This window comes from Streptococcus parasanguinis, from assembly GCF_016648855.1.
Lineage (GTDB): Bacteria > Bacillota > Bacilli > Lactobacillales > Streptococcaceae > Streptococcus > Streptococcus parasanguinis_L.
Genome location: NZ_JACLQU010000006.1, coordinates 55,873 through 113,543 on the forward strand (window position 1 = coordinate 55,873; position 57,671 = coordinate 113,543).

A 57,671-nucleotide genomic window follows, 5' to 3' on the forward strand; every position below is an offset into this window, starting at 1 on the left:
ACGAAGCATTCTATACAACAGTGCTTCTGTCCTGCTCCCTATTTTCCTTTGAGTTGCTTAATGGCTTTGTATCTTGTGAATTGAACACGCCCTAAATGCTGGGTGAAAAAGATAAATTCTCTTGTGAGCATCGCTCACTGCAAGAATTTCCTATTTTCACTTTGCATTTTACGGGCTTTGTATCTTACTTCACCTTCATGATTCTGACGAGGTTGGCGCGTTCGGCTTCTTCGAGTTTCATTTCGATATAGTAGATGGTCTCTTTGAGGTCTGGGATAGTCGCATACTCCAGTCCGTTCACTCGACGGCGGGTTTTCTCGATTTCATCTGCCATGAGTTGGCAGCTTTTTTCGATTTCCGCTAACTTGAGCAAATCTGGGAGGAGGTCCCCCATTTCTTGAATGGTGCTATCCATTTGACTGTTGGAGGCGAGGTAGCTATAAACCACGTCCCCTTCATCATCTCCGTATGGATTTTCGATACGGGCATGGAGCTTGGGCACGCGCACACTCATGACATTTTCTTCCTCAATATGCAGCATCACTTCTCGCGTGGGAACAGCAAAGATTTCTTCCACCATGAGGTCGCTCTCTAGTGACTTGGCCATCACGAAATCTTGCATATTGTCCACAAGCGCCGCCTCTACCTTTTGGCGCAGGCGATTATTCTCACGTACAGCTTCAATAAAGCGGCGCATGAGTTCATCCCGCTTGTCCTTGAGCAACTTGTGCCCCCGGGTTGCTGTCTTGAGGCGCTCTTTGAGAATAGTAAGCTCCATCCGAGTTGGTTTTACATTTAATCGTGCCATAGGCTAATCCTCTTTGTTTGGCAGATACTTGTCAATCATCTCATCCTTGATCCGTTTAAGCTCTGTTCTTGGAAGGATGGATAAGAGTTCCCAACCGAGATCCAAACTTTCCTCAATCGTCCGATTGGTGGTAAATCCTTGGTTGATGTATTCTTGCTCAAAGCGGTCGGTAAATTTAACATAGAGCTTGTCGGTATCTGACAAGGCGGACTCCCCAAGCACTACAGCCAGTTCTTTGGCTTGTTTTCCTTGGGCATAAGCCGCAAAGAGCTGGTTCATGGTCGCCGCATGGTCTTCCCGAGTCTTGCCTTCACCAGAACCCTTGTCCTTCAAACGAGAAAGGGAAGGAAGGACATTGATCGGTGGGCGGTAACCGCTATTGTAGAGATCGCGGGACAGAATAATCTGACCTTCGGTGATGTAGCCTGTCAAGTCAGGGATGGGGTGGGTGATGTCATCTTCTGGCATAGAGAGGATCGGAATTTGGGTCACAGATCCTTTCTTTCCAACCAAGCGTCCTGCACGTTCGTAGAGGGTTGAGAGGTTGGTATAGAGATAACCTGGATAACCCCGACGACCTGGAACTTCCCGGCGGGCAGCGGATACTTCCCGAAGGGCTTCACAGTAGTTGGTCATATCGGTCATAATAACCAAGACGTGCATGTCTTTTTCATAGGCCAAATATTCGGCAGCTGTCAAGGCGATCCGAGGAGTGGCAATCCGCTCGATAGCGGGGTCATTAGCTAAGTTGATAAAGAGGACCGAGCGGTCAATCGCACCTGTCTCCCGAAGGTCGTTCATAAAGAACTCGGCTTCTTCAAAGGTGATTCCCATAGCCGCAAAGACCACGGCGAAGTTTTCTTCAGAATTAAGAACCGTCGCTTGACGAGCAATCTGAGCCGCCAACTCCTTGTGAGGAAGACCAGAACCTGAGAATACTGGGAGTTTTTGGCCCCGAACCAAGGTATTCAAATGGTCAATGGCTGAGATCCCTGTCTGGATAAATTCATCCGGATAGTCCCGCGAAACAGGGTTGATGGCTTGTCCATCAATGTCCAAGTACTTCTCTGGGATAATCTCCGGACCACCATCGATGGGTTTGCCCATCCCGTTAAAGATGCGTCCGACCATGTCTTCAGACACAGGAAGTTCTAGGGGACGTCCGGTAAAGCGGACTTTGGCTTTTTCCAAATTGATCCCGCTAGATCCTTCAAAGAGCTGGACCATGGCCTTATCTTCTTGGACTTCGAGGACTTGTCCCTGGCGGGTTGTTCCGTCATGGAGCTTGATTTCTACGAGTTCATTGTAGTGAACCCCCTCGACCTGATCGACAATCATCAAGGGGCCAACAACTTCGCTGACAGTACGGTATTCTTTAATCACGCTCATTGTCTACTCCTCCTTTTGCGACGATTTGGTGTAGGGTTTCTACGATTTCTTCTTTCAAGGCTTGAATGGTTGCCAACTGATCCTCATGGATGAACTTGCTCCGGGCAATGCGGTCTCGAAGAGTTACGGTTCCTTCCATGATTTCTGTGAAGTAGGCTCCCAATTCTAGCGCTTTCTGACTTTCTTGGTCAAAGGTCAAAATGTTGGTCAACAAGGCCACCTGCTTGCTGAAAGAGGTATAGGTGTCCACCTCATCAAAGGCATTTTGTTGCAGGTAGTCTTCGCGGATCATCTTGGCCGCATTCATGGTTAAGCGGTCTTTTTCAGACAAGGAATCCAGACCAACCAGGCGAACGATTTCTTGCAATTCACTTTCCTTTTGAAGCAAGTTCATAGCACGGGTCACTTTTTCAGACCAGCTAATCTGCTCATGCTGATCGATATATTGGCCCACCTCATCCTGGTAAAGGGAATAAGAACTCAACCAGTTGATGGCTGGAAAGTGGCGACGCTGCGCCAACTGAGCATCTAGTCCCCAGAAGACCTTGACGATCCGCAGGGTGTTTTGCGTCACGGGCTCTGAAATATCTCCACCTGGAGGGGAAACGGCACCGATTGCCGTAATCGAACCTTCGCGCGCAGTAGTTCCAAGTGTCTTGACCCGACCTGCACGCTCGTAGTATTCGGCGATCCGGCTACCAAGGTAGGCTGGGTAGCCTTCATCCCCTGGCATTTCTTCTAGACGACCAGACATTTCACGGAGAGCTTCAGCCCAGCGCGATGTCGAATCGGCCATGATGGCAACGGAATAGCCCATATCACGGAAGTATTCCGCAATGGTGATCCCTGTGTAGATGGAAGCTTCACGCGCTGCTACTGGCATGTTCGAAGTATTGGCGATCAGAACAGTCCGTTGCATGATGGATTGGCCAGTTGTTGGATCGATCAATTCTGGAAATTCATTCAGAACGTCCGTCATTTCATTTCCACGTTCCCCACAACCCACGTAGATCACGATGTCTACGTTGGCAAACTTGGCCACCTGGTGTTGCACGACGGTTTTTCCAGCTCCGAAAGGACCAGGAACAGCTGCAGCTCCACCTTTCGTAACAGGAAAGAAGGTATCAATAACCCGTTGACCGGTGACCAAAGGCTCTACTGGAATCAGTTTTTGTGCAAAGGGACGGCCTCGACGAACCGGCCATTTTTGCATCAGACTTCCAGTAAAGAGGCTGCCGTCAGCCTGCTCGATCTCATAAACTGGCTCTTCTACTGTGTAAGAACCTGCTGCGATCTTGGTCACACGTCCACTCACACCAAACGGTACCATGATGCGGTGTTCCACCATATTAGTCTCTTGAACGGTACCGACTATGTCTCCAGCGACCACTTCTGTCCCTTCTGTCACACTTGGCTCGAAGTCCCATTTGGTGTCCCGATCTAGATTCGGAACTTGCACCCCACGAACCAAAAAGTCACTGGCAGTAACTTCTTGGAAACGTTCCAAGGGGCGTTGGATCCCGTCAAACATCTGAGAGATCAAACCTGGTCCCAATTCAACAGAAAGGGGAGCTCCGGTTGTGACCACTGGTTCTCCTGGACCGACTCCAGACGTTTCTTCATATACTTGGATAGAAGCTTCGTCACGCCGCATCTCAATAATTTCACCAATCAAACCAAGATCGCCGACCCGGCAAATGTCTTGGATATTGGCCTCCTGCATCCCTGATGCGACCACCAAGGGACCGGAAACTTTGATAATTTTTCCTTGAGTCATGTATTCCTCCTGGGAATCCTTTGTTTCTTTGTTTTACTTTTGTGCTATCTCTCTTAGAGATTGCTTTTGTTGGCCATTGGCATCGAAATTGCTTGGATCCAACCAGGCTTCGAAGCGCTGTTTGATAGCTGGCCATTCTTGGTCAATGATGGACAACCAGTCTGTATCACGGGTACGACCTTTATAAACAACAGCCTGACGGAAACAGCCTTCATAGGTGAAGCCTAAGCGCTCAGCTGCTTTGCGAGATGCTTGGTTTAAGGCATCGCATTTCCACTCATAACGGCGGTAGCCTAAATCTTCAAACACGTAGCGCGCTAACAGATACTGGGCTTCCGTAGCCATGCGTGTCTTTTGGAGCGCTGGTGAGTAGGTCACTGCTCCAACTTCGATCACCCGATTGGCTTGATCGATCCGCATGAGAGAGAAAGTCCCCAAAGCCTTGCCTGAATCTTTGTCTACAATCGCATAGTAAAAGCGACCTTGGGCTGTCATGAGATCATCTAATAAGTGGTCCCACTCCTCTTCATTGTGGGCAGGGCCTTTGAACAGAAAGGTCCACATCGCTGCTGGAGAGTCCGGCCCGTAGACCTGATAAAGATCTGCTCCATGTTTTTCTTTTGAGAGGCGCTCGATCACGGTATAGCGACCTTCGATCCGCTCAATAGCTGGCAGACGCCCCGGAGTAAAATCCGGCAGTGCATCGCCAATCGTTTGGCCAAATTCATTTGTTCTCATAAAATATCCTGTCCTACTGCTTTTTCGACATTATCACGAATCCGCTGTTGGCCGAGTCCTGTAGTCCCTCTATGGGTCGGGATAAGGATCAGAGCCGGTGTCAGCTGCTGGTCGTAAAAAGCCACTGTATCTGGAATAGCCTGAGCAATATCCTCTGTCAGGTAGATAATCCCGAAGTTTTCCCGACTGAGTTTTCGTAGGGTATTGATCGCTTCTTGTGGCTCTGTGACCGGATAGGTTTGAAAGCCAATCAGGCGAAAAGGAAGGATGGCGTCCCGATTGCCCACAACGGCGATCTTATAGGTCTGTTTGTCCATAAATCGGTCTCATCCTTTCTTTGATGTCTGCTAGCGGAAAACCATTGTCCAAACCAGAGAGGACCAAACGAAGGTTGGTCACCTCTAACTCTTTTCCGTAAAGATAACGAACAAGAGGGAGTGGTCCATCAACTTCAAAACGGCCAGCGTCTAGAAGACTGAATTTCACCAAACTTTCTAGATACTCCAACTCTACGGTCTTTAGTTGACCGGTGCGCATCTTTTCTTCATAAGTCTCTAAGGCGAGATCGTACTCTAGCGGATTGACTTGATAAAACCAGGTCAACCACTGACCGGATTCTAGCAGGTCGATCACCTGATGGGCACTGAGGCTCCCTTCATCTGAGAGCAATTGGTGCATAAAGCTATGCGGTTTTTGCTGATCCAAGGCCCGCTTAACTGTAATCGCATTGTAAAAGTCAATGGTCACGTCCACCAACTGCTTCAGAATCGGATGATCTAGGCTGTCCCCTAAGTATCTCAGGTGTTTAAAATAAGCTAAGTCCATCCCGATTTCGAGAACCCGCAAGTCCTGATAGTCTTGGAATTCTTGCCAGGTTGCAGCCACTTCTTCCGCCATAAAGGCCGGACAATGCTCCGCAGAAAAGGTCGCCACCAAATGCTCGAGCACATCGAGAGAATAAGGACCGATAGGGATCAATAAGTGCCCCAACTTGCGCTCTGTCGCCTTGTGTTTCAGACAAACCTTGAGATTATGATAGGTGTATTTCAAGGTAAACAGGCTAACCAAGTCTGGCTGAGGGCTTACCTCAAAAGCCCATTGGTATTCTGCCAACAAGGCTGCCATCAGGCGGGCTTCAAGGGCTGATAAATCCTTGATCTCGTGGCTGTCTAAAGCATAAGGTGTTCCTTGTAGCAAGCCTTCTCGGCTCTCGCTTGAGGGACTTGCAAGCAACTGCTCGAATTGACTGGGACTGACAAAACTAGCCTCACGTACGCTGATTCCTGTATTGACTTGAGAATAGGTCCGTTCGCTCATTGCAACCTCCTAGTTCTCTTCGTCGGTGAAAATGCTGGCTGCCATCTGGTAGCTTTCTTTCTCCCAAATGGAATCCACCAAATCACGGTAGAGATGGTTGTCATCAATCTTCCCAACCGACAAGACAAAGCCTGCCTGAGCTGGAATCGTCGCATCCGCAACTGTCACATTCTGATGAGTTTGCTTTAATTTCTCGAGAGCTGCTAGATCAAATTTGCTAGCACTCACCGCCCCAAAGGTCAGAGTCACAACTTGCCCTTGATAGCGGTCTAAAATCGCATCTACAAACTGCATTTCCTTGTCAAGGGGCCAAGCCGCCATTGCTTCATAAGCATCTGCAAAGAGATCCTTTAAGACTCGTTGCTTGGTGACAAGGGTTGATTGACGTTTTTTATTTTCGATTTGTTGGGTTTCACGTTGCAATTGACGTTGAATCCGCTTGAGCTGCTCGGAGCGTTGATTGAGTTTATCTTGGATCAACCGCTCTTCTTGCGCAGTCTCTTCTTTTAGGATGGTTTCCTTGGCCTCTTCTAAGAGTTTGCGCCCTTTTTCGTGGGCTTGGGCCAAGATCGAATCCTTTAATTGGGTTTGTTCATCCATATCGTTTTTTCTCCTATTGCATGCGTCTTGTGTTTTTCACCTCGCGAGGCGAATTCATCAAAGCTAGCTCTTAGCCGACGCGTAGAGTCAATAGGAAGGACACAACGAAGGCCAAGATGGCATAGGTTTCAACCATGGCCGCAAGGATAACCCCTTTCATCATGTCTTCAGGGCGTTTGGCCAAGATTTGCATCCCTGCTGTCGCAACATTTCCTTGGTGTTTGGCTGAGAAATAACCAACGATCGCAACTGGAAGAGCTGTAAAGAAGTAAGCAACCCCTGTTTCAAGTGGCATATCTGGCTTAATTTGCAACCAGATCAAGATCCCGATAACGAAACCGTACAAACCTTGTGTACCTGGCAACAATTGTAAAATCAGGGCTTGGGCAAATTTTTCGGGTTGTTCTTTCAAGAGCGCTGCTGCTGCTTGACCCGTTTTACCAACCCCAAGGGCAGATCCCATCCCACTAAGTGCGACTGCGATCGCGACACCAAATGCTGCAAAGAAGGCGCCCCCATGGGCTGAAAAATATGATGCTAAAGATTCCATGAATATACTCCTATTTATTAAAGATAATACTTATTTTTTTGTTTTAATATAGCGTTCAGAAGGTTTAAGAGGACGAAATGGCTTGCCTCCTCCTTCATAGAACTTACCGAAGAACTCCACAAAGATCAAACGGGCTCCATGCACATATCCTGACAAGAAGGACAAGAACATATTAATGGCATGAAGGATGATAAAGAGCACAAGCCCTACCGTAAACCGTCCAAGCGGTGGAAAGAGATTGACAATAAGGTTAAAGGCTGAACCGATACTCGCTCCAGACAAGCCCAGGGCCATCAAACGGGTGAAGCTGACCAAGTCTCCGACGTACCCACTGACATTGTAGAGGTTAAAGAGACCAGACGCTAAACCAGACAGCTTCTTGGCACTGACAATGGAAACAATCAAGATCCCAATGGCATTCAAAATAGCTAGCCACTTGCCAATCGGAACTAGGACGCTCATCCCTGGTAAGATATTGCCTACTGCTAGAAGCATTAAACCAAGTAGGATCAAAACCCAAGCAAAGCCCGCATTATAGGCTTCCGTGTAGTCTTTGAGGCGGACATTTTTCATCCCCCCTAGGAACAGTCCCACTAAGACAGTGACAAAACCAAAGACCACTGAAAGGATCAGGATGGTCATAGCGTTGCTGGTCGTACTGATCAGGGCAAAAGGCATCTCAAATCCAAAGAAAGAGCCATAGACCACTCCCCAAAGGGCCACTGAAATTCCGAGGAGACTGAAGAAACGAAGGTTCTTTGCTGTCCCAGGCTTGAGCTTAAAGGCTTTAAGGGCAAACCCTGTTGCTACCGTCAGCAAGAGTCCATAACCGATATCTGCGACCATCATGCCAAAGAAAACAAAGTAGAAGAGAGAGACGATTGGTGTCGGATCTTTCTCGTAATATTTAGGCAAGGCATACATCTCTGTGACTAATTCAAAGGGCTCTACCAAGGCGCTATTTCGCAACTGGATCGGCACGTCATCCCAATCTTTTTCCGTCACATCGCGCGTCTCAAGTAAGACCCGAGAACCAAAGCCTTGTTGTAAGAAGTCTCGTAACGAGGCCACTTGGGATGTTTCAATCCAACCCTCTAAGGCTACCAAGCTTTGCGTGCTGGCAAGAAGCGATTTGGCCTCCTCACGAGCTCCCAAGCTCAACAAGTAATCCATCTGATACTTGAGTTGGTCCAACTCCTTCTGGGAGTTTTGTAACTCTGCTAGGGTTGCTGCAACGACAGCTTCCTGCTCTTTGATTTCCCCTTCTAGGCGATCTAAGTAAGCGGCTGGGACTTGCTCTTCTTCATAGTCCAATTCTTTGAACCCATGTTCTTCCAGAAGCTCCTGAACAGCTACACGATCTCCCGAACGATACAAGATGACATAGCCGTGTTCGGTTTCAGACGTAAAGACTTCTTCTAACTCCAGCTCAGGATGAGCTTTTAAAGAAGAACGAACAGCGTCTGTATCGCTATTAGGGATGGTCCCAATCAAACCATGCACATAGTGAAAGGTAGCAAGGGCTGTTGGTGTCACCTCTAACGGTCGCCATTTTTCTAAGCGTTCGATCTCTCCCTTTGCATCTGCAATCTTCTGGCGAGCCTTGTCTAACACGCGCATTTGGCGTTTCAACTTGGTCAATAGAAGATCCTCGTCTCGAATCATCCCGTGGGCCTGCAGATCATCAAAAGACAAACTTAAAGGTTCTTCCTTCAGAGCTTGCAGGGCCTTTTTCTCAGGCATGTAGGGCTCTAGAGTCTGAATCATTTTTTCGACTTGTTCTTGACGTTTTTGTAGCTCTACCAAGGCTTGACGATTGTCCTCTGTCAAGGGTTGAGACAAGGTATTTGCCTCAAAGGCAGCCTGCCATTCTTCATGCTCACTGAGGTCATAAATCTGGATTTTCGCCTCAGACTGCAGCGCTAGTAGGAGACCGTCCAAGTCATCTTTGGGCAAGATGAGAGACAGTTTTTGCATCTGACTAACGGCCATAGCTTGCTACCACCTTTTCTACAATGGCTTCAACTAACCCAGCTCGCTTGTCGGTCATCGCCTGTTGTACCTTGGCATCATTGCGCGCAACCGTTTCTTCCAGATCTTTCGTTAAACGGACGAGTCTTTCCTGGGCGTTTTTTTCTGCCTCTGTGACCAATTGCTTGGTTTCCTCATCGTAATGCTGTGCCACTGTTGCAAGTCGATCGCGCGAATCCGTTCGGATTTGTTCAACTTGAGCTTCATAGCCTACGATCACGCCCTGAGCAGCTTGCTCGATCTCTTGCATCATCTCGAGTGTTGCATTCGACATCGTCACACCTCCTTATTCAACTATTGTTCTTCCAACAACAGTACAATTATCTTAAATTATACCACAATTCATATCGTTTGTTCAGGCCCAACCGGGAATTTTCAGAAAATTTTGGACAACCAACAAGCCCCTACTGCCAAGATTGGTAGCGTTCTCTTCTTTTCGCATATCCTGTTCCTAGTTTCAGTATTTCTTGATTTCTTTTACTTGAATAAAGCGGTTACCCATGTTATAATGTGTAATATATTATAGGAGCATCCTGTTATTTCATCCTGTGAGAAAGGAGGATTGCTGTGAAACAAGATCAAGATTTACGCGCCATTATCGCCAGCCATGAAGCTGAGTTAACAGATATGGAACGCGACATTGCCCAATATTTTTTATCATCCGAAGCACGACAGCACTCCCTGTCCTCTTCTCGTGTAACGGAGTTACTCCATGTTTCAAAGGCAGCTTTAACGCGTTTCTCTCAAAAATGTGGTTTTTCCGGCTATCGGGAGTTTGTCTATCATTTTAATGAGGAAACAAAAAATCAAAAACAAGTGCAAGAACATGACGAACTCACTCTCAGCGTCTTGCAACGCTACCACCATATCAGCAACGTCACTGAAAGTCTGGTAAAAGATTCCCAATTGGATCGGGTAGCTGAGCTGATCAATCAAGCGGACCGAGTCTATTTCTTCGGGATTGGCAGTTCCGGTTTAGTAGCTCGAGAAATGAAATTGCGCTTTATGCGACTAGGCGTTGTTTGTGAAGCCCTGACTGATCAAGACGGCTTTGCTTGGACGACCAGTATTCTCGATTCCTCTTGTTTAGTCATCGGCTTCTCATTGTCAGGAGGCACAAACTCCATTACAGACAGTCTTCTGAATGCGAAAGAAAAAGGGGCTAAAACGGTTCTTGTGACCGCTAATCCCGCTGCTATCCACCAAGGATTCACAGAAGTGTTACCTGCCGCACCCCTTCCTAGTAGTACCTATATCGATCGTATCTCTGCAATTTTACCACTCCTCATCGTGGTCGATTTAATCTATGCCCATTTCCTTAATAAAAGCCGAGAACAAAAGGAAATTGTCTTTAATAGCTACTGGGAAAACAAAAAGCTTTCTAGTCAACGTTCTCGAAAATCATAATATAGTCTCCCTATTTAAAAAGCATGAAAGATCAGGTTTTCTTCGTCTTTCATGCTTTTTGTGATGAAGCAAAAACAAGTCGTCAGTGCGACTTGTTTTATGTTCCATGTTTTTGTCTAAAGTGGTAGTAGGCCCCCAACATACCCGCAGCGTTTTGATGGTGAGCAAATTCTAAACGGATCTTATCTGCTAGGCTAGGAACCAGTTCCGCACACAGAGCTTGATAGATTTTTGGCTTGAGGATGGCTTCCTGGGCCATAATCCCCCCTCCAAGAACGATGACCTCTGGATTGACCACATAAACGATATTGGCCAGTCCTTTGCCAAGGTAGGTCACCATTCGATCAATTCCAGCCATACAGATCTTATCTCCTTCTGTTGCCTGCTTAAAGATCCGGCGGCCATTCCACTGTTCCACAGGATCACCGTGATGTTCTGCCACATACTCGACCAAAGCCGTCGTTGAAGCTAGATCCTGAAAGGCACCATCTGGCAAATGAAGATAGCCAACCTCACAGGCTGAATTGCTAAAGCCATGAAAGACCTGACCATCGAGCAAGAGGCAACCGCCGATCCCTGTCCCAATCGTCAGACAAACAGCATTGTTCGATCCTTTTGCATGGCCTGTGGTGACCTCTGCGAGACCGGCACAGTTAACATCATTTTCAATCTCGCAAGGGATCTGAAAGGTCTCTTCGATTTCCTTTTTGAATTGGGTGCCTGCATAGTTGGGAATTTGTGGGCCGGCATAAAAGATTTCTCCCTTATCAGGATCTACCATTCCGGCCGAAGAAATCGCCACCCCTGCCAAGGGATGCTTCTTCAAATAACGGGCTACGATTTCCTTTGTTGTGTTAAGAATGTGAGGTCCTCCTTTTTGAGCCTCCGTTGGCATTTCATGGGTCTCTAGGAGTTGCCCTTTTGCATCGGCTAGACCATACTTGATACTGGTCCCTCCGATATCAATTACAACATATGGATTCATCTAGACCTCCTTTGATTAAAGGAATCTGGCTTTTGTGTCCTGAATGAGTTGAGCAGCACGTTGAATCACTTCTTGATCCGCTTCTACTACTGGCGTCAAAGGGGAGCGAACAGATCCCAAGTCCAAACCTTCATTAATGCGCAAAACCGCTTTGATGACCGCATACATATTGCCATGAGCAGATGTCAAGACTCCAATAATGTCATTGATGGCAAACTGCAAGGCACGCGCAGTCTCTAAGTCTTTCTCAACAATCAGCTGATTGAGCTTCAAGAAGAGTTCTGGCATCGCACCATAGGTACCACCGATCCCAGCATGTGCTCCCATGAGACGGCCACCTAAGAATTGTTCATCTGGGCCGTTAAAGACAATGTGGTCGTCGCCTCCTAAAGAAGCAAAGGTTTGAATGTCCTGAACAGGCATCGAAGAATTTTTCACCCCAATCACCCGTGGGTTTTTCAACATTTCCTTGTAAAGGCTCGGTGTCAAAGCGACCCCAGCCAATTGCGGGATATTGTAGATGACAAAGTCTGTATTGGGTGCGGCTGCACTGATTTCATTCCAGTAGTGGGCCACACTGTATTCTGGCAAGCGGAAATAGATCGGCGGAATGGCTGCAATGGCATCCACTCCTAGTTCTTCCGCATGTCGTGCCAATTCTACGCTATCCTTGGTGTTGTTGCAGGCTACGTGAGCAATGATAGTCAATTTCCCTTTAGCCACTGCCATCACTTCTTCCAAGATCAGCTTGCGATCGGCCACGCTCTGGTAGATACATTCGCCAGAGGATCCGTTGACATACAAGCCCTGCACACCTTTCGCGATAAAATATTCTACCAGCGCACGTACCCGCTCCGGGCTAATTTCTCCTTGGTCATCATAGCAGGCGTAAAAAGCGGGGATGACTCCTTCATATTTTTTTAAATCTGACATATTTTCTCCTTTTGTCGTATCAGTAATGTTATTAACCCATGATCTCTGATAATTTAACTTTTCGGTCCTCATTAATGGAACGAGTACAAGCATCAGCAGATGCAATTGCTTCTAGCGCCGCTTCTCCGGTTAATAGTTTTTCAAATTCTTTTGATACAGGAGCACCATTCATTATGTCATGAAGATATTTCATTTCTTTATCAATAACAGATGAAAGCCACAATGGAGTTCGTTTCCCTGGTTTACCATAAGCAATGGCACCATCCATCTCAGTGCTATGATAAATTCTTGTACGGTCATCATCTTCTTCCTGAGATTCATGAATTAAGAAATATGATTCTTTTCCATCTACTTTCAGAGTACCTTTACAATTAAATAGGTCTAATTTTATAGCACCCTTCGTCCCCTGAATCAGAACGTAGTGTTCTCCCCAACGATAGGCAGAACCCCATTCAAGCAAGGCAAATCGCTTGCCAGGGAATTCCATATTAACAAAAATCATGTCATCTTCATCACCAAAGTTTTCTCCTTGGTGAGCTACATTTCCACCTGTCATCGTAACTGTTTCAGGAATCCCTCCCATTAAAAATTGAACGCAATCCAACTCATGGATATGGTGGTAAAGATGTCCCCCTGATTTTTCACGAATTTTTTTCCATGAAATAGATGGTTGTTGTTCTTCCCAGCCATTTCTCGCTGTATGACAGTACAAAACATCTCCAATAACCCCTTGATTGATCAATTCTTTAGCATGATGAACACCATTAAAGAAATTCATAATGTGACCAGCCATGAAAATCACACCATTTTCTTTACATGTTTCTACCATCTCTTTACAATCTTCATATGATAAAGCAATCGGTTTTTCACAGAAAACATTTTTTCCATTCTGAGCAGCTTTAATAACGGGTTCTTTATGCAGATTATTAGGAGAAGCAACAATCACGCAGTCCACATCATCACTTTGAACCAATTCATCTAGTGACGAAGCCACTCGTGCTCCTAATTCTTCTGCTACAGCTTCTGCATTTTCTGGATCATAAACAACTGTAATTACTGCACCTTCATTTTTTTTCATATATCTTGCCAATTCAGCACCAAAGTATCCTGTGCCAACAACACCATAATTTACAACCATTGTTTTACTCCTGTTTCTATTTTTACTATTTTACGGATCCTTCAGAAAGACCACTTGCGATTTTGTTTTGGATAATTGAGAAGAAGATGATTGAAGGCAATACTACAATTACAGATGCCGCCATCATATCTCCCCAATCCAGTATTTCCGAACCGTTTAATGAACGCAAAGCTACTGCAACCGTCATCTTGCTTGTATCGTTGATCAAGATCAGTGCGTAAAGGAATTCATTCCATGCATTGATAAAGGTATAGATAGCTGTGGCAACAATACCTGGTGCAACAATTGGTAACACCACTTTATAGAAGGTAACAAATTTATTTGCGCCATCTATTTTTGCTGCTTCCTCGATTCCAATTGGAACTGTTTGGAAGAATCCTACTAACAACCACACTGCATAAGGGACACTAAACGAAAGATAAACAATCATTAAACCAATTAAACTATTGGTTAATCCAACTTTTGCAATGGCAATAGAATAAGGAATTGCCAACAAGATCGGAGGGAAGATATAGGTAATGACTAGCAACCGAGACATGATTGCCCCTAATTTTGGAAAGAAGCGAACAATACCGTAAGCAGCCATTGCAGAAATAATAATAGCGATGACAGTTGTCGTTAATGCGATTAATAAGCTATTTTTTATATTATTTATAAAATGTAGGTCATTAATAACATGCGTAAAATAATCGAGAGTAAACTGTTTAGGCCAAAATCTTGTTGGAAACTGGGTTAATTCACCTTTTCCTTTCACAGAAGATAGAAGAATCCAAATTAAAGGAAAAATTGCGATAATAGTTGAAATAACTAAAACAACATGTGACCCAATATCAAGGAGTACATTTGTTCTTCTTTTCATCATTTTCTACCCTCCTTCTCCCATTTACTAATTACTCCAAAGTAAATGAAACATACTGCCAATAAGAAAATAAATAGCAAGACTGTTACCGCTGAGGCACGCCCAAGAAGTTTTGTTCCCCAACCGAGATTATATGCAAATATTGGCAATGTTGTTGTTGCGTTTGAAGGGCCACCACCAGTAATCAGATAAATAATATCAAAGTTATTAAAGATCCATACTGTTCTCAGTACAACAAGTAATCCGACTACTACTTTAATGTGAGGTAAAATAACAAATCTAAAAACTTGCCAACTGGAAGCTCCATCAATCCTAGCGGCTTCAAACTGTTCCTCCGGAACCGTTTGTAAGGCAGATAGAACATTGACCATGATCATAGGGGCACCAAACCAAATATTAATAAATACTAAACAGATAAAGGCCCAGGTACTTTCTGTCAAAAATCCAGGAACATGATTCATCAGTCCTAATTTCACAATCAAATTAGGTAGATAACCATATACTCCATTTAAGATCCATTGCCAAGAGAAGGCAATGACAATTGTTGGGAAGGCCCAAGGAACAATCAACAATGTTCTATATAACTTCTTAAAGCGTCTAACTCTATGCAATGCAAGTGCTAACACAAAACCAACAAGCACTTGTCCCAAAAGAGAAAAGACTGTCCATTTAAGGGAGTTAAAGAAGGCATTGTAGAAATTAGGATCCGATAAAACTGCTTTGTAATTTGCTAATCCTACAAATTTATACCGCGGCATGATCAAATGTTTGTTTGTAAAGCTAAAATAGATGCTGGAGAAAAATGGGTAAACAAATAATAGTCCAACAATGATAATAGCAGGTAACACAAACACCCATCGAGTCAAATTTCTATTTTTGACCATATGCTTTTTCCTCTCTAAAAACAGAGGCTACATTATTGTAGCCTCTGCTATTATTATTTAACATCAACTGCTACAGTTTCGAATAAATCGTTCAATTGTTTTTCTGCATCCTTAGCAGCCTCCATTGGATCTTTACCATTTGTAATAATATCTTGGAACATTTGTTCAATAATGTGTTGGTTTGTTAACATTCCAGCTTGAACACTTGGACCATTTTCATATCCAATAGCTGTACCTTTTTCTGCTGCTTTTGTAATAACTTCTTCTGCATGTTGGAATTTCTTGCGAACGTCATTATCTTTATAGGCTGGATCATCACTAATTCCTTTGATGGCAGGCAACATTCCAACAGGAGTTGAATCTAAGAAGCTAATATAATCTTTCTTTTCATACAAAGATTCTAAGAATGCTTTCGCTACTTCTGGATGTTTTGAATTCTTCCAAACTACCAATGGAATATTAGAAGTTTCAATACCATAATCTTTATCTGATTCTTTTATTTTTGGAATAGGGTAGGCGTCAATCGCATCAATCAATTGAGGGCTATTTGCTTGAATACCACCTACATGGAAGCCTGAGTTAAAGTCAAAGGCTGTCTTTCCTTGATAGAACAAAGTAGCTTGTTGCAAGACATTAAAGTTCAATGAATCTTTCGGAGAAAATTCTTTGTACATCTTCACCCAATATTTAATTCCATCTTGAGCCAGTTTGCTTGTCAAGTTAGCTTTCAAATCTTTTGTCAACAGGCTACCACCGCCACTTCGTACATAGAAATTCAAGAAGCGTGTCCCCATCATATCATTTGTCCCGAAGGGAACAGATAATCCATAAACTCCATTTTCTTTTAATTTTTTAGAAGCTTCATACAACTGATCCCATGTTTTTGGAACTTCAATATTATATTGTTTCAATAAATCAGTGCGAACCCACATAACTTGAGCATGTGAGTACAAAGGCACGGAATAAAAATTGCCATCAACCTTCGCTTCATCTAATGCTGTTTTATTAAATTTATCTTCTCCGATTTTCTTAACGGTATCATTCAATGGAACTAAAGCATCTGAATTTACCATTTCCATAACTTGGTTTGGCAAAGCTGTACTAATATCTGGAACATTGCCATTTGCTAATCCAGTCGTCCATTTTGTATAGAAGTCATTCCATGAAAATGTCTCAATCTTGATTTTAACCTTTGGATGCTTCTTCATGAACTCATCAGCTGATTTTTGAATACTTTCTAACCGAGGCCCCTGAGTAAATGAGTGCCACATTACAATTTCACCAGATAATTCTCCAGTTTTATTACTTCCTTCTGCATCATTTTTTGAAGATGAACATGCAGTGACAAACAATGCGAATAACGCGAGAACCAAAGCGAAAAGAATTTTCTTACTATTTTTCATTGTTTTCCTCTTTCTGTTTTAAATACAAAATATGTAATCAGCGCTTTGAAGACTTAACTTCTCCGAAAAAACTAACTATATTGCCTATCTCCTCCATTTTCTATTTAAGACATCTAATCAATCGCAATTTTGAATAAATATTTTCTGACTGTTTCTTCCTGACCTGAATAACCATTTGGTTGGTGAGGTTCCCCAGGGAAGAAGACTGCAAAATTATGATAACCCAAATGAAGTGGATAGAATTTCTCACAATGAACAAAGCCAATATCACTTGCTTCATCAAATGGAATAGCTTCATCTAGGATACGGGAACCGTAGCTAGAGAATTCATGCCCTTCAACTAATAAATGAAGGTCGGCATAACGGCGATGATGTTCAAAGCGATCATTTTTATCTTTGTTAAGGGTGTTTTCTTGAACAACGAGAAAGACCTTGTCACCATCGATATCATATCTCCCTAGCTCAAAAGAATCTTTCCGGTGTTCATAGAGAAAATCAATCGCTTGATCCAGATTAGGATGAATCCCTTTGTACAATTTTATGTTTGTTAAATCATCAAATATCATCTATTTCTCCTTTTACACTAGATTTATGTTACAGAAAGTTAAGCAAATATGACTTCCTTCTTGAAATCTTCATCGTTATCCCTTCACTGAAACATTCTCATTAAATGAATTCGACTACTCTCTATTCGGTCTCCTCCTCCTTCAATCTACTGTTTTGTTTTCTCATTTTAAGGCTGCGACGAAGCGCTCTGTAATCTCTTTTGGTCGGGTAATAGCGCCACCTACAACGATGCCGCGAACACCGAGATCATGGATTTTCTTGGCCTGATCAGGGTAGTGGATCTTGCCTTCTGCGATGACATCCACTCCTGCTTGGCAGAGACGATGAATCAGTTCAAAATCTGGACCATCAACCTTTGGACTGTAGTCCGTATAGCCCGAAAGGGTCGTTCCGACAAAGTCCACTCCCGCTTCGACAGCTGTCAATCCTTCTTCCAGAGTAGAGATATCAGCCATCAAGAGTTGGTCTGGATATTTCTCTTTGACTTGATGGATAAAGTCACTAATCGAAAGGCCATCATGACGCGGACGTTTGGTACAATCAAGAGCAATGACCGCGATATCCAAAGCTGCCAACTCATCGACTTCTTTCATAGTAGCCGTGATAAAGGGTTCTTCAGGTGGGTAATCACGTTTGATAATCCCAATGATCGGTAACTTGGTCACTTCCTTGATTTCCTTGATATCTCGGACACTATTGGCTCGGATTCCGACAGCTCCACCCTGCTCAGCCGCTTTGACCAAGAGAGGAATAACTCCTCCTGCTTCTGTATAGAGCGGTTCATGAGGGAGGGCTTGACAAGAAACAATGATGCCGTCTTTGATTTGTTCAATCAGTTCATCTTTTGTAATCTTTGACATAACTCCTTCTCCTTTGATAATAAGGCAACTCGAGTACTTGTAAATTGATTATAATCTATTTTTAAAGCGCTTACAATATTAATCGTGCAATTGGATTATAGTTTCACATTTAGGGGAAAATAAAAAGATCTCTGAAACTAGTTTCAGAGATCTAGGACATGGTGATTCCCTAGGTCATCTTTTGAGTCGCTTTTTCCTTTACGACAAATACAAAGCCGATAGAGCCGACGACGGCTCCAAGCAAGATCCAATAGACCATATCCGATGAAGCAATTGGCCCTGCCAAGAGACCTGCTAATAAAAAGAGATCGATATACAGTCTAGTATCGCGATAGAAGGTCCAATTGAAATGGTAGCTACCTTCTGGGTACTGCCGTGTCGATACAGACGGTTGAAAGACCTGCAGAAGAATCAAAATCCCTACAAAAGCAAGATAAGCTAGGCTAACTACCGAAAGCGGAGCCTGCATCGTCATAACCACAGCTACTATAAGCAAGACCAAGAGCCAGAAATGGAAGTCCATCCAGAATTCACGATGATAACAAAACCGTTTCATAAATTCACACCTTTCTCTTAATATAATCGTTTTCTACATTTATATTATAAGACAAGGAATTTTTTTTTGCAAGGAATCATGGGCTATTTGGGGTTGAAAATAGAGAGTGGGACAGAAATCGGTAATTCGTTAGAATTCGATTTCGTCGTCCCACCTCCGCACAGTTGAGTAGGGCTGTAAAAGCTGATGAAATCAGCGTAGTAGAGCCCACTCAACCACTGCGTCTTGCTCGACAATCTAAAAACAAAAGAGAGGCTAGGACTTTTGTCCCAGCCTCGTCTAAAAAAACTATGAACAAATATTAGTTGCCACTTCATTCACTGATATCATTTTCGATAATAACCTTGAGTGCATTGTTTTCACCCGCATGTTTAAAGACATCATAGGCCTTTTCGACTTCTGAGAGTTTGAAGTGGTGGGTAATGAGCTTGGTTGCATCGATCTTACCAGATTTTAAAACATTGAGCAACATTTCAGTGGTGTTGGCATTGACGAGACCGGTGTTGAGGGTAATGTTCTTGATCCACAATTCGTCCAAATTGAAGCTAACTGGTTTTCCATGGACACCGACATTGGCGATGTGACCGCCGACAGATATGACGTTTTGGCAGACATCAAAGGTAGCAGGATAACCCACACATTCCATTGAAATATCGACACCACGACCATCCGTCACATCATTGATAAAGGCCTTGATTTCAGCAATATCGCTGGAGCAGATGGTGTGAGTTGCCCCAAATTTCTTAGCTGCTTCAAGACGAGATTCAGATAAGTCCACCATGATAATCGTAGCTGGTGAGAAGAATTGAACGGTCAAAAGAGCCGCAAGGCCAATCGGACCAGCTCCAACGATACAGACATTGTCCCCTGGTTTCACATGAGATGGAAGCACCCCAATTTCATAAGACGTTGGGAGAATGTCTGAGAGCATGACCAAGGCTTCGTCGTCCACAGTCTCAGGCGCATGATAAAGACTACCATCAGCATGTGGAATGTGGACATACTCTGCTTGGGTTCCGTTGATCAAGTGACCCAAAATCCAACCACCATCTTCACAGTGAGAAGGCAAACTACGTTTACAGTAGTAGCAGGTATTACAAGCTGTGACACAAGAGATGATAACCTTGTCGCCCACCTTGAAGTTATTCACTGCATCGCCGACTTCTTCGACGATCCCGATTCCTTCGTGGCCTAAAATTGTGCCTTCCTTACAAGCTGGCACATCTCCTCCTAGGATGTGAAGGTCTGTCCCACAGATGGTTGTCTTCAAGACACGCACAATGGCATCCGTTGGATTTTTGATCACTGGTTTTGGTTGATCCAGCAGTTGCAGATTGCCTGCAGATACATAAGTTGCAGCTTTCATAAGCGACTCCTTTTCTTTGTTGGTTTGATAAAACCATTTTATTTTCGTTTCTTTGTGAATATTATAACATATTAAGTAAACGCTTACAAGATTTTATGAGCACATTTTTAAAAGTTTTTTGAGCAAACAAAAACATTCCTCTTATCTCTACCAGAGGAATGTTTCAATCACCTTGTTCTAATTGTTGACGCTGCTTATAGTACTCTTGCTGTTCGCGCTCACGCTCTTCTTCTAAACGCTCTTCATAGCGCTTGAGTTCTGCCTCAAACTCTTCTTGCAAGGCAAATAAACGCTCCAAGCCACTTTGAGCCTCCGCACTTGGGGCTTGAAAATGCAGGGCACTTAGCCAGTCCACTAAATTTTCTGTATGTTGGCGGACATCCATACGCATATCCGCATAATCCCACTCCAACTCACTAAGCTTTTGATTGAAGCGGTAATGTCGATCTTCTAGTTGTTCTAATTCACTATTTCCTGAATGGTACATCACATACCTCCTTTAATCGGACTCAATAAAATCGGCTTCTTCACTGATTTCAGTGCTGTTTCTACCGCGTCCGCTGCTCCTCCTGTAAATCCATCTTTCAAATCACTAACTAGGGTCGTTGTAGCAAAAGAGCGCATCTTTTCGGATTGACCGCCCAAGCTTACCTGCAAACTCATCGCTTCCAACATCATCAAGGCTTTTTGCGTTGCAATCAAACTTCTGATCGCAATCCGCTCTTGCTCCTTTTTAATCTCTCGATGGAGCTCCTCAATTCGTTCTCTGTCCTCTCCCAGGATCTCTAACATCTTTTTCTCCTACTTATGAAAAATCAAAGGCCGTCGCTTGTCCCTTGTCCAAGTCCACCAATTGAGCTGATGCAGCCTCCAGCTGACCTGCCAAATCTGACAAGCGAGTGGAGTAGGCCTTTGCTTGGGCGAGGTTTTCCGCCTCTACTGCTTGGTCCCAACAAGTATCCATGGAGAACTCTCCTAATAGTTGCTCCACTTCTGCATCTGTTAAAAATTGGGCCATGCTGTGGGCCATTTGTGACACCTCAGCGACCTTATGAGAAACCGTCTCCTTGGCCTCTTCCAGCTTATCCTTGACTTCTGCCTCAAAGACAGTTGCTTGCGCTGAAGCATTCTGCGCTACCGCCAGCACCAATTCCTCCCGCAATTGAATGGTCTGGGTTCCAGATGCGCCTGCCAGTTGCTGATGGAGGCTAGAAATGCTTGGCTTTTCCTGCCCATACATGGAGACCACTGAAGCAGATGATGGCTGATTTTCTGAAGTGGAAGTTTCCCGATCTCGTTGGGGCATTTCAATAATTTTCTGTGCCTGATCTTGTCTTCCTTGCACGTCACCTTCTAACTCCATTTGAGATGGCCTCCTTTCTTGGATTTATTTTTTCGTTTCCTATAACTGAAAAAGGATCATAACCCTTCAGCTACAGGCAGATTCACACACTATAGGGTAACATAAAATAGCTCGGAATGCTATAAAAATAACACAATTTCTGAAAAAAAGTCTAATTTTTTATGAAAAAACGAGTTTTGGACCCAAATAGCAAAAATCCCCCGCTCTTTCGAGTGGGGGTAGCTGATAAACATCAGTTGTTCCTTGGCGTCTTATTTACGACGTCCTGGACGTTCCTTGTAACCATAGTAAGCATCTTCGATGATTTCTTGCATATGGTCTACCATTGGAAGACGTGGGTTAGCTGGTGAACATTGATCTTCATAAGCAAGGAAGGCCAATTCACGAGAATGTTTCTTCCATTCTTTTTCATCGATGCCTTGTGCTTTGAAATTCATTTCGATACCACAGCGTTCACCGAGTTCGTATACAGCTTTTGCGTAAGCTTCAACGGCTTCTTCTGGAGTAGAGCATGGAAGTCCTAGCATACGAGCGATATCTTGGTATTTTTCATCTGCACGGTAGTAGTTGTACTTAGGCCATGTAGCTGTCTTAGCTGGGCGTGTACCGTTGTAGCGGATAACGTATGGAAGCAAGATGGCATTGGTCCGTCCGTGGATGGTGTGGAATTGCGCACCGATCTTGTGGGCCATTGAGTGAGAAATACCGAGGAAGGCATTGGCGAAGGCCATACCTGCGATGGTTGACGCATTGTGCATCTTTTCGCGTGAATGGAAGTCCGCATTCTTGACTGAGCTTTCCAAGTTTTCAAAGACAAGTTTAATGGCTTGAAGGGCAAGACCATCTGTGAAGTCGCTAGCCATTTGTGATACGTAAGCTTCTGTCGCGTGCGTCAAGACGTCCATACCAGTGTCTGCTGCAACAGATCCAGGAACTGTCAATACCAAGGCAGGGTCTACGATGGCAACTGTTGGAGTCAATGAGTAGTCTGCGATTGGGTATTTACGGTTGTTTGCTTTATCAGAGATAACGGCAAATGGAGTTACTTCAGATCCTGTACCAGATGTTGTTGGGATAGCGATGAATTTGGTCTTCTTACCAAGCAATGGGAACTTGAAGGCACGTTTACGGATATCCATGAATTTTTGTACCAAGTCACGGAAGTCCACTTCTGGTTGTTCGTAGAAGAGCCACATAACTTTGGCCGCATCCATTGGTGATCCACCACCAAGAGCAATGATGGTATCTGGTTTGAAGGCACGCATGATCTCCGTACCACGTTCAACAGTTGTGATATCTGGATCTGGTTCTACGTCTGCAAAGATTTGGTAAACTACCTTATTGCGACGAAGGTCAAGCTGTTCGATGATACGATCAAGGAAACCAAGCTCTACCATAGCGTGGTCTGTAACGATCATGACACGTTCAACGTCACGACATTTTTGTAGGTATTCAATTGAATCACGTTCAAAGTATGTTTTTGAAGGAAGTTTCATCCATTGCATGTTATTTCTCCGGCGTCCGACTTTTTTGATATTCAAGAGGTTGATGGCACTAACGTTGTCCCCAACAGAGTTACGTCCGTAAGAACCACATCCAAGTGTCAATGATGGCAAGAAGGCATTGTAAACATCCCCGATACCACCGAAAGTCGAAGGAGAGTTGCAGATCACACGAATAGCTTTAACTGCTTTACCAAATTCTTTGGTCAATTCTTCATCAGCAGTATGGATGGCTGCTGAGTGACCAAGACCGTTGAATTCAACCATTTGGCGAGCTTTGTTAATTCCGTCTTCACGGCTTTCAGACTTCAAAACAGCGATGACTGGTGACAATTTTTCACGAGTCAACGGTTCTTTTTCGCCAACTTCTTTACATTCTGCTGCAAGGATATTGGTTCCTTCTGGAACAGAGAAACCAGCTTGTTCAGCGATCCATGCTGCTGGTTTCCCAACGATGTCCGCATTCAATTTCGCACCTGCACAGTTTTTGCTGTTGGCTTTTACACCAAAGCAGAACTCTTCAAGAAGGGCTTTTTCTTTTTTGTTAACAAAGTAAGTATGGTAAGATTTGAATTCTTCAACAAACTCATCGTAGATTTCTTTATCGATGATAACCGCTTGTTCAGACGCACAGACCATACCATTGTCAAATGATTTAGACATGACGATATCGTGTGCTGCTTGGCGGATATTGGCTGATTTTTCAACGTAAGCAGGAACGTTTCCGGCACCTACCCCAAGAGCTGGTTTTCCACAAGAATAAGCGGCTTTTACCATGGCGTTACCACCGGTCGCAAGGATGGTCGCAACTCCTTCATGGTTCATAAGGGCACTAGTTGCTTCCATAGAAGGTTGGGCAATCCATTGCACACAGTTCTCAGGTGCTCCAGCTGCAATTGCCGCATCGCGTACGATTTGTGCCGCATGAGCAGATGATTCTTGAGCAGATGGGTGGAAGGCAAAGACGATAGGGTTCCGTGTCTTCAAGGAAATCAATGCTTTAAAGATTGCTGTTGAAGTAGGGTTGGTTGTAGGAGTGATCCCGCAGACAACTCCGACTGGCTCTGCAATCAGCGTTAAACCAGTGACGTCATCTTCTGAAATGACACCAACTGTCTTGGTGTGACGCATGTTATTTACTACGTGTTCACAAGCGAACAAGTTCTTCGTCGCCTTATCTTCAAAGACCCCACGACCAGTTTCTTCATAGGCATGAAGAGCGAGCTCACCGTGAGCGTCAAGAGCCGCCACAGATGCTTTCGCCACAATGTAGTCTACTTGCTCCTGATCCAATTTGCGCATTTCTTCAAGCGCCACCAGCGCTTTTTGCACCAACTCGTCTACGTGTTTTTCAGCAGCGAGTTTCTTTTCTTCAGGTGAGAGAGTTTTTTTATCAGCCATTTGATGCTTTCCTCCAATGTTTGAAACCCTTATCCTTTTCTAGAACTTTTTCATGTTTTCTGAAATTTTCAAGAATAGTGTAAGAAATTTCGATTTGTTAATTATTTCACAATATAATTGTACTCTATTTTGAGATTTTTGTAAACACTTCCAAGCAACTTTCACAAAGATTTTTTTGAAGTTTGTGAAATTTTTATCAATCTTATTGATGTGAAAGCAATTGTCTAGCAAAATTGTGAAAAAATAATTAAAAAAATTTTTTCTTCACAAAGAGATGTTTTCAATTGATTTTTGTAAGCGTTTTCTTAATCTTACTAAAATAAGCAACTTTTTACAAGTAAAAAGTTGCTTTTTGTTTTATTTTGTTAGGATTTGTTTTGTTTCAGTTTCAGAGAAGCAGTTTTACTTCTTGACCGGACCTTTTTCGGCCTTATCAAGGGCTTCTTTGACTGTTTGAGCATAGAGTTCCCCACCATTGGTTTCCATATTGAAGTGAACAGAGTCTGTTCCCACCCAAATGTTTGGATTTTCAATTGCTACTTGGTACCAGTCCGCAATCGTGATAAAGTCGTATTTCTTAGCTAGTTCCAACTCATAAAGACGCGTTTGAACCGATTCACTGGACTGATCGTTGGCATAGCGACCATCATATGGTGTCACAAGGATCAGGCGACGGCCTTTTGGAAGTTTCTCAACATACTGATCCAGCAATTCTTTGTAGTTACTTACAGTATTGGTTCCTAGGGCAATGACCACATTTTTTAGGAGAACTTTATTGGAGATATCGGTCTCAAAGACCTTCATTCCATTTTCCAACTGACGGCTCACCACTGCATCGATCTGGATGCCAGGGATGGCTTTAATCAGGTAGTCCTGCGCTCGCAAGTTAACCGAATCACCGATCATGGTCACACCATTTGAGACGTTATAGTCTGTTGCAGTCGCATTGTCTACCTGCGTCCGTGTGACCTGCATTTTGCTGTCTGCTTGATTGAGCCCACTCACTACCAAACTCTCATCAAAAGCTCCGACGGTTGGTGCAAAGGCAGAGATCCCGATCATCAAGAGAGCTAATGGAATCATGAGGTAAAAGATTGGCTTGGTCAAAAAGCTGAGATCCATCTTCATACCAAAGACACGAGGCTCCTTGCCTGCAATGGTTGGCTCCAAAATATAGAAGGACAGAGCCGTTAGAATCAAGGAAACGATCGTCGTCACAAGGGCTGCCATCATATTTCCCAAATGTTGAGAGAAGATGATAAAGAAAGGCCAGTGGAAAAGGTAGACACCATAACTGGTATCTGCCAAGAAATTGAGGATGGCTGGTTCCTTTTTATCCGGCGTCTTCTCATGGAGAATGCGGGCCGACAGAATCATGGCACAAGCTGCGATTGTCGCTGCTAAAAAGCCAAACAGATAGGTCCACAAGCTATCAAATGGCAAGAAAAGACTGAGCACAAACAAGAAGGCAAAGCTTCCACCCAAGACCGATAAGGTCTTTTTCATGCTCCAAGACTGCACCAGCTTTGTAAAGTTCGGGCTGACATTGGCAATCCCTGTCACCGTTGCTAGGCATGATCCCGCAAAGAAGGGGAAGATGTGAGTGAAGCTAGAAAAATAGATGGTGGAGAAATTAGCTGTCAGAAAGGCGCGGATGAACATGGACAAGAAGGTGAAGAGAAAGAGCCCACTGGATGCCAGGAAGAGCATGCCTCGGTACTTTCCAACCGTCTTAGCCCGCTTAGCCAAGAACCATGCCAAAAGTGCCCAGAGCACATAGTAATGCACTTCTAGGGCCAAACTCCAGGTATGAAGGAAGAGATGCGGAATGAAGTTGCTTTCGTAACTACCACCCGTTGCCATCTCAAAGAAATTGGTCACAAAACCAAAGACCGCCGCAATCTGAGTCCCAATACCAGCCACGTAGTCCCGTTGGACCATAAAGGTAAAGGGCATTACGACCAAGACCATAAAGACAAGGGGTGGTACGATCCGGTAAAAGCGCCGTTTCAAGAATGCCAGGTAGTCGATTCCTTGCTTGCGCGCAAATTCATCGATCAAGAGCGCTGTAATCAAAAATCCTGAGAAGGTGAAGAAAATATCTACCCCAATGAAGCCTCCAGGAAAGGCTTTTTGGAAGAAATGGTAAAGCAATACCAATAAGAGTCCTGTAACACGGACTAGTGAAAACCATTTAATGCGCATTTTGATAAATCCCCTGCTTGAATGTTCCTTTGTATACGACGTTGGCTTCTGTGGTTAAGGTGCCTTTGCCCTCCGGCTGGCCATTAACAAACTGCCCTTCATAGGTCCAGCCATCCTTGGACTTAAACTTACCATAGCCACTAAAAGAGCCGTTGACGAGGTTACCTGTATAGGTATCCCCATTTTTAAAAGTGACGGTTCCCTTGCCATTCATCTTGCCACGGACCAAACTTCCGTCGTAACGGATCGCCCCCTTATCCAAGGTCAAGACGCCCTGACCTGGAATGGCTGAAAGGAAAACCAGCAAAGCAGATAGAACAATCACGACTAATGCTGCTATTTCTAAATTTTTTCGCGTCAGATAGACCTTATAAGTCTCATAAAATTCTTTCATATTCTTTCTCTCACATATCAAACTCTTAAGAAGTTGCTAGCTGATCTAACCAAGCCTTACAGCCGCTCAGGACTCTGGAATAGGTCTCCTCAAAATCACCGGTATACCACGGATCTGGCACACTTTCAGAAGCAAAAAGATGAATCTTGTGTTCTGTTCCTGCAGGAGCCATTCGCTTCAGATCTGCTACATTGTTTTCGTCCATCCCTAGGATCAAATCAAAGTTGTAAAAATCCTCTTCCTTGATCTGTAAGGATGTCTTGGCTGGATCATACGGGACTTGGTGTTGTTGAAAGATTTTCTGGGTTCCCTGATGGATGGGATTGCCATGTTCCCAGCTCGAGGTGGCCCGACTTTCAATCTCATACTGATCCGTCAAGTCCTTCATGACAAACTCCGCCATGGGGCTCCGACAAATATTTCCTAAGCAGACAAAGACGATTTTTTTCATGATTCCACCTAACTCCTTGTTCGGACTGCCCAACCTTGCTGAGCTCTTGGCTTTCCACTATGGAAAACCAGCATACTATTACCATTATAACAAAAATGTGACAGAAAGATGACAAAGTGGCTCCATCATTTTAAAGAAAAATCAGATTCCTTTTTCAAATCTGATCTGTTTTTCTATTTTGGAAAACGAACCTCTAATGGAGGCCATTTACTCTGCCAATCCTTCTTTTTCATCCGCTCTGTATAAACCGCTAAACGCTCTGGGCTGGCTAAAAAATGTGGAGTCGGCTGAACGATGAAGTCTTCGATATCCTTTGTCCCATAAGGGAGAAAGAGCTCTAGCTGACCATCTTTCCTCAAGCGAACTGCAAGTGCCGTACACTGCTCGGGGTATTTGGAAACCGCGTCACAAGCACTGCGATAAGGAGCCGTCCCTGGACTATGCTGGTGCATATAGACTTGATTTTTCACTTCCCAAGCGTACTGGGGATAGGTCTTCTTTAACTCCTGCTCGATCTGCTGAGTCTCCTCATAGCTGATCGCAGGGTCATAAAAGACCAGATCCATATCGGTCGTCGCATCAAACCCTGGTTTTCCAGAGAGCTGGTTCCAGATGAAATTGCGCACCGCACCTGCTGCAAGCCAGGCATCTGCCAAGCCTAGATCTCGAATAATAGTCAAGACGTCCATCATCTCTTGATCCGCTTGGATTTGTTCTACGATTGCTTCTTCCGTCAGCATCTTCTTCTAGTCTCCATTGTAGGGATAACCCAGGTGTTCATAGGCCTTGCGAGTCGCCACGCGCCCTGTCCGGGTCCGCATGATAAAGCCTTTCTGAATTAAGTAAGGCTCATACATATCTTCTACGGTCTCCCTCTCTTCGGCAATATTGACTGATAGAGTCCCAAGGCCGACCGGGCCACCACCGTACATTTCAATCATAGTGCGCAGGATCTTTTGATCGACATAGTCCAGTCCTTCATGGTCCACATCCAGCATGGAGAGGGCCTTGTCAGTAATGGTATCGTCAATCAAGCCATCGCCCATAATCTGAGCAAAATCGCGCACCCGTTTCAGCAACCGGTTGGCAATCCGAGGGGTCCCACGACTACGAAGAGAAAGCTCTTCGGCAGCTTCGTGGGTAATTTCCATCTCAAAGATCTCGGCGGTCCGCTCGACAATCTCTGTCAGATCATCTTGCTCGTAGTATTCCATATGCCCCGTAATTCCAAAGCGAGCGCGCAAGGGATTGGACAGCATACCCGCTCGCGTCGTCGCCCCAATCAAAGTGAAGGGAGGAAGGTCCAGATGGACACTCCGGCTAGTCTCGCCAGCACCAATCATGATATCGATGTAAAAATCTTCCATGGCGCTGTAAAGCACTTCTTCAACCGACATAGGAAGACGGTGGATCTCATCGATAAAGAGAACATCCCCCGGCTCTAGGTCATTAAGAATGGCTACCAAGTCACCAGCCTTTTCAATGACAGGACCCGAAGTCTGCTTGAGATTGACGCCCAGTTCATTGGCAATGACAAAAGCCATGGTGGTTTTCCCAAGGCCTGGAGGGCCAAAAAGAAGGACATGATCCAGCGCTTCATCCCGAAGCTTAGCCGCCTCAATAAAGATTTTTAGCTGGTCCTTGACCTTATCTTGACCGATATATTCATGTAAATATTGCGGGCGCAGCGTCCGTTCAACAGCCTCTTCATCGCCCATGATTTCATTGTCTAAAATTCTACTCATACAGTCTATTATAGCAAAAAATGATACCTTGGGTACCACAAATAGAATGTGTTTTTTACAGATCCTAGTTCTCACTGTCGTTCGAACTGCATCAATGTACCTAAGCTCACTAACGTTTGCTAAGGTACGTAGAAAAAGCCACCGGTTTTGGTGGCTCTTATAGGGAGATTATTATGAAAAAGTTTTAGGAGTTTTATCATTCAAAGTTAGGAGGTCTTTGATGATGGTATTAGTATACGATAGGAAGCTTAAACTTTCCTTATAGTCATTTTTAAAAATTTTTTCTAAAAAAGAGGTTGCTCCAAGCAAGGATTTCACATCCTTGTTTGAGTCACCCCTTTCCTCCTTATTTCTTAGCGATGGCATGGTAGCTGGTCTTACTGGTAAAGACTTGCCCTGCTCTCAGGATGACCTTCTCAGCTTGGTTACTGTGAATGGCATCTGGCACTGTTTGGAATTCTAGAGCCAAGCCATTGTGCTGAACCATTGGTTGGCCTTGGAGACGAACGGTTTCATCTACGAAATTGGCAGAATACACCACCAAGGCGGGAGCCTCTGACTTGAAGGTCAAGAAGCGTCCAGATGGTTGATGGTAGAAGAAGCCTGCATTTTCATGTCCATCTGGTAGAGCGAAAGGATGGTCCAATCCTTCTACCAGGCGGATTTGCGGATCTGAATCCTTAAAGAGATCCTCTAACAACATGGCTTGGTAGAGATGCTGAACGATTGGACTTTCTCTATCCACAGTGTGAAGAGGGACGCCATCTGGATGGATAGGGTAAAGCCCTTGATGGTTGATCTGAAAGACATGGTCATTGATCGGCTGGGTGAAGTTCCCAGATAGGTTGAAATAGCTGTGGTTAGTCGGGTTGACCAAGGTATCTTGATCCGTTTCTACCCGATAAGCAATCTCGAGTTCACCATCTTCAGTCAAACCATAGGTTACCCAGATCTTGAGATTTCCAGGGAAACCACCGGTTCCATCTGCACGTTCTGTGTATAGGGTAATTTCCTGATCCGTTACCGACTCCACGCTAAACAAAGCGCTGTCCCAACCCGTCGGTCCACTGTGGTTGCAGTTGGCACCGTTATTGGCCTCCAAGTGATAGGTCTCTCCATTGAGTTCAAAGCTAGCTCCTGCAATCCGACCTGCTACCGGTCCAATACTAGCCCCATATTTAGGGCTATTGCCCACATAGTCCTCAAAGCGATCAAAGCCTAGAATAATATTCGTAAACTGGTCTTCTTTATCCGGTGTCACATATTCTAAGATCGTCGCCCCATAGGTCATGACAGATAATTGGTAGCCCTTGTCATTTTCGAGGCGATAAGCCCGAACCTCTTGATTTTGCCATTCCCCAAACACGCTTTCTTGATACTGTTTCACTAACCTTCTCCTCTCACTGTTTTTCTCCATTGTATCAGTTTCACAAGAAGAAACACTCCACTTTTTATAGAAAATTAGTGGCTATTCTTTATGAAATGGATGAATGATCACCCCTTGAACAACCCGATTGACGGTACCAGTCGGTGAAGGTGTGTCTGGGCGATTTTGCACCTTGAGCGAAGTCAAAAGAGAAATCAATTGACCATAGATAATGTAAGGGAAGGCACGGTAGATATCTAATGAGTCTGCTGATGCTTCCACCAACACTTCCCGTACATGCTCGATCCCTGCAGCTTGATCAGCCAAGAGAACGACCTGACGGGCAATTTGATCTCCTGCAACTTCGCGAACCAAGTCCAGATCATACTGACGGGTATAAGAATCAATGGAGCCAAATACCAGGACCAGAGTCTGGTCATTGATGAGGGATTTCGGACCGTGACGGAATCCGACAGGACTTTCATACATGGTTGCAATTTTTCCTGCTGTTAATTCCAAAATCTTGAGCTGGGCTTCATGGGCTAGGCCAAAGAAAGGTCCTGCTCCCAGATAGATCACGCGCTCAAAGTCTAGATCGACCACTTCCTTGACCGCACGGTCCTGCTCCAAGATTTGTTCAGACAGATGAATCAGTTCTTCTACTCGTTTTTCTTTGATCTCTTCCTCGCTTGGATCAAAGACCAAGAGAGCTGTCAAGAGCATGGAGGTAAAGCTAGAGGTCATCGCAAAGCCAGCATCGTTGGTTTCTTTTGGTTGGAGAAGCAAGAGATTGCGCTCATCTCCGTGGGCTTGCTGGGCCAGTTTCCCTTCTTCGGCACAGGTAATGGTGATCTGATAGAGCTCATCAACCAAGTCTTGAGCTAACTGCACGGTTGCGACACTTTCTGGCGAATTGCCACTCCGGGCAAAAGATACTAAAACCGTTGGAACCTCTTTTTTCAAATAGGTTTGAGGATGAGCTACGATATCCGTCGTCGCAATGGATTGAAAATTCCAGTGGCGTTCATCGTGCACTTCCTGCAAGTAAGGAACCAAGGTATCCCCCACATATGCTGAGGTTCCTGCCCCTGTCAAGATGACCTTGATATAGTCATGCTCTTGCCCAATCTTTTCTAAGAAAGCTTTGATTTCCGCTTTTCTTTCTTGGTACAAGCGAGCCGTTTCTTTCCAAACACTTGGTTGTTGGTAAATCTCACGTGTTGTGATCTCTGCTCCTAGCTCCTGCAAGTCTTCTTTTGTATAGTCTAACATAGAAACTGTTGTTCCTTTCTACAATCTAACGTTGATAAATGGGAAAGGAGCCTGAGATGATGCTCCCAGACTCCCATACCAACCTACTCATCTTCATCATCATCAAGGTTTGACAAGAGGTCATTGACCTTGACAATACTTTCTTTTGCACGTTCAGGGTAGTCCCCTTCATTACCAGTCAGGCTACTATTGATGAATTCGATAACCATCGGAAGATTCATCCCTGCGTATAAGTCAATCGCACGTCCTTCAAGGATCAAGCGGCTCACGGTGTTGCAAGGAGTTCCTCCCAAGAGATCGGCAAATACAATATAGTCTTCTAGACCTTGGACTGTTGCTTCTAATTTAGCAGTAAAGTCTTCTGGTCCTTCTTCTGGTAAGAGTGCAACCGTATGGATGGATTCTTGTGGTCCCATAATCATCTCTGTGCTCGCTTTGAGCTCTTCACAAAAGCGACCATGGCTGACCAATACTAACTCTTTTGCCATACCTTACTCCATTATGCCATTCCAAAGAAGAAGTGGCCAAATGCTGAGAATGCGATTGCTGCAAGGATGATGAGCAAGATAGCTTTTGTAGAGTTCATACCCTTACGTCCAAGCAACCAGTAGATTACACCTGTGATGATAGCTGGTACCAAACGTGGGAAGATAAGGTTGAGCATATCTTGAATTTCAATCGCTTTGTCCCCAATGTGTGGAGTCCAAGAAACTTCAACACCAATCATGCTGGCAATCAAGGCACCAACCATGAAGATACCCAGAACGGCAGCTGCGTCGATCAAAGCTGTCAAGGTACTTTGCATATTGTTGATGAGGTTAACCCCTTCTTTATAGGCAAATTCCAACTGTTTCCAACGGAAAATGTCATAAGCAACTGCCACAGCGATCCACAAGAAGATACCGGCTGGGTTTCCTGCAATAGCCAAAGTTGCTGCGATTGAACCCATAATAGCTGGTACCAATGATCCAAAGATTGAGTCCCCAAGAGGAGCGAATGGTCCCATGAGACCTGTCTTGATCCCGTTCACCGCATCTTTTGATTTGACACCATCTTTTTCTTCCAGAGCAAGGTCAAAACCAGTGATAATGGTGTGGAAGAATGGTGAAGTATTGAAGAATTGCGTATGCAATTTCATCATTTCTTTCAATTCTGGAGTGCCATCACCATACATTTTACGCAACTGAGGTAAAAGCATATAAAGGTAACCAGAAGCCTGCATCCGTTCGTAGTTCCAACCCAATTGGAAGGTGAAGAGGCTACGTTTGTTGATTTGTTTAAAATCTTCTTTTGTTAGTTTGTAATTAGAATTCGTCATCTTCAATTTCCCCGCTTTCTACATTGCTTGCTGGAGCAGCTACGACTGTACGTTGACTGTTTTTGAAGTGTTGTACTGCAAGGAAGATACCGATAATGGCAATACCAATCATAGATACACTCTTGAAGTTGTTAACAAAAGTAATAGCTTGTTCTTTTGGAAGTTTAGCGAACACATCAGAACCAACAATGCTAGACACTGCAGCACCAAGGCTTTGAACATTGCTATAAAGCACTGTCAACATTGCTGTTAAGCCAAAGCCAAGTGCTAAGTAGTGAAGGTTACGACGAACAGGAAGGTAACGAAGCAAGATCGCAAATCCAAGACCTGGAAGCATTTGACCTGCAAGTTTCAGACCGTTTGCCAACCATTGTACATTAGCAAGACCTGTAACAACAGTTTCTACGAAAGAACCACCAAAGGCAAGCGCGAAGAAGACTGGAAGGGCACGAGAAAGAGCCCAAGGAACAGCACCAAGAAGGTAGTTGCGTTCAATTCCTTTATAGTCGTAACGTTCGATCGCAGCATCTACACGGTGAGCGAAGTAAGTTGTAGTCATACGACCAAGAATATCAAAGTAGGTCAACAAAGTTGCTACCGGCACAGCGATTGTAGCAATAGCAATCTCTGGATCAATCCCTTTTGCTACTGAGAAGGCAGTCGCAAGAACGGCACCAGATGTTGCGTCAATACGAGAAGCTCCACCGAAAGTACCTACACCGAGCACTGTCAATTGAAGAGAAGCTCCGATAAATAGACCTGTCTTTAAATCCCCCATGACAAGTCCTGTAATGAAACCAGCAAAGACTGGTGATCCTGCTGATGAAACAATCGTCAACTCATCACAGATTTGATAAGCTGAGTACAAAGTAAGTAGTAAAATTTGCCACCATTGTATCATGACAATTTCCTCCTAAAAATTTTCTTTTACTTTAATAACTTCATAAAGTCTTCTGCAGTGTCGTTTGGCACCATCTGAGACGTAATCTTTACACCTTTTTCGTGGATCTTGTTGAAGTCTTCCACGTCCGCGTCCACCACATTGATCGAGCGGGTAATCGCACGTGTCTCATCAGATTGAGACATATTGCCGACATTCAGCGTTTCAAGCTGAACGCCTGCTTCGATCAAACGAAGGAAACGATCAGGTTTGCGAGCTACGATAAAGAGTCGTTGGCTATCATATTTTCCAGCCAAGATATTTTCCGCAGCCTTTGCGACTGGCAAGATACTGAGCTTAACACCAGGTGGTGTCGCTAGTTTCAAGCCACTTTTTTCAATATCATTTTGAGCGACTTCATCATCGATCACCATGATACGTGAAACATTTAGTTTGGTAGTCCAAAGATTGGCTACCTGCCCGTGGATCAAACGTCCATCGATACGGCATCCTACAATAGTCATAAGTTTTCCCCCTTTACTTCTTTGAATGTAGGTTGTTGAACAAGTTGAAGTGTCTCTTGGTAACGCCCTTCTGTCTCAAAGACGATCAGGCTATTGGCTCCTTCTTTGAGGAAACCATGAGGCACATAAAGTGAAGTGGTCGGTCCGACCTCCCAGAAGCGACCAAGGTTATGGCCGTTGACAAAGACGACCCCTTTCCCAAATCCTGTCATATCCAGATAAGTGTCAAGGTTGTGGTCCAGCTGAAAATCATATCGGTAAAAGGCTGGAGCACCTGCCTGCCATTCCTTTGAAAAATCGAGCTGACTGAGATCTTGTAAATCCAGTGGGTACTGCTTCCAATGAAGGTGGAAGTGCAAATCCACACAGACACCTGTGCGAATGCCCTTGTGCTGGCTATCAGCTAAGAGCTTGTGACCATAGTTGACACGGCCCATATTCTCAAGCAAGATTTTTAAATTCGTAACCGCTTTCTTTTTTCCTTTGATAAAAAGATCTTCACCGATCTCTGTTTGGTATTGTGTTGCTACATGTTGATCATCCAGGTAAATTTGTACCCGATCCCGACCATCAATGATGCGCAATTTTTCTTCTTCCGCATCCAACTCAAGGTCTGTCTCATATAGTAGATAACCTGTGGTTTGCCCCAACTCTTCCATCTTTTCAGGATAAAGGCTGGTCTCGACTTGAGCCAAATTATCCAGATTCCCAAAAAGACTAGTCTTGGCTGCCAATTGCAAGGTTTGTTCTGGCAAACACTCTTTGATGAGTGGTTCTTGCTGTGGGTATTCCGGATAATAGGTCGCCATCATTTTTTGAATAGCATAATACTTCTCCGTCGGATTGCCCTGCTCATTGAGCAAAGCCCCATAGTCATAGGACGTCACCTGTGGCAAGTCTAGCGTTCCCCGAGCTGAGCAACCATTCATGAAGCCGAAATTGGTTCCGCCATGAAACATATAGAGGTTGATGGAACCAAGCTCCAAGACCTCATGGACAGCTTCTGCCAACTCCTCTGGGTCCCTTTGAATCACGGGTTCCTTCCAGCGGGTAAACCAGCCATCCCAGAATTCCATACACATCAAGGGCCATTTCTTGCCGTATTCGTCAAAGAATTCTTTCATCTGACCAAAGTTATAGGCTGCTTTGGAACCGAAGTTTCCTGTCACGAAGAGGTCTTCTTCGATCAAGGTTCCTGCTCTTAGCGTTGCTCGCCATGGACCATCTGATGTAAAGAGAGGACAGGTCACGCCTTTTCCCTTCATCAAATCCCGAATGGCACGAAGATAATCCTTATCTTCTCCATAAGAGCCGTACTCATTTTCCACCTGCATCATAAGGATTGGACCACCCCGATCCACTTGGTAGGGTGTCAACAACCCAAGCAAGCGATCATAATAACGATCCACCGCTTCGATAAAGGCTGGGTCTGATGAGCGGATTCGCAGGTCTTCTTCTAAGAGCCAAGCTGGCAATCCACCAAATTCCCACTCTGCACAGATAAAGGGCGACGGCCTTACAATCATGTAAAGTCCTAGGGACTGGGCTGTTTGAATGAAACGCTCTAGATCCAATCGGCCACTAAAGTCAAACTGCCCTTTGCGGGGTTCATGCGCATTCCAAGGAACATAGGTCTCAACCGTGTTAAAACCCAAAGCTTTTAGATTATACAAGGAATGATACCAGTCTGCTGGGTCAATACGGAAATAATGGATTGCTCCGGATAAAATCTTAAAGGGTTGACCTTTTAAATAGAAAGCATCGCGAATCTCAAAAACTCCCATAAACGCCCCCCTTTCTTATATGTAACCCTTTTCATTTATTAATATAATAAATTATTTGAAAAATGTCAACACTTTTATAAAAAATATGTTAAAATAGGGTTAAATAAGAGAAATCTAAAGAGAGGTAGCACTATGGCAATTCCAAAGTACCAACACATCAAAGATGATTTGAAGCAGCAAATTATCTCAGGAAAATTTGAAAATGGAGATAAATTTTATACGGAAGCTGAACTCATCAAAATTTATGATGTCAGCTCTATCACCGTTGTCCGTGCTTTGAACGACCTCGCCGCCGATGGCTACATTGTCCGTCAGCAAGGAAAGGGAACCTTTGTTTCTCGTGCTCGAAAACACAAACTGGTAGAATTTTCAGATGTTGAAACCTTCCCAATCCAAAAGGCCAAAGTCAAAGTTCTCTCTATTAAACGTGGAAATACCTTGAGCATCCTAGACAAACTAGGCCTCAACCCAACGCAGTTCTACTATAAGATCGAACGGACTCGCCAGACAGGGGATGATACCTATATCTTCCACCAAACCTATATTCCTGAACAATACATCAATCCAAACTATCCAAATTTGGAATACTACAGCTCTATCTATGATCGCTTCAAAGAAGACTATCACATTCATATGAATGATGAGCACTTCGAAGAAGTCAACGAAATCGTCTTTCCTACACCAAGCAAGGTTGCTAAAGTATTGAAGATCGACGAAAATTTCCCAACGGTCAAACAAGTGAAGACGACCAAGCTAGAAGCGACTGGCCAAATCCTTGAATACACGGAAACCTATAAACGCGGTGACTACTACAAGATCAAGTTCATCTCCTGTGACCGCGATCACTAAGAACCAAAAAGACTGAGACATCTCGGTCTTTTTTATAGCTCCAGTATAGCATGTTGAAAACGATTTCTAAAGACCTCTTTAAAAATATATATAATTAGTGATAGTTTAGCTATAAAAAGTTTAAAAAGGGAGTGGGAAAGAACTCCGACTAGTTAAAAAGAGTTCGTCTTCCCCACCCCCGCACAGTTGATTAGGTCATCTTTGGAGCTTCATAAGCGAACAAAGATACCAATCAACCACTGCGTCTTGCAGTTAGTCTTATCAAACATCAAAGGCTGGACAGTTTTTGCCCAGCCTCTTTCGTCTATTTTTCAAATTCCCTTTTTCGTTGCGATTAGTCACCCAAACCGATGCGTTCGAAGATTTCATCCACTCGTTTGGTGTAGTAAGTTGGGTTGAAGATTTCATCGATTTCTTCTTGAGTCAAACGTGATGTTACCTCTGGATCTGCTTCAAGAAGTGGTTTGAAGTCTACTTGATTATCCCATGATTGGGCCGTCTTCGGTTGAACAAGGTCATAAGCTTGCTCACGCGTCATACCTTTTTCAATCAAGGTCAACATGGCACGTTGGCTAAAGATAAGACCAAACGTAGAGTTCATGTTGCGGATCATGTTTTCTGGGAAGACCGTCAAGTTCTTGACGATGTTGCCAAAACGGTTGAGCATATAGTCAATCAAGATGGTCGTATCTGGCGTGATGATACGCTCAGCTGACGAGTGAGAGATATCACGTTCGTGCCAAAGGGCTACGTTTTCATAAGCTGTTACCATGTGACCACGGATAACACGCGCAAGACCTGTCATGTTTTCAGAACCGATAGGATTGCGTTTGTGAGGCATTGCTGAAGACCCTTTTTGACCTTTAGCAAAGAACTCTTCCACTTCGCGTTGTTCTGATTTTTGCAAACCACGAATTTCAGTCGCCATACGCTCGATAGAAGTCGCGATACTAGCAAGAACTGCAAAGTACTCAGCGTGAAGGTCACGAGGAAGCACCTGTGTAGAGATTTCTTGAGCACGGATACCAAGCTTGTCGCAGACATATTGCTCTACGAATGGTGGGATGTTGGCAAAGTTCCCAACCGCACCAGAAATCTTACCAGCTTCCACACCAGCAGCCGCATGCTCGAAACGCTCGATATTGCGCTTCATTTCGCTGTACCATGTTGCTAATTTAAGACCAAATGTTGTCGGCTCAGCGTGCACACCGTGGGTACGACCCATCATGATGGTGAACTTGTGCTCCTTGGCCTTGTCAGCGATGATGTTGCTGAAGTTTTCAAGGTCACGACGGATGATGTCGTTGGCTTGTTTATAAAGGTAACCATAGGCAGTATCCACCACGTCGGTAGAAGTCAAACCGTAGTGTACCCACTTGCGCTCCTCACCAAGAGTCTCAGAGACCGCACGTGTGAAGGCAACCACATCGTGGCGAGTCTCTTGCTCGATTTCCAAAATACGGTCGATGTCAAAGTCCGCTTTTTCACGAATCAAGGCCACATCTTCCTTAGGGATTTCCCCTAACTCAGCCCATGCCTCGTCAGCCAAGATTTCCACCTCAAGCCAAGCACGGTATTTATTTTCTTCAGTCCAAATGTTCGCCATCTCAGGGCGAGAGTAACGTTCGATCATTGTTGTTTCTCCTTAATTTAAGATCATAAGTAATCATTCTTTATAACGTCAGAAGGTACGATAATTCCAGGGAATTCATTTAAATCTACACTATCCAAAGAATACGGGAAAGGAAATAATATAAATTGTAAAGATTGTAGTTCAGCTAACCTAATAAGGCTTCTCAATTGGAAATTAGAAACTCCACGTATACAATAATTCTCTTTGTCAGGTACATTTTCATAATAATATTGAGCCATCTTTTTTGAATAAAATAATGGTAATGTTACATGTGAATCTTGTATATTTGGATATTGATAAAACGATCCTGTAACTTCTCCATTACGTTGTTCCATCAACATCCAAAAGGGTTCCCCCTGTACTTTCTCATCAGGCAAAAATCCTTTTTTAATTGTTCTAGCCACTATGTCAACTATTGTCGGCAGTTCGTCAACCGTCATCAATTTAATACCGTTTGATTCTGCAAAAATTTTTGTTCCTTCTTGAAAACCAACCTTTGAAATCATTATTCCAATTATATTACCCAATCCAACATCTTGTAGCTTTGTAGAAAAATCACGTATTTCCTTTATTGACACTTTATTTTTCCAATCTTTACATTCTATAGCTACTCTACACTCTATATTTAAATGTGTGAATTGATAGTAAACATCAAATTCATTAGTTGCTCCACTCTGACCTTTAATGGTTACTTTTGTTGATACTAATGTATTTTCATAATCATTCAATTCTAGTAAGCGAGAATATACATACTGTGCATAATCCTCTAATGATTTTCCTGTATTAACCATAAATTTATAAACTTTTCCCCTTATTACTCAACTAAAGATAAAAACTCTTTGACAATTTCTGTTAATTCAAAATGTTCTATACCGTCTTCATCTATATATTTTTCTTGTTCATGAATTTGGTCTACTGTCATCTTTGGCCAGTTATTTTGTAAAACCTTATTTTCATTAGTTTGATTAAAATTCTTAACCTCCTCTTTCACATCGTTATAATCAGTTATATTTACGTGCCCATCAAAGATATCTGGATGAAGATAATTTTCAGCCTCACGTTTTCGAGTACAAAATGCAGTTCTTCCATGTTTTCTATTCTTTTCAACGGTAGAAGTATTTTTTGTTCGATTGGCGGGAGAAATTCTATCTGAATCTAAAAATATTCCAAAAGGAAGACCAAACTGATCTACAGTTCTCATTGTAATCCAAGATTTTAAATTATCACAACCACCAGTAGGTACTAGTGCGATATTTGCCTCCTGAAAAGTCCTATCTATTTCTCCACTTTCTTTTAAAACCTTGCATAAATGATTAAAGAAAATTATATCTGTTTTACCTTCTATTAAAATTAATGCCTTTGTTTCTTTTGAAATTGGATCCGGTAAAACACCTAAAGTTTCTGTGATTTTTTTTAAAACCTCATCACCTCCACTACTAACTTGTGACTTATCCGATTTTTCTACTAATCGAAGACTAGCAGTGGGTAATAGTCCACCTAGAGCTGGAGTATGGGTTGTTAAAATTATTTGAGTATTTTCCTTGGATGCTAACTCTAGAAAAGCTTCTATGAGTAATATTTGATGCGATGGGTGTTGAGAAGTCTCTGGTTCTTCAAAAGCATAAATTATGCTCTTATTCCTCTCTGCTTCTGATAATTTTCTTTCTGCCTCTGCCCGAAAGAAATTTAGGAGAATTAAACGACGAACTCCACTTCCTCTTTTATTGATAGATATATCATCATCCGATTTTATTGATAATTTAAAAAGCGAATCAAACTTAGGCTCTGATTTAAACTCTGGAACTAGAGAAGCAGCCAGATCCTCATCCATCTCTTGCAACTTAGCTAATGTACGTCCTGCAGTTTCAATTGCTTTCCGTTGAACTTCACTTTTTATTTTATTAATCTCAGTTTGCAACTCTTGTAATGCTTGAGATACCGCAACAGACATAGGATCTGCAATTTCTTTATCTGAATCTGAACTACTTCGATCTGATTGAAACAACGCATAAATTGGTAAAAAAGTCTCAATTACTCCATATACTTTTTTTGCATCCTCTTTTGTAACTTCTAATTCAACCTCTTTAATTATTAAATCTCTTTTAGAAGATAAAATCGCCTGTCGAATAGAGACATTACTTCTTTTATCGTATTTATCCTCATCAATACCTAAATCAACCGCACGCTTTTTTAAATCAGCTTGTTTTAACAATAACAAATCATTGTAATTATCATCTATAGGATGATTGCAAATAATTTTCGTCTCCGGTTTTGGTTTTGCAGATGAACATTTGAAAGTTTTTTTAATTTCCAAATCACCATTCGAATTCAAAAGATTTTCATCTTCCAAGCTAGTTTTAGAAGAAGCATCAACTACTATCTCATCTGGTAATTCATCAAAAATACATGTTATAAAAATAGAATCCGAATTCGCTCCAACAGATAAATCATCTCTCTCACAAACAACTAATTTGTTATTAAAAAAGATTTCTAATGCTTCCAAAATTGTTGATTTCCCTGCATCGTTCTTACCTATAAAAGCTGTCAAATTATCAAAATCAACAATTGTTTCATCTTTATAACCGCGAAAATTTTTAATTTTTATTTGCTTAAGCCTCATAATCTGTTTACTCCTCAAACTCCTCTTTCCCAATCCACACAGATGGATAATGACCCAATGTATTCAAATCCGTATCCAGAGGCAGATCATAGATGGCTAAATAGTTTTCAGGAAATTGTGCAACTAGCTCTTCATACTTAGCTTTCACCTTTTCGCGATCGCTACTAGCATACAAGACTTCGACGACTGCTCCAGTCTTTTCTTTTTCAACAAATGCGTTGACAATGAGTTGAATCATAAAAACCTCCTAAAGCGAAATGCCCTTCATATTTGCTTCCAAAATAGGCATCTTCACACCTAACTCCTGACCAGTCTGATAAACACTTTGACAACAGTAGAAAATGTCCTGTTTATCATTGTGCAAGGTCATAATTTTGCGGGTCAGTTCATTTTTCGCAAACATGATTTTCATGGCTTTTCCTGCAATCCAAGCGGGAATTTTGTAAGGTAAGAGTTCCGCTTTATAAAGCTTCAAATTTACGCCACGTGCTTCTACGACTTTCAAAGCCTCTCGAATGGCCTTGATGGCCAATGACAATTCCGAAGAACTATTCATCAAGTTCAGAGCCAGCTCTTCTGGATTTTCCAATTTTCCCGAACGAGCAGCTGTCGAAGTAACACCTGCATTAATCGCCATGTGAATCCAAATCCACTCAACCATATCATGAGGAACTTCCCACTTCAAATCTGCAGAAGTCAGTAAAGTCGTCAGATCACCATAGTTAGAAATCTGTGCTTTTTGCTCACCTTCTAGCATTAAATGGTCAAACAAGACACCATCTAAATGATTCCCCTGCATATGACCTCCAGCAGTCGGAAAAGCCAGAATATAGTCGTAGTCCCCTGCCCATTCTTGAACCTCTTTTCGAGTATCCCAGAAATTACAGAAGAAAACAAGGGTACCTTTGATATTATTTTTTCGCAAGGTTTCTACAGCTTCTTTGACAAAGCCGTGACGCACACTGAGCAAAATAAAATCATATTCCGAATTAGCTTCTGCCACATGAACCTCATAGGTGTCATGCTTGTTTTCACCCTTGGAATGATAGCGGCCATCTAGCAAATCAACCGACAACTCCTTCGGAGCAATGTTTTTCTTACTATCTCTCAATACATGTTCTACTTGATGACCCGCTTTTTGAAAAGCATAGGCATAAGTGGTCCCGATCACTCCAAGTCCTAAAATTGCTATTTTCACCTAAAAATCAATCCCTTTCCCAAATTCCTCAACCTCATCCGGCACATCACTAAACAAAGTCACATGTCCCATCTTGCGGTTGTGCTTCGCTTCTATTTTACCATACATGTGGAGGTGGGCGCTTGGATTTTCTGTCACATATGTTTCAGCAGCCTCGACATGTTGGCCGAGGACGTTAAGCATGACAGCCGGTGCATGGAGGTGGATTGCTGGAAGTGGTGCTCCGAGAACACCCAAAATATGAGTATCAAACTGGGAGAAGTCGCAGGCTTCAATCGAGTAGTGTCCTGAATTATGTGGTCGTGGGGCAATCTCATTGACAATGATGTCATCAGCTGTCGCAAACATTTCCACACAAAGGGTTCCAGACAAGTTGAGTTGTTCTGCAATTCGCACTGCCATGGTTTTAGCTTTTTCAGCTAGATTTTCTGAAATGCGGGCTGGCACAATCGTTTTAGAAAGAATGTTGTTGCGATGGATATTTTCCTGAACTGGGAAAACTGTCACATCCTTACCATTACCAGACACAATAACAGAAATCTCAAGGTCAAAGTTGACAAATTCTTCCAAAACACAGTCTGCTGAGTCTGCTGAGTCAGCTAGAGCGTAAGCTTCTTCCAAATCTGCTTCTGAACGAATAACCTTTTGTCCATGTCCATCGTAGCCACCGGTCGCCGTCTTGAGGACATAGTTTTTCGACAGGTCGATATCTGCTAAGTCTTGGCTTGAGGTCACAACCTTGTAAGGTGCCACGGTGACTTGTGCCTTGTTTGAGAGGAAGTCCTTTTCAAAAATCCGATTTTGAGAAATGCGAAGTAGGTCTGTCCCTTGAGGGAGTTGACCATCCTTGATGACAGTATCCAAACCGTCAGCGTCTACATTTTCAAATTCATAGGTCAGGATATCACAGCGGTCCGCCAACTGACGAAGGGCATCCACATCGTTATAAGGCGCCACGATGATTTCCGCCACGCGAGAGGCCGGGCAATCCGCCGCAGGATCCAGCGCGATAACCTTGTGCCCCATGTAGATAGCAGAAATGGCCATCATCTGACCCAGCTGACCGCCACCGATAATTCCGATTGTTTTAGATGAGCTCATTTGTAGACTCCTCTGCGATTTTTCCTTGTTCTTCTGCGAAATCAGCCAAAGCTTTCGCAATAGCCTGATCCTCTACTGACAGGAGACGGAGGGCAAAGAGGGCCGCATTGGTCGCGCCTGCTTCACCGATAGCCATTGTCGCAACAGGCACACCGCCCGGCATCTGAACGATAGAATAGAGCGAGTCCACGCCACTAAGCGCGCGTGATTTGACTGGTACACCAATGACTGGAAGGGTTGTTTTGGCAGCTACCATTCCTGGTAAATGGGCTGCGCCTCCAGCACCTGCGATGATGACCTTAATCCCACGGCTACGGGCTTCCTCCGCATGTCTGAACATGAGATCAGGTGTGCGGTGGGCAGAGACAACTTTCTTTTCGTAAGCAACGCCGAAGTTGTCTAGAACTTCCGCTGTTTTTTGCATGGTTGCCCAGTCAGATTTTGAGCCCATGATAATGGAAATTATTGGTTTCATTTCTTCTCCTTTTTTAATAATCGTCTATTGTAGTGCGGACGTAAGCGACCGCCTCTGGCGTTCCATTACTAAAGCTGGAGCCTGAGTCTCCAGTTTTCCGCTCCTAGTAGCAGAGCTACTAGGAGTTCCACTACTGCGACGAATTATCCTATACTAGCTCGCTAACGCTCGCAAATCAAACGACCATTATCGGGTTGGCGACTTCGTCACGTTATTCTTGTACTTTTACTTTATTGCCTTGCTTCCGATATCGGTTCGGTAAAAGAGGCCTTCTGTGTTTTGTTTGTTGAGTTCGTTGTAGATAATGTTTTGGCCGTCTTTGACGGTATCTGCTGTTGTGACGAGCATGTAGACACGTCCTCCGTTTGAAAGGAGGTCTTGACTATTTTCAGCGAATTTGGCACCAGCATAGTAAGTAATTATGTCGCCCTCTGTCTTGGCTGGAAGCTTGACACCCTTCTCATAAGCGAGTGGGTAGCCGTTTGATGCTACAACTACGCCCAGTGTCACACCCTTGTCCGTCCAAGTAATGGCCGGCTCTTTGCCATCCAAAATATCAGTAATATTTTGTGCAAAATCAGATGTCAAACGAGGCAAGATAATTTGTGTTTCAGGATCGCCAAAACGAGAGTTGAACTCGATGACTTTCGGTCCATCAGCTGTCAAGATTAGCCCCGCATAAAGGACACCAAGGTAGGGACGCCCTTCTTTGATCATGCCTTCAAGAACGGGCTTGACAATGGTGTCAACCGCTGTGTCAACCACGCTCTGTGGCAAGTGAGGAACTGGCGCATAGGCACCCATCCCACCAGTGTTAGGACCCTTGTCGCCATCATAAGCACGTTTGTGGTCCTGAGCCGTTGGCATGATGTAGAACTTGTCCCCATTGACAAAGGCAAAGAGAGAGAACTCTTCCCCGTCAAGGAATTCCTCGATGACCACACGCGCACCTGAATCACCGAATTTATTGTCCAAAAGCATCTCGTGAGCAGCTTCGACGGCTTGCTCAACCGTTTCAGCAACGACGACACCTTTACCTAGGGCCAAGCCGTCTGCCTTGACGACGATTGGAGCGCCTTTTTCCTCGATGTAGGCCTTGGCTTCCTCGAAATCTGAAAAGGTCCCATAGGCTGCTGTCGGAACGTCGTACTTGACCATGATTTCCTTAGCAAAATCCTTAGACCACTCAAGCTCAGCTGCAGTCTTTGTCGGACCAAAGGCTTTGAGTCCAGCCGCATTGAAATCATCCACGATACCAGCTGCAAGAGCATCATCTGGACCGATAAAGGTCCAAGCAATATCGTTCGCTTTTGCGAAGTCAATCAGCTTAGAATGTTCGGAAATTCCGATATTGATCAAATCAAGACCGTCCAATGTCATCCCGTCATTACCAGGAGCCACGAAAACTTGCTCAACGTCCTTAGACTCCAATAATTTCTTGGCAATCGCATGTTCACGACCACCAGAACCAACAACCAAAAGTTTCATCTCGAACCTCTTTTGCGAATTATTTTATTAAATTATATCATAATCGTTCGTTTTATTCTAATGATTTCAGCAAAAGTCTCCTATTTTCAGTAGAATCCAAACATTTTTTGCTATTTTCCCCTATTTCTCATTTTTTTCCGAATAGTATAGGTGAGACCTACTAATTGACGAAAAGGAGTATTATGCAAACAATCAAAAAATTTGTCGTACTGACTTGTGCGACATGGGGGATGCAAGCCTCTATTGCTCATGCAGATCAAGCGACCAATGCTATCTATGCCGAAAAAGGGCAGCTGATGATTCATCTTGGAAACGTCCCGGATAAATATCAAAAGATCCAAGTTCCCGTCTGGTCTGACCAAAATGGTCAAGATGACCTGATTTGGTATCCTGTGCAACGCAGTGACAAGGGATTTGACCTACAAGTGCCATTGACCAACCATTCTGATCAAGCCGGACTTTATCATGTCCATGTCTATGGGGTGGAGGCAAATGAACAGTTAACCGGTCTTTACCCTCTCACGACCAGCGTCCAGCAAAAAGACCTGGCTTCTTCCCAGCCCAAAATCACGATCACACCCATCTCCTCACAAGAATTTGAGGTAGACCTGAAGTTATTCGAAGACGTTGACGAAATTGTCTTCCCCATCTGGTCTGAAGAAAATGGGCAGGATGATCTGGTCTGGTACCCCGCAAAGAAGATTGCACCTGGACATTTCCAACTTCGCTTTCAGGCTCAAAAACACAAGGGAAGTGGTCTATTTCATCTCCACGTATACCAGAAAAGCCAGGGACAATTAAAAGGGCTATTCCCCACTACATTTCAAGTAGAAAAGGCAAAGCTAAAGCTCACTCCACTCGCAACACATCCGGGAAACACCTATCCCATTGGTGAGTGCACCTGGGGAGCCAAAGAATTAGCCCCTTGGGCCCACAACTGGTGGGGAGACGGTGGCATGTGGGCAACTAGTGCACGCGCTGCTGGATTCCGGACAGGAGACACTCCAGAGGTCGGCGCTATCGCCTGTTGGGACAATGGAGGATATGGCCATGTCGCCTTGGTTACGGACGTCGAACATGACCAAAAAATTCAGATCCAAGAGGCTAACTACAACGGCCATCGCTATATCGACAACTTCCGCGGTTGGTTCGATCCGACCAACCCTATCTGGGGAACCGTCACCTACATCTACCCAGATTAAGGTCTTCTTAACCAACAAAAAAGGCACCATCCATTGATGCGTGCCTTTTTTGATTAATGTCTAAAATGTCTCACTCCTGTAAAGATCATGGTTAAACCGTATTTATCAGCTGCTTCAATAGATTCTTGGTCACGGACCGAGCCTCCTGGCTGGATGATCGCTTTGATTCCTGCTTTGGCGATTTCTTCCACGTTATCTGCAAATGGGAAGAAGGCATCGGAAGCAAGAACAGCGCCGTCAAGACGGTCTTTCGCTTGGTCAATGGCAATACGGACGGAAGCCACGCGGTTGGTTTGACCTGGGCCAACGCCAAGTGTCATGTGGTCATTAGTCACGATGATTCCGTTTGATTTGACATACTTAATGGCTTTCCATGCAAACTCAAGGGCAGTCGCTTCTGTCTCCGTTGGCTGGCGTTTGGTCACCACTTGCCAGTCAGTTGGGCTTTCTTTGACCACGTCTTGGTTTTGCACGAGAAGTCCACCGACAACACCTGTGTATTCTGATTCCACTTCGCTAGCATCTTGAGCGTCAAATGGCAAGACAAGGATTCGCAAGTTTTTCTTTTTATTAGTCAAAATTTCAAGTGCTTCGTCTGTGTAGCTTGGCGCGATGATGATTTCAAGGAAAACACCATGCATCTTCTCAGCTGTCGCAGCATCTACCTCACGGTTAAGAACGACGATTCCACCAAAGATAGACACTGGATCAGACTCATAAGCGTAGTCCCAAGCAGTCTCGATATCGTCAGCTTGACCAATCCCACATGGGTTCATGTGTTTCAACGCCACAACGGTTGGACGGTCTTTGAAATCGCGAATGATACGAATCGCAGCATCCGCATCACGGATATTGTTGAAGGACAATTCTTTGCCGTTGAGCTGTTTAGCAGATGCAATCGAATAATCCGTAGGCAAGGCTTTTTGGTAGAAATCAGCGTCTTGTTGAGGGTTTTCCCCGTAACGCATTGCTTGCTTAAGATCATAAGTCAAGGTGAGTTTTTCAGGTTTTTCTTCACCCACTTGAGCTGTGAAGTATTCTGCAATCAAGGCATCGTAGGCCGCTGTGTGACGGAAAACCTTGGCTGCCAAACCTTGGCGAGTTTCGTAAGTTGTTTCACCGTTTGCTACCAATTCGTCAAGCACAACAGCATAGTCAGCAGGGTCTACCACAACTGTTACGCTAGCGTGGTTTTTTGCTGCTGAACGAAGCATAGATGGCCCACCGATATCGATGTTTTCCACCGCGTCAGCGTAAGTCACGTCTGGTTTTAGGATGGTTTCCTTGAATGGGTAAAGATTGACCACAACAAGGTCTATCAGTTCGATCTGATTATCCTTAGCAGCATCAAGGTGACTATCGAGGTCACGACGAGCGAGAAGACCACCGTGGATATTTGGATGGAGAGTCTTCACACGGCCGTCCATCATTTCTGGAAAACCAGTCACATCGTCAATGGCAATGGTATCAACACCGGCATTATCAAGGGCAATTTTGGTCCCACCTGTTGAGATGATGTCCCAACCGAGTTTCTTGAGTTCTTGGGCAAATTCAACAATGCCCGCTTTGTCTGAAACACTAATTAGTGCGCGTTTAGTCATTCTATTCCTCTTTCTTTAGATCCAAGCGCATAGCGACTTCGTTATTTTCTTCTATAAATCCTGTTTCCTGAAAACCCAAACTAGTCAGCAGGTACTTCATTTTTTCATTTCCAACTACATAATCTGCGATAATATGATTGCAAGCTCTATCCATCTGAGCCTCTTTGACCAGAACTTCCAAAGCTTTTCGTCCATAACCTTTTCCTTGGTACTGCTGGCCAATCATTATCCGCCAGATAAAGTATTCCGCTTCATCCTTGTCTATTTCCAGCAGGAGAAAGCCAACCACTTGCTCATCCCAATAGATTGCCATGGGAAACACATCACCATTCTCTCGGTAGAGCCATGCATCAGCTAAAGAACGCACATTTGGAGCTACGAAACGTGCTCGTTCATCAGCTTCAGATATTTTCAAATCCAGCACTGCCTGAAAACTGCTTTCATCTACTAATTTCAGCTCAATCATTTTTTCTCCTTTTGAATGAATAGGGTTTGAGGTGATTAAAGATTAACCTAACTCATATAAAAGGTAGTTATCAAAGTTTATGATTCCTTTGAGGTAATCTCTGTCTGATTTAGACAACTCAAATTCTGGAAAAGTCGCAATTAAACTGGATAAATAAAAATAATTCGGGTGCCTACGATAAGAAAAACCTGCTTGACCGAATCTCCCTTGACAGAAATCATAGGCAAGTTTTAATTCTTGACTTGTGACACCATCTAAAATTTTATCTAACTCTGAAAGCTGACTTTTATCAGTATTTTCTATCATAGCTTTCACTGTATTTACTAAAACAAAAAGAAAATCATTAGTATTATCCAGTAGGATTGGTCTGTTAGATAACTTATTTTTTAAATCCATATAGTATTGGTCAATATTCATTCTTTCCTCTCCACGCCCAAACGTTCCAAGACTTCTGGATACAACTTGTACTCCGTTTCGTGGATGCGGGTTTCAAAAATGTCAAGGGTATCATCTGCTAGCCGTGGCACACGGACTTGTTTGATGACCTTACCGGTATCCACACCCGAATCCACCCAGTGAATGGTCACACCAGACTGGTCAACACCTGCATTCCAAGCATCCTCAATACCATGAGCGCCTGGAAATTCTGGAAGATAAGCTGGGTGAATATTGATGATACGGCCTTCATAAGCCGCTAGCAAGGTTGGACCGACGATTTTCATATAACCCGCCAAACAGACTAGGTCAATCTCGTGCTCATCCAAGAGCTCGACAATGGCTGCTTCGTAGTCTGCCTTGCTCTCAAACTCCTTGAGTTCGAAGGCATAGGAAGGAACTCCAAGATTTTCTGCACGCTCAAGTACATAGGCATCCCGGTGATCTGCAAAGACAAACTCTACTGGAAATTGGTCCGCAATCACCTGGAAGTTTGAGCCGTTGCCAGAGGCAAATACAGCGATTTTCATATTCGATACAAAGGGACGTTTCGGCTAGCCGAACAGCTTCGTAGAAAAATAGGAAATCATTGCTGGGTGCTTGCACACAAAATGATTTCTCTTTTTTCCTAGAAAATGAGTCCCGTGTTCAGTTAGGCTTGCTAACTAAACACTCCTTTCTACAATTTCTCCGTATAAAATGGTGATATCACCATTACTTTATCACCACACTTGCGCCATCTTTCTTCACAATTCGACCGATTTCATAAACAGGTTCATCAAGAAGTTCTTTGACACGTTCCACATTTTCTGGTTTCACCGCAAGCATGAGACCCACACCCATATTGAAGATTTCAAACATTTCTTCATGTTTGATTTGGCCATATTTTTCAAGGGCTTTGAAAATTGGAAGGACTGGAACCTTGCTTTCATCAATTTCAGCTGCCAAATCATCTGAGAACATCCGTGGGACATTTTCGATGAAGCCACCGCCTGTGATGTGGGCAATCCCATTGACCAATTCTTCTTTGATGAGTGGCAAGACAGCCTTGACATAGATGCGAGTGGGCTCCAAAAGAACGTCTTTCAGTTTCTTACCTTCCAACTCAGGCAATACTTCTTCCCCTGTGTAATCAGCAAAGACACGACGGACAAGGGAGTAGCCATTTGAGTGGATACCGCTTGAAGCAAGTCCGAGAAGGACGTCTCCCTCTGCTACTTTTGAACCGTCGATGATTTGAGATTTTTCGGCCACACCGACCGCAAAACCAGCCAAGTCATAGTCGTCTTCACCGTACATACCAGGCATTTCAGCCGTTTCACCACCGATGAGGGCTGCACCAGCTTGCACACAACCTTCGGCTACACCAGCAACCACTTGTTCCAATTTAGCTGGCTCATTCTTCCCAGTCGCCACATAGTCTAGGAAGTAGAGGGGTTCTGCACCTGCAGCAATGATATCATTAACACACATAGCTACACAGTCTTGACCAATGGTATCGTGCTTGTCGTACTTGATAGCCAGCATGAGTTTGGTACCAACACCGTCCGTCCCTGAGATCAAAACAGGCTCTTTGACACCTGTTTTTGAAAGGTCAAACATGCCACCGAAACCACCAAGAGCTCCCATAACACCTGCACGCTCTGTACGTGCTACGTGTTTTTTGATCCGTTCAACAACTTCATAACCCGCTTCAACATCCACACCAGACTGCGCATAAGCATTTTTATTCGTCATTTTATTCATTCCTTTTCTTTTGCACTGTTCTTAATAGAAAGAAGTGTGTTCTTTCAAACTTTCTACATAGCGTTCTTCGTAGTCATACAAAGGTGTTGGGTATTTCCCATCAAAGTAGGCTACACAAAGACCACCGTTTGGTGCATCGGTATCAATGCCAATAGAATCAATCAAGCCATCAATAGACAAGTAGGTCAAGCTATCCGCACCAATAATCTCACAGGTTTCCTCTACTGTATGGTTGGCTGCGATTAGCTCTTCGCGACTCTGAATATCAATTCCATAGAAACATGGATAAGCCAGAGCTGGGCTAGCAATTGCCACATGGACTTCTGTAGCCCCTGCTTCTTTCAACAATTTCACAATCCGACGAGACGTCGTTCCACGCACGATAGAATCATCAATCATGACAACCCGTTTGCCTTTCACGACCCCAGATACGGCAGAGAGCTTCATTCGCACTCCTTGTTCCCGCAATTCCTGAGTCGGTTGGATAAAGGTCCGTTGGACATACTGATTCTTGATCAAGCCCATTTCATTTGGCAGGCCAGATTCTTCCGCAAAGCCCATGGCAGCACTGAGAGAGGAGTTAGGAACCCCCACCACAATATCTGCCTGGTTCTTAAATTCTCGTGCCAACTGAGCTCCCATCCGCTTGCGAGCCGTATGGACGTTGACCCCTTGGATATTGGAGTCAGGACGAGCAAAATAGATATACTCCATGGAACAAATCGCCAGTTGGGTATCATCCGTATAGCGATCATAGGTAATGCCGTTTTCATCGAAGATAACAAGCTCACCCGGATGTACATCTCGGATCCATTCTGCCCCGATAACCTCAAAAGCACAGGTTTCAGAAGAAACAACCAAGGCTCCATTAGCCATTTTCCCGATAGAAAGAGGACGGAAGCCGTTTGGGTCCAGCGCCGCAATCAGCTTATCTTCAAACAGCATCAGATAAGCAAAACCGCCTTTGACCGTATTGAGCGCTTCCTTGATTTTCCCCATAAAGGACGGGTTATGACTCCGTCGAATCAAGTGGGCCAGTATTTCTGAGTCAGAGGTTGAGCTAAAGATGGCTCCATTTTTTTCTAATTCAGATTTGAGAGATTGGGCATTGGTCAAATTCCCATTATGGGCCAGACCAAACTGCGTATCTTGAAAGCGGAAGAGGAAGGGTTGGATGTTATCCACAGACGCTTCCCCCGCTGTCGCATAGCGAACATGCCCAATAGCAGAATAGCCTGTTAATTTTTCCAGATTTAAAGGATTCCGAAAGACTTCTGAAAGAAGGCCTGTATCTCGATGGCGTCTCAGGGTTCCTTGGTCATTGGCCAGGATTCCTGCTCCTTCTTGTCCCCGGTGTTGGAGACTGTGAAGCCCAAAATAAGTGAGTTTCGCAGCATCTGGATGTCCCCAAATCCCAAAGACTCCACACTCTTCATTAAGAGATTTTACTTCGTATGTCATGTTGTATACCTTTTATTTTCCAGTAAAATATTGAACCGCTGATGCAAAAAGATGCTGGTCTTTATTTCCTGGAATATTTTGGAAGAGACCGTCTTCAAAACGTTCTGAGTGTCCCATCTTCCCAATAATTTGACCGTTCTTGCTTGTGATACCTTCAATCGCATTGACAGATCCATTAGGATTGTATTTTGAATCCATGCTTGGTTTGCCTTCGAAGTCAACGTATTGGCTAAAGATTTGACCATTGTCACGAAGCTCTGCGAATTCCTCAGCTGTCACGACAAATTTACCTTCACCGTGTGATACTGGAATGGCATGGATGTCCCCAACTTCTACTCCAGCAAGCCATGGTGAGTTGGTGTTGGCAATCCGTGTTTCAACCATCTTAGCCACGTGTTGGTTGGCATCATTGTAGAAGAGGGTTGGACTGGTGCTACTTGCATCTTCAAAGTTACCGTATGGAAGAAGACCTGATTTAACAAGGGCTTGGAATCCGTTACAGATACCGATGATCAAACCACCGCGTTCAATGAAGTGATCGATGGCTGCACGTACTTTTTCATTGAGCAAGATGTTCACGATAAATTTAGCTGATCCATCTGGTTCATCCGCTGCTGAGAAGCCACCTGCAAAGAAGATAATGTTGGCTTTTTCGATGTTGTCAACCATAGTGTCAACAGACTTGACAATCGCCTCTTCATTCAGTGTGACAAATGGTACCAAGTTAACTTTTGCACCTTCTTTTTCAAAGGCCTTAGCTGAATCGTACTCAGAGTTAGTACCTGGGAATACTGGGATGTAAACCACTGGTGTATCAACTGTTTCTTTAGCTTTAATCACAGCATCTGATGCCACTGCAGGTACTTCTTCCAGCTCAGTTGCCTGTGCAAATTCCGTTGGGTAAACCTCTTCCAATTTACCTTGGAAGGCACTGTCAAGTTTGTGTCCATCAAGCGTTACACCGTTGACAGTGAGTGTAAAGTCAGTCACTGTTTGTCCGATCTTGGCAACACCTGCAATTTCTTCAGGCGATGTGAAGACGAATCCACCCAATTGGGCTGTCAAGCTAGTGTCAAGGTCAGCTAATTCGACGTTTGCTCCGATATGGTTCCCAAATGTTGCAAGAGCAAGCGCTTCAACGACACCACCATATTTGACAGCTGATGCAGATGTGACTTTATGATCAGCTTGGATGGCTTCAAATTGAGCAAAGTTAGACTTGATAAGATCGAAGTCAATTTCTTGTGCCAAAGCTTGACCAGGAATGTAGTAAATATTTTCACCAGCAGCTTTGAATTCTGGAGAAAGAATCTTACGGCTATCTGCAGTTGTGACCCCAAAAGCAACCAAGGTTGGTGGTACTGTCAATTCTTCAAAGGTACCAGACATCGAGTCTTTACCACCGATAGATGGCAAACCAAGTTGAATCTGAGCTTCGATTGATCCAAGGAGAGCTGAGACTGGTTGACCAAAACGCTCTGCTCGTTTATCCATACGCTCGAAGTATTCCTGATAAGAGAAACGAGCCTTAGACCAGTTTGCACCAGCAGCAACCAAACGAGCTGTGGCTTCGATGACCGCATAAGCAGCGCCATGATATGGAGACCATTCTGCTACATAAGGGTTGAATCCTTGCGCCATAACAGATGCAGTTGTTGTCACGCCATGTTGGACTGGCAATTTCTGTACAGAAGCTTCCGTTGGTGTGATTTGGTAGCGACCACCAAGTGGGTGATTGACTGTTGAACGACCAACCGAGCTATCAAAGATGGTTTGTAACCCTTTTTGACTGGCATGGTTCAGGTCAGCCAAGACTTCAAGAGTATCCGCTTCAAGGGTTTCAGCAGATGTTTGACGTTCTTCTGGAAGCTTGACATCCTTGTCAACCACCTTAGCATCTACAACCACACGTACACCGTTTGTATCAAGGAAACGACGTTCCAAATCAACGATGGTTTCACCATTCCAGTGCATGACAAGATTTGGTTTTTCAGTTACTGTTGCAACGACAACAGCATCAATATTTTCTTTGTTACATTCAGCAACGAAAGCATCTACATCTTCTGGACGAACCACTACAGCCATCCGTTCTTGAGATTCTGAGATAGCAATTTCTGTACCGTTCAAACCTTGGTATTTCAATGGCACTTTGTCTAGATCAATTTCAAGACCATCTGCCAATTCACCGATCGCCACACAGACACCACCGGCACCAAAGTCATTTGATTTCTTGATCAGACGGGTCACTTCCCCATTACGGAAAAGACGTTGAATCTTACGTTCTTCGATGGCATTCCCTTTTTGAACCTCAGCACCAGCTGTTTCAACAGATTCAACCGTTTGAACTTTAGAAGAACCTGTCGCACCACCGACACCGTCACGTCCAGTCTTACCACCAAGCAAGATAATCACATCACCTGCTTCAGGTTTTTCACGGACAACATTTTCCTTAGGAGCCGCACCGACAACTGCACCTAGCTCCATACGCTTAGCAACGAAACCTGGGTGGAAGTATTCACGAACATAAGTTGTTGCAAGACCAATTTGGTTACCATATGAAGAATAACCATGAGCCGCTGTTTTAGAAATCACTTGTTGTGGCAATTTACCAGCGCGAGTTTCTGAAATTGGAGCCGTGATATCACCAGCACCTGAGATACGCATGGCTTGGTAAACGTATGAACGACCTGACAATGGGTCACGAATGGCACCACCGATACAAGTAGCCGCTCCACCAAATGGTTCAATCTCCGTTGGGTGGTTGTGTGTTTCATTCTTGAACATAAGAAGCCATGGTTCTTTGACACCATTGACATCCACTTCAATTTCAACTGAGCAGGCATTGATTTCATCAGACACTTCCATGTCATCCAAACGACCATTAGCACGCTCATAACGGCCAAAAATAGTCGCCATATCCATCAAGGTTTGAGGTTTTTCGGTACGTCCCAACTCATCACGCATGGCAATATACTTGTCATAAGTCGCTTGCAATTGTTTTTCAAATTTAGAAGCTGAGAAGTCGATGTTTTTCAACTCAGTTTCGAAAGTTGTGTGACGGCAGTGGTCAGACCAATAAGTATCCAAAACCTTAAGCTCAGTCTCAGTTGGTACACGTCCAATGGATTTGAAGTAATCTTGAATGAAGAGAAGGTCATCCACTTCCATTGCCAATCCTTGCTCAGCCTTATACTGTGCAAAATCTTCTGCCGTATACCTTTCAAAGAAATCCAAGCTTGGAATGGTCTTGTCAGACTCAGAGAAATCCTGTTTCGCAATGCCAACAGTGATATCTTTGAAACGAGAATCCACTGGGTTCAAAAGGTAGTTTTTAACAGCTTCCAACTCATTCGCATCGATATCCTTGTTAACCAAGTACAATTGCGCTGTATTCACTGTTACGTCATTTGAACTACCCAACAACAGCAAAGCTTCTTGTGAAGATGTCGCACGTTGGTCAAATTGACCAGGTAAGCTTTCGATCGCAAAGAAAGCATATTTCTCAAGATCAGTCTGAACCGTAGCTTCATCCAAAACAGTATCGGTCACTTGCTCAGAGAAGATGTGTTTTTCCGCACGCGCAAACAAGTCCTCTGCCAAACCAAAAACATCGTAAACCTGAACAATCCGAAGATCCTTCAAGGTTTTCAACTGAAGATTATGCTGCAATTCTTTTACTAAAGAGTCCGATTTCACACGAAAATCAGCTTTTTTCTCAACGAAAATACGTTTATCCATTTTATTTCCTTTACTTCTATTCAAAAATGCTCTTGAAGACGAAGGTTTTCCGTTTCAACCAAATTATTTCAAGTCTTGCAACTTCTCTAACACAACCTTATATACATCCGTTAGGCTACCCAAATCTCTACGGAAAACATCCTTGTCCATATGGTGCCCTTCAGCATCCCAAAGGCGGCAATTATCTGGAGAGAATTCATCTGCCAAGATGATCTTGCCATCCTTATCAAAACCAAATTCCAATTTGAAATCAATCAAGCGAAGACCAATTTGTGCAAACCAATCCTTCAACAATTCATTGATGCGACGTGTTTCTTCCTTGATATAGGCAATTTGCTCATCATTGGCAATATCCAAGAACTTCACATGCTCATCATTGATGAATGGGTCATCCAAATCATCGTTCTTGTAGTAAAATTCAACGATTGGAGTTTTCAAGTCCAAACCTTCTTCCACGCCAAAACGTTTAGAGAAAGAACCCGCAGTCACATTACGAAGAACCACCTCCAAAGGAATAATTTTTACTTTCTTGTTGAGTTGTTCTGTGTCAGAAATACGTTCGATAAAGTGAGTAGCTACACCCGCAGCATTCAATTTTTCAAAAATAAGAGACGAAATCTGATTATTTAGCACACCTTTTCCCTTAATAGTCTCCTTACGAGCCCCATTAAGCATGGTTGCCTGGTCCTTATAGACCGACTTAATCACATTTTCGTCCTCAGTAGTATAGATATCCTTAGCTTTTCCAGTATAAATCAGTTGATTGGTCATGACTTTGTTCGCCTTTCGTATTTTATCACCTTCATTCTATCACATACAAAGTGTATTTTCAATAAAATTCCGTACAATATAAGCAGAATCCGAATAAAAAGGACAGAAAAAAAGATCATCCAGAATAATCTCTGAACGATCCCTTTTTCATTAGTGACCAGCAGTTCGTTTTTCGATATAGTCGACAACATCCCCTACTGTGTTAAATTCATCAATAGCCTTGTCCGGAATCTCAATTTGGTATTCATCCTCAAGATTGATAATAAATTCCATCAATTCAACAGAATCCGCCTGTAAATCCTTACGTAAGTCAGATTCCAAAGATACTTGAAAGTCTGGACCCTTGCGATCTTTGAGAAATTCCTCAATTGTAACTAAAATTTCGTTTTGTTTACTCATACATTACCCTTCCTTCGATAATTCCTTCACTGATTTTCCAACAACATCTGTCTCTAACATGGTCCGAATCTGACGAATCGTGCTATAGACAGCTTTGGCATCACTCGAACCATGC

Annotated in this window: 57 protein-coding genes (1 of these 57 running past the window's edge); 3 read left to right on the top strand and 54 right to left on the bottom strand. The window is 43.8% G+C overall.

Going from position 1 to position 57,671, the window contains the following annotated elements:
• Positions 1 to 184 precede the first annotated feature (184 nt).
• The 10 genes from H7T92_RS05240 to H7T92_RS05285 all read right to left on the bottom strand — a co-directional run bounded on the left by H7T92_RS05240 (position 185) and on the right by H7T92_RS05285 (position 9,484).
• Entirely contained in the window at positions 185 to 808 is a 624-nt protein-coding gene (locus H7T92_RS05240) for a V-type ATP synthase subunit D (RefSeq protein WP_201037260.1), read from the bottom strand.
• Positions 809 to 811: 3 nt separating this feature from the next.
• Positions 812 to 2,197 (bottom strand): V-type ATP synthase subunit B, encoded by a 1,386-nt coding sequence (locus H7T92_RS05245; protein WP_003002370.1) that lies wholly within the window; start codon positions 2,195 to 2,197, stop codon positions 812 to 814.
• Positions 2,184 to 3,974 carry a V-type ATP synthase subunit A gene (locus H7T92_RS05250; RefSeq protein WP_201037261.1) on the bottom strand — a complete coding sequence of 597 codons (1,791 nt, stop codon included), beginning with the start codon at positions 3,972 to 3,974 and terminating at the stop codon, positions 2,184 to 2,186. Before H7T92_RS05250 ends, H7T92_RS05245 begins: the two co-directional genes overlap by 14 nt.
• A 33-nt stretch (positions 3,975 to 4,007) precedes the next feature.
• Positions 4,008 to 4,712: a GNAT family N-acetyltransferase gene (locus H7T92_RS05255; protein ID WP_155200013.1), complete on the bottom strand. Its 705-nt coding sequence runs from the start codon at positions 4,710 to 4,712 to the stop codon at positions 4,008 to 4,010.
• Complete coding sequence (locus H7T92_RS05260) at positions 4,709 to 5,029, bottom strand: V-type ATP synthase subunit F (RefSeq protein WP_003009443.1); 321 nt, start codon at positions 5,027 to 5,029, stop codon at positions 4,709 to 4,711. Before H7T92_RS05260 ends, H7T92_RS05255 begins: the two co-directional genes overlap by 4 nt.
• Positions 5,010 to 6,029, bottom strand: a complete 1,020-nt coding sequence (locus tag H7T92_RS05265) for a V-type ATPase subunit (RefSeq protein WP_049492261.1) — start codon at positions 6,027 to 6,029, stop codon at positions 5,010 to 5,012. The genes H7T92_RS05260 and H7T92_RS05265 overlap by 20 nt, the downstream gene beginning before the upstream one ends.
• 9 nt (positions 6,030 to 6,038) lie before the next feature.
• Entirely contained in the window at positions 6,039 to 6,629 is a 591-nt protein-coding gene (locus H7T92_RS05270; RefSeq protein ID WP_201037262.1) for a hypothetical protein, read from the bottom strand.
• Between the two features lie 70 nt (positions 6,630 to 6,699).
• Complete coding sequence (locus H7T92_RS05275) at positions 6,700 to 7,179, bottom strand: V-type ATP synthase subunit K (RefSeq protein WP_003009435.1); 480 nt, start codon at positions 7,177 to 7,179, stop codon at positions 6,700 to 6,702.
• A 30-nt stretch (positions 7,180 to 7,209) separates the two neighbouring features.
• Complete coding sequence (locus H7T92_RS05280; RefSeq protein WP_201037263.1) at positions 7,210 to 9,171, bottom strand: V-type ATP synthase subunit I; 1,962 nt, start codon at positions 9,169 to 9,171, stop codon at positions 7,210 to 7,212.
• Positions 9,161 to 9,484: a hypothetical protein gene (locus H7T92_RS05285; RefSeq protein WP_003009429.1), complete on the bottom strand. Its 324-nt coding sequence runs from the start codon at positions 9,482 to 9,484 to the stop codon at positions 9,161 to 9,163. The genes H7T92_RS05280 and H7T92_RS05285 overlap by 11 nt, the downstream gene beginning before the upstream one ends.
• A 293-nt stretch (positions 9,485 to 9,777) precedes the next feature.
• Between H7T92_RS05285 and H7T92_RS05290 the strand changes: the two genes are divergently transcribed.
• Positions 9,778 to 10,617 carry a MurR/RpiR family transcriptional regulator gene (locus tag H7T92_RS05290; RefSeq protein ID WP_201037264.1) on the top strand — a complete coding sequence of 280 codons (840 nt, stop codon included), beginning with the start codon at positions 9,778 to 9,780 and terminating at the stop codon, positions 10,615 to 10,617.
• Between the two features lie 97 nt (positions 10,618 to 10,714).
• Here H7T92_RS05290 and H7T92_RS05295 read toward each other — a convergent pair whose 3' ends face one another.
• The 26 genes from H7T92_RS05295 to H7T92_RS05420 form a co-directional block, all read right to left on the bottom strand.
• Positions 10,715 to 11,602, bottom strand: a complete 888-nt coding sequence (locus H7T92_RS05295) for an ROK family protein (protein WP_049498131.1) — start codon at positions 11,600 to 11,602, stop codon at positions 10,715 to 10,717.
• Positions 11,603 to 11,617: 15 nt separating this feature from the next.
• Positions 11,618 to 12,535 (bottom strand): dihydrodipicolinate synthase family protein, encoded by a 918-nt coding sequence (locus H7T92_RS05300; protein ID WP_118398156.1) that lies wholly within the window; start codon positions 12,533 to 12,535, stop codon positions 11,618 to 11,620.
• Between the two features lie 31 nt (positions 12,536 to 12,566).
• Positions 12,567 to 13,673, bottom strand: a complete 1,107-nt coding sequence (locus H7T92_RS05305) for a Gfo/Idh/MocA family protein (protein WP_201037265.1) — start codon at positions 13,671 to 13,673, stop codon at positions 12,567 to 12,569.
• Positions 13,674 to 13,698: 25 nt separating this feature from the next.
• Positions 13,699 to 14,532, bottom strand: coding sequence for a carbohydrate ABC transporter permease (locus tag H7T92_RS05310; protein WP_037599884.1), 834 nt, complete (start codon positions 14,530 to 14,532; stop codon positions 13,699 to 13,701).
• Positions 14,532 to 15,416, bottom strand: coding sequence for a carbohydrate ABC transporter permease (locus tag H7T92_RS05315; RefSeq protein ID WP_006595263.1), 885 nt, complete (start codon positions 15,414 to 15,416; stop codon positions 14,532 to 14,534). The genes H7T92_RS05310 and H7T92_RS05315 overlap by 1 nt, the downstream gene beginning before the upstream one ends.
• Positions 15,417 to 15,469: 53 nt before the next feature.
• Positions 15,470 to 16,819 carry an ABC transporter substrate-binding protein gene (locus H7T92_RS05320; RefSeq protein WP_201037266.1) on the bottom strand — a complete coding sequence of 450 codons (1,350 nt, stop codon included), beginning with the start codon at positions 16,817 to 16,819 and terminating at the stop codon, positions 15,470 to 15,472.
• Between the two features lie 113 nt (positions 16,820 to 16,932).
• Positions 16,933 to 17,385: a NanQ anomerase/TabA/YiaL family protein gene (locus H7T92_RS05325; RefSeq protein WP_201037267.1), complete on the bottom strand. Its 453-nt coding sequence runs from the start codon at positions 17,383 to 17,385 to the stop codon at positions 16,933 to 16,935.
• A gap of 162 nt (positions 17,386 to 17,547) precedes the next feature.
• Positions 17,548 to 18,246 (bottom strand): N-acetylmannosamine-6-phosphate 2-epimerase, encoded by a 699-nt coding sequence (locus tag H7T92_RS05330; protein WP_003015341.1) that lies wholly within the window; start codon positions 18,244 to 18,246, stop codon positions 17,548 to 17,550.
• Between the two features lie 169 nt (positions 18,247 to 18,415).
• Positions 18,416 to 18,802, bottom strand: coding sequence for an ABC transporter permease (locus H7T92_RS05335; protein ID WP_201037268.1), 387 nt, complete (start codon positions 18,800 to 18,802; stop codon positions 18,416 to 18,418).
• Positions 18,803 to 19,115: 313 nt separating this feature from the next.
• Positions 19,116 to 20,168, bottom strand: coding sequence for a zinc-dependent alcohol dehydrogenase family protein (locus H7T92_RS05340; protein WP_201037269.1), 1,053 nt, complete (start codon positions 20,166 to 20,168; stop codon positions 19,116 to 19,118).
• Between the two features lie 163 nt (positions 20,169 to 20,331).
• The gene (locus H7T92_RS05345) at positions 20,332 to 20,655 is read right to left on the bottom strand and encodes a hypothetical protein (RefSeq protein ID WP_003009394.1); all 324 of its coding nucleotides are present in this window, start codon (positions 20,653 to 20,655) and stop codon (positions 20,332 to 20,334) included.
• Complete coding sequence (locus H7T92_RS05350; RefSeq protein WP_201037270.1) at positions 20,655 to 20,960, bottom strand: hypothetical protein; 306 nt, start codon at positions 20,958 to 20,960, stop codon at positions 20,655 to 20,657. Before H7T92_RS05350 ends, H7T92_RS05345 begins: the two co-directional genes overlap by 1 nt.
• Positions 20,961 to 20,973: 13 nt before the next feature.
• Complete coding sequence (locus tag H7T92_RS05355; protein WP_201037271.1) at positions 20,974 to 21,531, bottom strand: hypothetical protein; 558 nt, start codon at positions 21,529 to 21,531, stop codon at positions 20,974 to 20,976.
• 251 nt (positions 21,532 to 21,782) lie between these two features.
• Positions 21,783 to 24,434 (bottom strand): bifunctional acetaldehyde-CoA/alcohol dehydrogenase, encoded by a 2,652-nt coding sequence (gene adhE, locus H7T92_RS05360; RefSeq protein ID WP_201037272.1) that lies wholly within the window; start codon positions 24,432 to 24,434, stop codon positions 21,783 to 21,785.
• Between the two features lie 402 nt (positions 24,435 to 24,836).
• The gene (locus H7T92_RS05365; RefSeq protein WP_070675946.1) at positions 24,837 to 26,639 is read right to left on the bottom strand and encodes an acyltransferase family protein; all 1,803 of its coding nucleotides are present in this window, start codon (positions 26,637 to 26,639) and stop codon (positions 24,837 to 24,839) included.
• On the bottom strand, positions 26,629 to 27,033 hold the full coding sequence (locus H7T92_RS05370; RefSeq protein ID WP_031572807.1) for an MORN repeat-containing protein: 405 nt from the start codon (positions 27,031 to 27,033) through the stop codon (positions 26,629 to 26,631). Before H7T92_RS05370 ends, H7T92_RS05365 begins: the two co-directional genes overlap by 11 nt.
• A gap of 25 nt (positions 27,034 to 27,058) precedes the next feature.
• Positions 27,059 to 27,484, bottom strand: a complete 426-nt coding sequence (locus tag H7T92_RS05375) for a low molecular weight protein-tyrosine-phosphatase (protein ID WP_118096327.1) — start codon at positions 27,482 to 27,484, stop codon at positions 27,059 to 27,061.
• Positions 27,485 to 27,657: 173 nt separating this feature from the next.
• Complete coding sequence (locus H7T92_RS05380; protein WP_201037273.1) at positions 27,658 to 28,224, bottom strand: nucleotidyltransferase family protein; 567 nt, start codon at positions 28,222 to 28,224, stop codon at positions 27,658 to 27,660.
• A gap of 6 nt (positions 28,225 to 28,230) precedes the next feature.
• Positions 28,231 to 29,229, bottom strand: coding sequence for a Holliday junction branch migration DNA helicase RuvB (ruvB, locus tag H7T92_RS05385; protein ID WP_045760104.1), 999 nt, complete (start codon positions 29,227 to 29,229; stop codon positions 28,231 to 28,233).
• Positions 29,230 to 29,575: 346 nt separating this feature from the next.
• Positions 29,576 to 30,616, bottom strand: a complete 1,041-nt coding sequence (locus tag H7T92_RS05390) for an aldose epimerase family protein (RefSeq protein WP_201037274.1) — start codon at positions 30,614 to 30,616, stop codon at positions 29,576 to 29,578.
• 81 nt (positions 30,617 to 30,697) lie between these two features.
• A complete protein-coding gene (locus H7T92_RS05395; RefSeq protein WP_118398190.1) occupies positions 30,698 to 31,867 on the bottom strand; it encodes an SIS domain-containing protein in 1,170 nt (389 codons plus the stop codon).
• 83 nt (positions 31,868 to 31,950) lie between these two features.
• The gene (locus H7T92_RS05400; RefSeq protein WP_003009328.1) at positions 31,951 to 32,355 is read right to left on the bottom strand and encodes a PTS sugar transporter subunit IIA; all 405 of its coding nucleotides are present in this window, start codon (positions 32,353 to 32,355) and stop codon (positions 31,951 to 31,953) included.
• Between the two features lie 11 nt (positions 32,356 to 32,366).
• Entirely contained in the window at positions 32,367 to 33,185 is an 819-nt protein-coding gene (locus tag H7T92_RS05405; protein WP_023920055.1) for a PTS system mannose/fructose/sorbose family transporter subunit IID, read from the bottom strand.
• Entirely contained in the window at positions 33,172 to 34,086 is a 915-nt protein-coding gene (locus H7T92_RS05410) for a PTS mannose/fructose/sorbose/N-acetylgalactosamine transporter subunit IIC (RefSeq protein ID WP_049483971.1), read from the bottom strand. Before H7T92_RS05410 ends, H7T92_RS05405 begins: the two co-directional genes overlap by 14 nt.
• Before the next feature lie 26 nt (positions 34,087 to 34,112).
• Positions 34,113 to 34,589 carry a PTS sugar transporter subunit IIB gene (locus tag H7T92_RS05415; RefSeq protein WP_003009322.1) on the bottom strand — a complete coding sequence of 159 codons (477 nt, stop codon included), beginning with the start codon at positions 34,587 to 34,589 and terminating at the stop codon, positions 34,113 to 34,115.
• A complete protein-coding gene (locus H7T92_RS05420; protein ID WP_049483972.1) occupies positions 34,586 to 36,373 on the bottom strand; it encodes a glycoside hydrolase family 35 protein in 1,788 nt (595 codons plus the stop codon). The genes H7T92_RS05415 and H7T92_RS05420 overlap by 4 nt, the downstream gene beginning before the upstream one ends.
• A 132-nt stretch (positions 36,374 to 36,505) precedes the next feature.
• Here H7T92_RS05420 and H7T92_RS05425 point away from each other — a divergent pair, with 132 nt between their 5' ends.
• Positions 36,506 to 37,222, top strand: coding sequence for a GntR family transcriptional regulator (locus H7T92_RS05425; RefSeq protein WP_070594681.1), 717 nt, complete (start codon positions 36,506 to 36,508; stop codon positions 37,220 to 37,222).
• Positions 37,223 to 37,556: 334 nt separating this feature from the next.
• On the opposite strand, the gene purB is transcribed toward H7T92_RS05425, so the two are convergent.
• From purB to purD, 8 genes are all read right to left on the bottom strand, one after another.
• Complete coding sequence (gene purB, locus H7T92_RS05430) at positions 37,557 to 38,855, bottom strand: adenylosuccinate lyase (protein WP_155168322.1); 1,299 nt, start codon at positions 38,853 to 38,855, stop codon at positions 37,557 to 37,559.
• Between the two features lie 23 nt (positions 38,856 to 38,878).
• Positions 38,879 to 39,646, bottom strand: coding sequence for a restriction endonuclease (locus H7T92_RS05435; RefSeq protein WP_155168320.1), 768 nt, complete (start codon positions 39,644 to 39,646; stop codon positions 38,879 to 38,881).
• Between the two features lie 23 nt (positions 39,647 to 39,669).
• A complete protein-coding gene (locus H7T92_RS05440; protein WP_155168318.1) occupies positions 39,670 to 41,475 on the bottom strand; it encodes an AAA family ATPase in 1,806 nt (601 codons plus the stop codon).
• 7 nt (positions 41,476 to 41,482) lie between these two features.
• The gene (locus H7T92_RS05445) at positions 41,483 to 41,713 is read right to left on the bottom strand and encodes a phosphoribosylaminoimidazole carboxylase (protein ID WP_155168316.1); all 231 of its coding nucleotides are present in this window, start codon (positions 41,711 to 41,713) and stop codon (positions 41,483 to 41,485) included.
• A 9-nt stretch (positions 41,714 to 41,722) separates the two neighbouring features.
• Entirely contained in the window at positions 41,723 to 42,673 is a 951-nt protein-coding gene (locus tag H7T92_RS05450; RefSeq protein ID WP_201037275.1) for a ketopantoate reductase family protein, read from the bottom strand.
• Positions 42,674 to 43,774 (bottom strand): 5-(carboxyamino)imidazole ribonucleotide synthase, encoded by a 1,101-nt coding sequence (gene purK / locus H7T92_RS05455; protein WP_201037276.1) that lies wholly within the window; start codon positions 43,772 to 43,774, stop codon positions 42,674 to 42,676. It abuts the gene before it with no gap.
• On the bottom strand, positions 43,761 to 44,249 hold the full coding sequence (gene purE, locus H7T92_RS05460) for a 5-(carboxyamino)imidazole ribonucleotide mutase (RefSeq protein WP_155168313.1): 489 nt from the start codon (positions 44,247 to 44,249) through the stop codon (positions 43,761 to 43,763). The genes purK and purE overlap by 14 nt, the downstream gene beginning before the upstream one ends.
• 225 nt (positions 44,250 to 44,474) lie before the next feature.
• Positions 44,475 to 45,737 carry a phosphoribosylamine--glycine ligase gene (gene purD, locus H7T92_RS05465; RefSeq protein WP_201037277.1) on the bottom strand — a complete coding sequence of 421 codons (1,263 nt, stop codon included), beginning with the start codon at positions 45,735 to 45,737 and terminating at the stop codon, positions 44,475 to 44,477.
• Positions 45,738 to 45,919: 182 nt separating this feature from the next.
• Between purD and H7T92_RS05470 the strand changes: the two genes are divergently transcribed.
• Positions 45,920 to 46,939, top strand: coding sequence for a GBS Bsp-like repeat-containing protein (locus tag H7T92_RS05470; protein WP_155168309.1), 1,020 nt, complete (start codon positions 45,920 to 45,922; stop codon positions 46,937 to 46,939).
• Positions 46,940 to 46,992: 53 nt separating this feature from the next.
• On the opposite strand, the gene purH is transcribed toward H7T92_RS05470, so the two are convergent.
• The 10 genes from purH to plsX all read right to left on the bottom strand — a co-directional run.
• Positions 46,993 to 48,540: a bifunctional phosphoribosylaminoimidazolecarboxamide formyltransferase/IMP cyclohydrolase gene (gene purH, locus H7T92_RS05475; protein ID WP_201037278.1), complete on the bottom strand. Its 1,548-nt coding sequence runs from the start codon at positions 48,538 to 48,540 to the stop codon at positions 46,993 to 46,995.
• A gap of 1 nt (position 48,541) precedes the next feature.
• Positions 48,542 to 49,006, bottom strand: coding sequence for a GNAT family N-acetyltransferase (locus H7T92_RS05480; RefSeq protein ID WP_195529586.1), 465 nt, complete (start codon positions 49,004 to 49,006; stop codon positions 48,542 to 48,544).
• A gap of 42 nt (positions 49,007 to 49,048) precedes the next feature.
• Entirely contained in the window at positions 49,049 to 49,423 is a 375-nt protein-coding gene (locus tag H7T92_RS05485) for a hypothetical protein (RefSeq protein WP_201037279.1), read from the bottom strand.
• On the bottom strand, positions 49,420 to 49,971 hold the full coding sequence (gene purN, locus H7T92_RS05490; protein WP_006595300.1) for a phosphoribosylglycinamide formyltransferase: 552 nt from the start codon (positions 49,969 to 49,971) through the stop codon (positions 49,420 to 49,422). Before purN ends, H7T92_RS05485 begins: the two co-directional genes overlap by 4 nt.
• Positions 49,972 to 50,155: 184 nt before the next feature.
• A complete protein-coding gene (purM, locus tag H7T92_RS05495) occupies positions 50,156 to 51,178 on the bottom strand; it encodes a phosphoribosylformylglycinamidine cyclo-ligase (RefSeq protein WP_201037284.1) in 1,023 nt (340 codons plus the stop codon).
• A 30-nt stretch (positions 51,179 to 51,208) separates the two neighbouring features.
• Positions 51,209 to 52,648: an amidophosphoribosyltransferase gene (gene purF / locus H7T92_RS05500; RefSeq protein WP_201037280.1), complete on the bottom strand. Its 1,440-nt coding sequence runs from the start codon at positions 52,646 to 52,648 to the stop codon at positions 51,209 to 51,211.
• 12 nt (positions 52,649 to 52,660) lie between these two features.
• On the bottom strand, positions 52,661 to 56,386 hold the full coding sequence (locus tag H7T92_RS05505; protein ID WP_201037281.1) for a phosphoribosylformylglycinamidine synthase: 3,726 nt from the start codon (positions 56,384 to 56,386) through the stop codon (positions 52,661 to 52,663).
• A gap of 63 nt (positions 56,387 to 56,449) precedes the next feature.
• Complete coding sequence (gene purC, locus H7T92_RS05510; protein WP_070594691.1) at positions 56,450 to 57,157, bottom strand: phosphoribosylaminoimidazolesuccinocarboxamide synthase; 708 nt, start codon at positions 57,155 to 57,157, stop codon at positions 56,450 to 56,452.
• A 150-nt stretch (positions 57,158 to 57,307) separates the two neighbouring features.
• Positions 57,308 to 57,556 (bottom strand): acyl carrier protein, encoded by a 249-nt coding sequence (locus H7T92_RS05515; protein WP_021154192.1) that lies wholly within the window; start codon positions 57,554 to 57,556, stop codon positions 57,308 to 57,310.
• Between the two features lie 3 nt (positions 57,557 to 57,559).
• Positions 57,560 to 57,671 carry the end of a phosphate acyltransferase PlsX gene (gene plsX / locus H7T92_RS05520; RefSeq protein ID WP_021154191.1) on the bottom strand. It continues 884 nt past the right edge of the window, so the window shows 112 of its 996 coding nt (coding positions 885–996); the start codon falls outside the window, past its right edge; its stop codon occupies positions 57,560 to 57,562.

Bases quoted from the DNA above. Each gene is read 5' to 3' on its own strand.
- H7T92_RS05330 (WP_003015341.1), bottom strand. From the start codon at position 18,246: ATGTCAAAGATTACAAAAGATGAACTGATTGAACAAATCAAAGACGGC.
- H7T92_RS05355 (WP_201037271.1), bottom strand. From the start codon at position 21,531: ATGGAGTTAGAAGGTGACGTGCAAGGAAGACAAGATCAGGCACAGAAA.
- H7T92_RS05440 (WP_155168318.1), bottom strand. From the start codon at position 41,475: ATGAGGCTTAAGCAAATAAAAATTAAAAATTTTCGCGGTTATAAAGAT.
- H7T92_RS05395 (WP_118398190.1), bottom strand. From the start codon at position 31,867: ATGTTAGACTATACAAAAGAAGACTTGCAGGAGCTAGGAGCAGAGATC.
- H7T92_RS05365 (WP_070675946.1), bottom strand. From the start codon at position 26,639: ATGCGCATTAAATGGTTTTCACTAGTCCGTGTTACAGGACTCTTATTG.
- H7T92_RS05340 (WP_201037269.1), bottom strand. From the start codon at position 20,168: ATGAAAGCTGCAACTTATGTATCTGCAGGCAATCTGCAACTGCTGGAT.
- H7T92_RS05425 (WP_070594681.1), top strand. From the start codon at position 36,506: ATGGCAATTCCAAAGTACCAACACATCAAAGATGATTTGAAGCAGCAA.
- H7T92_RS05470 (WP_155168309.1), top strand. From the start codon at position 45,920: ATGCAAACAATCAAAAAATTTGTCGTACTGACTTGTGCGACATGGGGG.
- H7T92_RS05265 (WP_049492261.1), bottom strand. From the start codon at position 6,029: ATGAGCGAACGGACCTATTCTCAAGTCAATACAGGAATCAGCGTACGT.
- H7T92_RS05405 (WP_023920055.1), bottom strand. From the start codon at position 33,185: ATGACGAATTCTAATTACAAACTAACAAAAGAAGATTTTAAACAAATC.
- purC (WP_070594691.1), bottom strand. From the start codon at position 57,157: ATGACCAATCAACTGATTTATACTGGAAAAGCTAAGGATATCTATACT.
- H7T92_RS05480 (WP_195529586.1), bottom strand. From the start codon at position 49,006: ATGATTGAGCTGAAATTAGTAGATGAAAGCAGTTTTCAGGCAGTGCTG.
- H7T92_RS05280 (WP_201037263.1), bottom strand. From the start codon at position 9,171: ATGGCCGTTAGTCAGATGCAAAAACTGTCTCTCATCTTGCCCAAAGAT.
- H7T92_RS05270 (WP_201037262.1), bottom strand. From the start codon at position 6,629: ATGGATGAACAAACCCAATTAAAGGATTCGATCTTGGCCCAAGCCCAC.
- H7T92_RS05445 (WP_155168316.1), bottom strand. From the start codon at position 41,713: ATGATTCAACTCATTGTCAACGCATTTGTTGAAAAAGAAAAGACTGGA.
- purM (WP_201037284.1), bottom strand. From the start codon at position 51,178: ATGACGAATAAAAATGCTTATGCGCAGTCTGGTGTGGATGTTGAAGCG.
- H7T92_RS05240 (WP_201037260.1), bottom strand. From the start codon at position 808: ATGGCACGATTAAATGTAAAACCAACTCGGATGGAGCTTACTATTCTC.
- H7T92_RS05245 (WP_003002370.1), bottom strand. From the start codon at position 2,197: ATGAGCGTGATTAAAGAATACCGTACTGTCAGCGAAGTTGTTGGCCCC.
- H7T92_RS05515 (WP_021154192.1), bottom strand. From the start codon at position 57,556: ATGAGTAAACAAAACGAAATTTTAGTTACAATTGAGGAATTTCTCAAA.
- H7T92_RS05315 (WP_006595263.1), bottom strand. From the start codon at position 15,416: ATGGTCAAAAATAGAAATTTGACTCGATGGGTGTTTGTGTTACCTGCT.
- H7T92_RS05350 (WP_201037270.1), bottom strand. From the start codon at position 20,960: ATGTTAGAGATCCTGGGAGAGGACAGAGAACGAATTGAGGAGCTCCAT.
- H7T92_RS05375 (WP_118096327.1), bottom strand. From the start codon at position 27,484: ATGAAAAAAATCGTCTTTGTCTGCTTAGGAAATATTTGTCGGAGCCCC.
- H7T92_RS05345 (WP_003009394.1), bottom strand. From the start codon at position 20,655: ATGTACCATTCAGGAAATAGTGAATTAGAACAACTAGAAGATCGACAT.
- purB (WP_155168322.1), bottom strand. From the start codon at position 38,855: ATGATCGAACGTTACTCTCGCCCTGAGATGGCGAACATTTGGACTGAA.
- purH (WP_201037278.1), bottom strand. From the start codon at position 48,540: ATGACTAAACGCGCACTAATTAGTGTTTCAGACAAAGCGGGCATTGTT.
- H7T92_RS05505 (WP_201037281.1), bottom strand. From the start codon at position 56,386: ATGGATAAACGTATTTTCGTTGAGAAAAAAGCTGATTTTCGTGTGAAA.
- H7T92_RS05410 (WP_049483971.1), bottom strand. From the start codon at position 34,086: ATGATACAATGGTGGCAAATTTTACTACTTACTTTGTACTCAGCTTAT.
- H7T92_RS05275 (WP_003009435.1), bottom strand. From the start codon at position 7,179: ATGGAATCTTTAGCATCATATTTTTCAGCCCATGGGGGCGCCTTCTTT.
- adhE (WP_201037272.1), bottom strand. From the start codon at position 24,434: ATGGCTGATAAAAAAACTCTCTCACCTGAAGAAAAGAAACTCGCTGCT.
- purN (WP_006595300.1), bottom strand. From the start codon at position 49,971: ATGAAAATCGCTGTATTTGCCTCTGGCAACGGCTCAAACTTCCAGGTG.
- H7T92_RS05285 (WP_003009429.1), bottom strand. From the start codon at position 9,484: ATGTCGAATGCAACACTCGAGATGATGCAAGAGATCGAGCAAGCTGCT.
- H7T92_RS05300 (WP_118398156.1), bottom strand. From the start codon at position 12,535: ATGTCAGATTTAAAAAAATATGAAGGAGTCATCCCCGCTTTTTACGCC.
- H7T92_RS05255 (WP_155200013.1), bottom strand. From the start codon at position 4,712: ATGAGAACAAATGAATTTGGCCAAACGATTGGCGATGCACTGCCGGAT.
- H7T92_RS05380 (WP_201037273.1), bottom strand. From the start codon at position 28,224: ATGCTGACGGAAGAAGCAATCGTAGAACAAATCCAAGCGGATCAAGAG.
- H7T92_RS05420 (WP_049483972.1), bottom strand. From the start codon at position 36,373: ATGGGAGTTTTTGAGATTCGCGATGCTTTCTATTTAAAAGGTCAACCC.
- H7T92_RS05305 (WP_201037265.1), bottom strand. From the start codon at position 13,673: ATGGTTGTAAATTATGGTGTTGTTGGCACAGGATACTTTGGTGCTGAA.
- purF (WP_201037280.1), bottom strand. From the start codon at position 52,648: ATGACATACGAAGTAAAATCTCTTAATGAAGAGTGTGGAGTCTTTGGG.
- ruvB (WP_045760104.1), bottom strand. From the start codon at position 29,229: ATGAGTAGAATTTTAGACAATGAAATCATGGGCGATGAAGAGGCTGTT.
- H7T92_RS05310 (WP_037599884.1), bottom strand. From the start codon at position 14,532: ATGAAAAGAAGAACAAATGTACTCCTTGATATTGGGTCACATGTTGTT.
- H7T92_RS05415 (WP_003009322.1), bottom strand. From the start codon at position 34,589: ATGACTATTGTAGGATGCCGTATCGATGGACGTTTGATCCACGGGCAG.
- purE (WP_155168313.1), bottom strand. From the start codon at position 44,249: ATGAAACCAATAATTTCCATTATCATGGGCTCAAAATCTGACTGGGCA.
- purD (WP_201037277.1), bottom strand. From the start codon at position 45,737: ATGAAACTTTTGGTTGTTGGTTCTGGTGGTCGTGAACATGCGATTGCC.
- H7T92_RS05335 (WP_201037268.1), bottom strand. From the start codon at position 18,802: ATGAAACGGTTTTGTTATCATCGTGAATTCTGGATGGACTTCCATTTC.
- H7T92_RS05400 (WP_003009328.1), bottom strand. From the start codon at position 32,355: ATGGCAAAAGAGTTAGTATTGGTCAGCCATGGTCGCTTTTGTGAAGAG.
- H7T92_RS05435 (WP_155168320.1), bottom strand. From the start codon at position 39,646: ATGGTTAATACAGGAAAATCATTAGAGGATTATGCACAGTATGTATAT.
- H7T92_RS05325 (WP_201037267.1), bottom strand. From the start codon at position 17,385: ATGATATTTGATGATTTAACAAACATAAAATTGTACAAAGGGATTCAT.
- H7T92_RS05320 (WP_201037266.1), bottom strand. From the start codon at position 16,819: ATGAAAAATAGTAAGAAAATTCTTTTCGCTTTGGTTCTCGCGTTATTC.
- H7T92_RS05485 (WP_201037279.1), bottom strand. From the start codon at position 49,423: ATGAATATTGACCAATACTATATGGATTTAAAAAATAAGTTATCTAAC.
- H7T92_RS05260 (WP_003009443.1), bottom strand. From the start codon at position 5,029: ATGGACAAACAGACCTATAAGATCGCCGTTGTGGGCAATCGGGACGCC.
- H7T92_RS05370 (WP_031572807.1), bottom strand. From the start codon at position 27,033: ATGAAAGAATTTTATGAGACTTATAAGGTCTATCTGACGCGAAAAAAT.
- H7T92_RS05250 (WP_201037261.1), bottom strand. From the start codon at position 3,974: ATGACTCAAGGAAAAATTATCAAAGTTTCCGGTCCCTTGGTGGTCGCA.
- H7T92_RS05295 (WP_049498131.1), bottom strand. From the start codon at position 11,602: ATGAATCCATATGTTGTAATTGATATCGGAGGGACCAGTATCAAGTAT.
- purK (WP_201037276.1), bottom strand. From the start codon at position 43,774: ATGAGCTCATCTAAAACAATCGGAATTATCGGTGGCGGTCAGCTGGGT.